The organism is Cupriavidus pauculus (assembly GCF_002858765.1).
GTDB lineage: Bacteria > Pseudomonadota > Gammaproteobacteria > Burkholderiales > Burkholderiaceae > Cupriavidus > Cupriavidus pauculus_B.
In genome coordinates this window covers 173,015-230,685 of sequence record NZ_PJRP01000011.1, presented here as the reverse complement: position 1 = coordinate 230,685, position 57,671 = coordinate 173,015, and the positions used below count along the sequence as shown (strand labels likewise).

The 57,671-nt window shown below is 59.8% G+C and carries 43 protein-coding genes and 1 pseudogene (1 of these 44 cut by a window edge); 21 read left to right on the top strand and 23 right to left on the bottom strand.

The window, feature by feature from the left end; genetic code table 11:
* Nucleotides 1–522: the 5' portion of a hypothetical protein gene (locus CYJ10_RS22035; protein ID WP_146002092.1), read on the bottom strand. The gene continues 423 nt to the left of window position 1, outside the view; the window shows 522 of its 945 coding nt (coding positions 1–522); it begins with the start codon at nt 520–522; its stop codon lies off the left edge, out of view.
* 1,222 nt (nt 523–1,744) lie between these two features.
* Between CYJ10_RS22035 and CYJ10_RS22030 the strand changes: the two genes are divergently transcribed.
* The gene (locus CYJ10_RS22030; protein WP_101683572.1) at nt 1,745–2,494 is read left to right on the top strand and encodes a DUF5131 family protein; all 750 of its coding nucleotides are present in this window, start codon (nt 1,745–1,747) and stop codon (nt 2,492–2,494) included.
* 11 nt (nt 2,495–2,505) lie between these two features.
* On the opposite strand, the gene CYJ10_RS22025 is transcribed toward CYJ10_RS22030, so the two are convergent.
* Entirely contained in the window at nt 2,506–3,723 is a 1,218-nt protein-coding gene (locus CYJ10_RS22025; RefSeq protein ID WP_257993457.1) for a three-Cys-motif partner protein TcmP, read from the bottom strand.
* Nucleotides 3,724–3,897: 174 nt separating this feature from the next.
* Here CYJ10_RS22025 and tcmP point away from each other — a divergent pair, with 174 nt between their 5' ends.
* The 3 genes from tcmP (at nt 3,898) to kwaB (ending at nt 6,778) form a co-directional block, all read left to right on the top strand.
* On the top strand, nt 3,898–4,734 hold the full coding sequence (tcmP, locus tag CYJ10_RS22020) for a three-Cys-motif partner protein TcmP (protein WP_257993456.1): 837 nt from the start codon (nt 3,898–3,900) through the stop codon (nt 4,732–4,734).
* A 557-nt stretch (nt 4,735–5,291) separates the two neighbouring features.
* Nucleotides 5,292–5,864, top strand: a complete 573-nt coding sequence (gene kwaA, locus CYJ10_RS22015; RefSeq protein ID WP_146002091.1) for an anti-phage protein KwaA — start codon at nt 5,292–5,294, stop codon at nt 5,862–5,864.
* Entirely contained in the window at nt 5,861–6,778 is a 918-nt protein-coding gene (gene kwaB, locus CYJ10_RS22010) for an anti-phage protein KwaB (protein WP_101683568.1), read from the top strand. The genes kwaA and kwaB overlap by 4 nt, the downstream gene beginning before the upstream one ends.
* A gap of 335 nt (nt 6,779–7,113) precedes the next feature.
* Here the strand turns inward: kwaB and CYJ10_RS22005 are convergent, their stop codons facing one another.
* Together CYJ10_RS22005 and CYJ10_RS22000 are read right to left on the bottom strand one after the other, a co-directional pair.
* Nucleotides 7,114–7,635, bottom strand: a complete 522-nt coding sequence (locus CYJ10_RS22005; protein WP_257993455.1) for a hypothetical protein — start codon at nt 7,633–7,635, stop codon at nt 7,114–7,116.
* Nucleotides 7,636–7,652: 17 nt separating this feature from the next.
* Nucleotides 7,653–9,235, bottom strand: a protein-coding gene (locus CYJ10_RS22000) for an IS3 family transposase (protein WP_101683567.1) whose coding sequence is annotated in 2 segments (ribosomal slippage) — nt 7,653–8,806 and nt 8,806–9,235 — 1,584 coding nt in all. Because the reading frame shifts where the segments join, the coding sequence is not laid out codon by codon here.
* Between the two features lie 93 nt (nt 9,236–9,328).
* On the opposite strand from CYJ10_RS22000, the gene CYJ10_RS21995 reads away from it, so the two are divergent.
* Nucleotides 9,329–10,492 carry a hypothetical protein gene (locus CYJ10_RS21995; RefSeq protein WP_146002090.1) on the top strand — a complete coding sequence of 388 codons (1,164 nt, stop codon included), beginning with the start codon at nt 9,329–9,331 and terminating at the stop codon, nt 10,490–10,492.
* 124 nt (nt 10,493–10,616) lie between these two features.
* Here the strand turns inward: CYJ10_RS21995 and CYJ10_RS33870 are convergent, their stop codons facing one another.
* The 3 genes from CYJ10_RS33870 to CYJ10_RS21980 are packed head-to-tail and all read right to left on the bottom strand — an operon-like array spanning nt 10,617 to nt 15,147.
* The gene (locus tag CYJ10_RS33870) at nt 10,617–12,104 is read right to left on the bottom strand and encodes a hypothetical protein (protein ID WP_146002089.1); all 1,488 of its coding nucleotides are present in this window, start codon (nt 12,102–12,104) and stop codon (nt 10,617–10,619) included.
* Nucleotides 12,101–14,416 (bottom strand): KGGVGR-motif variant AAA ATPase, encoded by a 2,316-nt coding sequence (locus tag CYJ10_RS21985; RefSeq protein WP_180863021.1) that lies wholly within the window; start codon nt 14,414–14,416, stop codon nt 12,101–12,103. Before CYJ10_RS21985 ends, CYJ10_RS33870 begins: the two co-directional genes overlap by 4 nt.
* Nucleotides 14,417–14,430: 14 nt before the next feature.
* Complete coding sequence (locus CYJ10_RS21980) at nt 14,431–15,147, bottom strand: hypothetical protein (protein WP_146002088.1); 717 nt, start codon at nt 15,145–15,147, stop codon at nt 14,431–14,433.
* A gap of 933 nt (nt 15,148–16,080) precedes the next feature.
* Between CYJ10_RS21980 and CYJ10_RS33865 the strand changes: the two genes are divergently transcribed.
* Complete coding sequence (locus tag CYJ10_RS33865; RefSeq protein WP_146002087.1) at nt 16,081–16,449, top strand: hypothetical protein; 369 nt, start codon at nt 16,081–16,083, stop codon at nt 16,447–16,449.
* 937 nt (nt 16,450–17,386) lie between these two features.
* On the opposite strand, the gene CYJ10_RS21970 is transcribed toward CYJ10_RS33865, so the two are convergent.
* The gene (locus tag CYJ10_RS21970) at nt 17,387–18,334 is read right to left on the bottom strand and encodes an HNH endonuclease (RefSeq protein WP_101683561.1); all 948 of its coding nucleotides are present in this window, start codon (nt 18,332–18,334) and stop codon (nt 17,387–17,389) included.
* 574 nt (nt 18,335–18,908) lie between these two features.
* Here CYJ10_RS21970 and CYJ10_RS21965 point away from each other — a divergent pair.
* A complete protein-coding gene (locus CYJ10_RS21965; RefSeq protein ID WP_101683560.1) occupies nt 18,909–24,041 on the top strand; it encodes a RecQ family ATP-dependent DNA helicase in 5,133 nt (1,710 codons plus the stop codon).
* 379 nt (nt 24,042–24,420) lie between these two features.
* On the opposite strand, the gene CYJ10_RS21960 is transcribed toward CYJ10_RS21965, so the two are convergent.
* The 9 genes from CYJ10_RS21960 to hisD all read right to left on the bottom strand — a co-directional run bounded on the left by CYJ10_RS21960 (nt 24,421) and on the right by hisD (nt 33,763).
* On the bottom strand, nt 24,421–25,422 hold the full coding sequence (locus CYJ10_RS21960; RefSeq protein ID WP_101683596.1) for a Bug family tripartite tricarboxylate transporter substrate binding protein: 1,002 nt from the start codon (nt 25,420–25,422) through the stop codon (nt 24,421–24,423).
* Between the two features lie 90 nt (nt 25,423–25,512).
* Nucleotides 25,513–26,376, bottom strand: a complete 864-nt coding sequence (locus CYJ10_RS21955) for an isocitrate lyase/PEP mutase family protein (RefSeq protein WP_101683559.1) — start codon at nt 26,374–26,376, stop codon at nt 25,513–25,515.
* 65 nt (nt 26,377–26,441) lie between these two features.
* Complete coding sequence (gene leuD, locus CYJ10_RS21950) at nt 26,442–27,047, bottom strand: 3-isopropylmalate dehydratase small subunit (RefSeq protein ID WP_101683558.1); 606 nt, start codon at nt 27,045–27,047, stop codon at nt 26,442–26,444.
* Nucleotides 27,044–28,447 carry a 3-isopropylmalate dehydratase large subunit gene (gene leuC / locus CYJ10_RS21945; RefSeq protein ID WP_101683557.1) on the bottom strand — a complete coding sequence of 468 codons (1,404 nt, stop codon included), beginning with the start codon at nt 28,445–28,447 and terminating at the stop codon, nt 27,044–27,046. The genes leuD and leuC overlap by 4 nt, the downstream gene beginning before the upstream one ends.
* Nucleotides 28,448–28,516: 69 nt before the next feature.
* Complete coding sequence (locus tag CYJ10_RS21940) at nt 28,517–29,524, bottom strand: Bug family tripartite tricarboxylate transporter substrate binding protein (protein WP_374703293.1); 1,008 nt, start codon at nt 29,522–29,524, stop codon at nt 28,517–28,519.
* A gap of 93 nt (nt 29,525–29,617) precedes the next feature.
* Nucleotides 29,618–30,592 carry a 3-hydroxyacyl-CoA dehydrogenase gene (locus CYJ10_RS21935; RefSeq protein ID WP_101683556.1) on the bottom strand — a complete coding sequence of 325 codons (975 nt, stop codon included), beginning with the start codon at nt 30,590–30,592 and terminating at the stop codon, nt 29,618–29,620.
* On the bottom strand, nt 30,589–31,644 hold the full coding sequence (locus CYJ10_RS21930) for a LacI family DNA-binding transcriptional regulator (RefSeq protein WP_101683555.1): 1,056 nt from the start codon (nt 31,642–31,644) through the stop codon (nt 30,589–30,591). Before CYJ10_RS21930 ends, CYJ10_RS21935 begins: the two co-directional genes overlap by 4 nt.
* Nucleotides 31,641–32,426, bottom strand: a complete 786-nt coding sequence (locus tag CYJ10_RS21925; protein ID WP_308302993.1) for an SDR family NAD(P)-dependent oxidoreductase — start codon at nt 32,424–32,426, stop codon at nt 31,641–31,643. The genes CYJ10_RS21930 and CYJ10_RS21925 overlap by 4 nt, the downstream gene beginning before the upstream one ends.
* A gap of 14 nt (nt 32,427–32,440) precedes the next feature.
* On the bottom strand, nt 32,441–33,763 hold the full coding sequence (gene hisD / locus CYJ10_RS21920; RefSeq protein WP_101683554.1) for a histidinol dehydrogenase: 1,323 nt from the start codon (nt 33,761–33,763) through the stop codon (nt 32,441–32,443).
* A 262-nt stretch (nt 33,764–34,025) separates the two neighbouring features.
* Between hisD and CYJ10_RS21915 the strand changes: the two genes are divergently transcribed.
* The 5 genes from CYJ10_RS21915 to CYJ10_RS21895 all read left to right on the top strand — a co-directional run bounded on the left by CYJ10_RS21915 (nt 34,026) and on the right by CYJ10_RS21895 (nt 39,181).
* Nucleotides 34,026–34,985, top strand: coding sequence for a tripartite tricarboxylate transporter substrate binding protein (locus CYJ10_RS21915; RefSeq protein ID WP_101683553.1), 960 nt, complete (start codon nt 34,026–34,028; stop codon nt 34,983–34,985).
* 11 nt (nt 34,986–34,996) lie between these two features.
* The gene (locus CYJ10_RS21910) at nt 34,997–36,142 is read left to right on the top strand and encodes a TauD/TfdA family dioxygenase (protein WP_101683552.1); all 1,146 of its coding nucleotides are present in this window, start codon (nt 34,997–34,999) and stop codon (nt 36,140–36,142) included.
* 38 nt (nt 36,143–36,180) lie between these two features.
* Entirely contained in the window at nt 36,181–37,026 is an 846-nt protein-coding gene (locus tag CYJ10_RS21905; protein WP_374703292.1) for an isocitrate lyase/PEP mutase family protein, read from the top strand.
* Nucleotides 37,023–38,240, top strand: a complete 1,218-nt coding sequence (locus CYJ10_RS21900; RefSeq protein WP_101683550.1) for an MFS transporter — start codon at nt 37,023–37,025, stop codon at nt 38,238–38,240. The genes CYJ10_RS21905 and CYJ10_RS21900 overlap by 4 nt, the downstream gene beginning before the upstream one ends.
* A gap of 179 nt (nt 38,241–38,419) precedes the next feature.
* Nucleotides 38,420–39,181, top strand: a complete 762-nt coding sequence (locus CYJ10_RS21895; RefSeq protein ID WP_180863018.1) for a GntR family transcriptional regulator — start codon at nt 38,420–38,422, stop codon at nt 39,179–39,181.
* A gap of 100 nt (nt 39,182–39,281) precedes the next feature.
* On the opposite strand, the gene CYJ10_RS21890 is transcribed toward CYJ10_RS21895, so the two are convergent.
* The 3 genes from CYJ10_RS21890 to CYJ10_RS21880 all read right to left on the bottom strand — a co-directional run bounded on the left by CYJ10_RS21890 (nt 39,282) and on the right by CYJ10_RS21880 (nt 43,052).
* The gene (locus CYJ10_RS21890; RefSeq protein ID WP_101683548.1) at nt 39,282–41,051 is read right to left on the bottom strand and encodes an acyl-CoA dehydrogenase; all 1,770 of its coding nucleotides are present in this window, start codon (nt 41,049–41,051) and stop codon (nt 39,282–39,284) included.
* Between the two features lie 128 nt (nt 41,052–41,179).
* Nucleotides 41,180–42,223 (bottom strand): phosphotransferase family protein, encoded by a 1,044-nt coding sequence (locus CYJ10_RS21885; RefSeq protein ID WP_101683547.1) that lies wholly within the window; start codon nt 42,221–42,223, stop codon nt 41,180–41,182.
* A gap of 40 nt (nt 42,224–42,263) precedes the next feature.
* A complete protein-coding gene (locus CYJ10_RS21880) occupies nt 42,264–43,052 on the bottom strand; it encodes an SDR family NAD(P)-dependent oxidoreductase (protein ID WP_101683546.1) in 789 nt (262 codons plus the stop codon).
* Between the two features lie 258 nt (nt 43,053–43,310).
* Between CYJ10_RS21880 and CYJ10_RS21875 the strand changes: the two genes are divergently transcribed.
* The 3 genes from CYJ10_RS21875 to actP all read left to right on the top strand — a co-directional run bounded on the left by CYJ10_RS21875 (nt 43,311) and on the right by actP (nt 46,982).
* The gene (locus CYJ10_RS21875; RefSeq protein ID WP_101683593.1) at nt 43,311–45,032 is read left to right on the top strand and encodes a fatty acid--CoA ligase; all 1,722 of its coding nucleotides are present in this window, start codon (nt 43,311–43,313) and stop codon (nt 45,030–45,032) included.
* Between the two features lie 67 nt (nt 45,033–45,099).
* The gene (locus tag CYJ10_RS34895; protein WP_180863017.1) at nt 45,100–45,414 is read left to right on the top strand and encodes a DUF485 domain-containing protein; all 315 of its coding nucleotides are present in this window, start codon (nt 45,100–45,102) and stop codon (nt 45,412–45,414) included.
* A complete protein-coding gene (gene actP, locus CYJ10_RS21865; RefSeq protein WP_101683544.1) occupies nt 45,411–46,982 on the top strand; it encodes a cation/acetate symporter ActP in 1,572 nt (523 codons plus the stop codon). Before CYJ10_RS34895 ends, actP begins: the two co-directional genes overlap by 4 nt.
* Nucleotides 46,983–47,011: 29 nt before the next feature.
* Here the strand turns inward: actP and CYJ10_RS21860 are convergent, their stop codons facing one another.
* Together CYJ10_RS21860 and CYJ10_RS21855 are read right to left on the bottom strand one after the other, a co-directional pair.
* Nucleotides 47,012–47,428, bottom strand: a complete 417-nt coding sequence (locus CYJ10_RS21860) for a nuclear transport factor 2 family protein (RefSeq protein ID WP_101683543.1) — start codon at nt 47,426–47,428, stop codon at nt 47,012–47,014.
* A gap of 137 nt (nt 47,429–47,565) precedes the next feature.
* Nucleotides 47,566–48,437 (bottom strand): annotated as a pseudogene (locus tag CYJ10_RS21855) (LysR family transcriptional regulator).
* Nucleotides 48,438–48,598: 161 nt separating this feature from the next.
* Between CYJ10_RS21855 and CYJ10_RS21850 the strand changes: the two are divergent.
* Complete coding sequence (locus tag CYJ10_RS21850; RefSeq protein WP_257993453.1) at nt 48,599–49,618, top strand: NAD(P)H-quinone oxidoreductase; 1,020 nt, start codon at nt 48,599–48,601, stop codon at nt 49,616–49,618.
* Between the two features lie 289 nt (nt 49,619–49,907).
* Here the strand turns inward: CYJ10_RS21850 and CYJ10_RS21845 are convergent, their stop codons facing one another.
* Nucleotides 49,908–52,703 (bottom strand): LuxR C-terminal-related transcriptional regulator, encoded by a 2,796-nt coding sequence (locus tag CYJ10_RS21845; RefSeq protein WP_180863016.1) that lies wholly within the window; start codon nt 52,701–52,703, stop codon nt 49,908–49,910.
* A 1,236-nt stretch (nt 52,704–53,939) separates the two neighbouring features.
* On the opposite strand from CYJ10_RS21845, the gene CYJ10_RS34220 reads away from it, so the two are divergent.
* The 5 genes from CYJ10_RS34220 to CYJ10_RS21825 all read left to right on the top strand — a co-directional run bounded on the left by CYJ10_RS34220 (nt 53,940) and on the right by CYJ10_RS21825 (nt 57,323).
* Entirely contained in the window at nt 53,940–54,101 is a 162-nt protein-coding gene (locus CYJ10_RS34220; RefSeq protein WP_180863015.1) for a hypothetical protein, read from the top strand.
* A 21-nt stretch (nt 54,102–54,122) separates the two neighbouring features.
* Complete coding sequence (locus CYJ10_RS21840; RefSeq protein WP_101683541.1) at nt 54,123–55,088, top strand: enoyl-CoA hydratase/isomerase family protein; 966 nt, start codon at nt 54,123–54,125, stop codon at nt 55,086–55,088.
* A 183-nt stretch (nt 55,089–55,271) separates the two neighbouring features.
* On the top strand, nt 55,272–56,153 hold the full coding sequence (gene hchA / locus CYJ10_RS21835; RefSeq protein WP_101683540.1) for a glyoxalase III HchA: 882 nt from the start codon (nt 55,272–55,274) through the stop codon (nt 56,151–56,153).
* Nucleotides 56,154–56,314: 161 nt separating this feature from the next.
* The gene (locus CYJ10_RS21830) at nt 56,315–57,055 is read left to right on the top strand and encodes a PA1136 family autoinducer-binding transcriptional regulator (protein WP_101683539.1); all 741 of its coding nucleotides are present in this window, start codon (nt 56,315–56,317) and stop codon (nt 57,053–57,055) included.
* Nucleotides 57,056–57,092: 37 nt separating this feature from the next.
* Nucleotides 57,093–57,323 (top strand): CoA transferase, encoded by a 231-nt coding sequence (locus CYJ10_RS21825; RefSeq protein WP_308302992.1) that lies wholly within the window; start codon nt 57,093–57,095, stop codon nt 57,321–57,323.
* The last annotated feature ends 348 nt before the right edge of the window (nt 57,324–57,671 follow it).

The window sequence follows — 57,671 nt, the reverse complement described above, 5'->3', positions numbered from 1 at the left end:
CACGGCGGCGAACGGCCGCTGGTTGGTATTGCACATGACCACCAGCTCCGAAAGGTCATCGTCGCCGACGGCCGGCGCAAGGCCGCGGTCTTTGCAGCACTCGACAAGGGTCACCGATGCCTCGAGCAAGCCCATGCCGCGCGCCCGGAAACACTCCTCGAGCACGAGTTGGCGAAGCTGAAGGCCGCCGATTTTCTTGGAGGGACGCGGCAGCTCTATGACCCTTGTATCGCCGTTGTTGTCCTCTTCCCACATCTCGTAGAAATAGCGCACGGACTCGAAGACGTTCCGAATAAAGGCGATACGGGCGGGGGTGTCACCCTTTTGGAGATCAACGGCTAAGCGACGAACTCCATCTTGGTGGGGTGTCACGATGCCCTCGTGTTGCAGGACATCCAGGGCGGCCTCGGCAGCCGTGTGGGACAACTTCAGCGTACGTTGGACTAGGCCCGTGGTAACCCATTGCTTAGATACGAGGGCTTCTTTGACGATGTCGATTTGGTCTTGCGTGAGGGTGGTCATATTGAGCTCGTAAGTGTTCCGGTATGTGCCGGCCACTAACAGCACTGAGCTGCTTGCAACCTTCCCATTGTTACAATTTTCTTTGCAGGCATCCTACAAGTCGGTCGATTTTGCCAGAACTTACGGCAAGACCGATGCCCCCCCAATTCGCGGGCCAATCCTCGGTAACAAAGCCTCGAAGAAGGAGTCAAAGACCTCTTCTGCATCGAAGCAAGCGAAGCGGATCATCTTGTGGAAGAGACAACCTACCAAATGCAGGGAATTTCTTCATTTGGCCAATGAACGTCCAACGCGGTTAACCGTGTGCTCAGCGGCAGTACCGGTAACGTGGCAACGCCAAGACGGCACCCTCCCCTACGTTGGGAGTTCAATGCTTCAACCGAGCTGGCTCGGCGGGGAAACAAAAAAAAACTCTCGTCAGGTGTAGATCGCAATTTATGTTAAATGCGGTGCGTAGGTTGGAATTCTATTCCGTCTTTGGATTACCACTCGCGGCAACTTTCCCGAATCTGCAAACCATATAAGCGACAGTTCGGCCGGCTCAAATCGACTACGAGGACACATGCTGGTCCGAGTTTCCAACGTCCTTACCGGACCCGCGCCCGCAGTTCGCGTGGTGCATTGGCCAGGATCATCGACACCCTTGATGGCCATAAAGCTGGCTGGGGTCTGGGCTACTGGTTTCGATCGGACAACAGCTTCCTGGGCGGCAAGCGGCCGCAGGAAATGCATGCGTTTACCCGCCACGGCAATCGACCACATTCTAGCCGCCTGGCTCATCGGTCCCGAGCTTGCGTCATTGCGCCCGAGCGCTCTGCGGCGCCGCCTGGGCATCGCGCAACGCTGAGCCGGGACGAGTCCGACAAGCTTCTCGGTATTGCGACGGTGGTGGCGTACGCCATCTACGTGTTTGGCGGCAAGGCCCGAGCGCTAAGGTGGTTGCGGACTGCGCCTTGCACGCGTGCTTGCGCCCCGATGGCGCTCGCGCAGACCACACGGGCTGTGCGATGCCTAGTGCTGCGACTGTTGCGGATCGACGAAGGGTATCTCGCCTAGCTCGGTGCTCGAAACGAGCGCAGTATGATCGACCCAGCCCGGAGCGCCCCGCGCCACAGCCAGCGCACTCGCTGTTACAGCGCCCCGTTAGCGCCAGCATTAACCCTTTGCGCTTCGCGCCGCGGCCCGCAGGTACAATTCCGCTTCTGCCAATGAGGAGCGAGAGATGAGCGGCGGTCAGAGCAAAATCGAGTGGACCGAGCGAACGTGGAATCCCACGGTCGGCTGCACCAAGATTTCCCAGGGTTGCAAGCACTGCTATGCCGAGGGCATGGCGCGTCGTTTGCAAGCCATGGGCACGCCTGGCTATGAAAACGGCTTCAAGTTGACGCTCCTTGAGCATCGGCTGGAGGAGCCGCTCCAGCGTACCAAGCCGACCATCTATTTCGTCAATTCCATGTCGGACTTGTTTCACCAGTCCGTACCCGATGCCTATATCTCGCGGGTTTTCGAGGTCATCGCCCGCTGTCCCCAGCACACCTTCCAGATCCTGACTAAACGGGCCGAACGACTTGCCGCCTATTGCAGTCGCCACGAGATTCCGGCCAATGCATGGTTGGGGGTGTCAGTCGAAGACAAGCGCCATGGCGTACCACGCATCGACCTGCTCCGCCGTGTACAGGCGGGTATTCGCTTCCTGTCGGTCGAGCCGCTGCTCGAGGATCTTGGCAAGCTGAACCTTCGCGACATCGACTGGGTGATCGTGGGAGGCGAGTCGGGCCCCCAGGCACGCCCCATGAAACAGGAATGGGTAGAACGCATCCAGCGACAATGCGAACAGCAAGGTGCCCTCTTCTTCTTCAAACAATGGGGCGGTTGGGGCGCCGACGGTGTTCGACGCTCCAAAAAGGCCAATGGCCGTTTGCTCGACGGCCGGACCTGGGATGCGATGCCCGACCCCCAAGCGATGGTCTGACGCCGCACCAGTCAGGTCAGGATAATTTGTGGGGAGTATTCGATGACGTCAGTGGAACGATACACCTTAGAGGGCCGACGAACACGGTCAGCCGCCGACGACACCACAATCTCCCGCGATCGGTGCAGCCGCTGAATCACGCCTTGCAGTCGCGCCTCATCGGCCATCGTGTTGCTGATATGGGTTTCGAATAGCTGCCCGACCGTCACCGGCCCTGTGCCAGCCAGCTTGCGCGCTAGATCGTCGGCGAGATGCTCGACACACAGTTCCTCGCTACTCGGGCCGAACAGGATAGAGCTCTGACCGTTGTACGCTTCGTCTCGTCGGGGGTTGTAGCCCAGCGTGAACAAGCCCGGTTCCAGCTCATGCCCGAATTCACTGGAATGCTCCCAGTGAAGCTGCTTCATGACATCGTGCGCCCGGTATCGCTGGGACAAATGCACGAGCCAGTAACTCCAACCATTGGCGCGGTACGGCCTCACGAAGAAGAGCGTCATGAACGGGGCGCCGGTCTCCTGCTTGATGCCATGGGCAAGATGACGTTGCAGAGTGCTGCGCCAGTCTCGGTTAGTCTTCAGCCGTTGGAGTTGCTCCCATGGCACATAGGACTCCAGGCCAATGTCCCGCACGGGCTTACGATTCCCCGCGTTGTCGCTGAGGAACGCCGTCAGTGAGTCCACGTTGAAGTTGAGGATGATTTCGGCACCGGGCAATTCCGCCATCAGCCATTTGAGTAACGTCATCGGCACCGCGCGGTAGCTGTACTGATCGAGCAGGAAAATTGCCCGCCCACCTCCGCGGCGTGCCTTGATACGCTCGACGATCGTCGGCAACTCGGCTGCAAATTCGGCACTCCTCAAGTGCGCTCGCATCACGTCCTGGGCGCCGATCGCTCCTGCATCCTGGCGGCGACCGATCCACCAGCGCAGGTGCTCCACGACCTGCGGGTTCTTGTCGATAAAAAAGAACTCGGCGTCGATCTCGCGCGGCACAACCCGATCGACATTCAGCTCCGCCCGCGCTTCCAGCACCGCCCGGAGCATAATCAGTGGAGTGCCATCCACCACACCACTGCGAGCCTCGTCCAAATAGCTTCCGCCCCCCGAGAACCCATCGACCAGCGTTAGCGTCAGCCTCGGAATCGTAGCGGGCGCCATCACCGTCTTGATGTAGCGGCGGATATAGCCATGCACGATCGAATGCTTGACCGCGCTATGCTGGTCCAGCATGGGAGGCGGCGCACCTACCGCCCATTCGTATTTATCGCCATTCCTCGCCATTCTTTCGTGTGAAGAGTCTGACACTTTTAACAAAGCATATCAGATTTACCCGCTAACAACACACGCCCAATTTCCGTGGGAAAATCAGCGCGCCCTCACAACCATGCCCGCGCAAGGACCGCCATGCCATCGCCTTCCCCAGTCACTGATCCCAACGACGGATTGCCCGTCATGGATGTGGGCGCTTGGTCGAATGAAAAGTCCCGGACGCTGTCCCGCTATGTGGACGCCTCCCGTGCCGCGCGGCGCAAGTTTGGATATTCCTCGTATATCGACCTATTTTGCGGCCCCGGCCGGGTCATCGAGCGTGACAGCCGGCAACTGCTGGATGGCAGCGCCGTGTGGGCATGGCGAACGTCTTTACAACACGACGCCGCGTTCAGCGAGATGTTCATTGGCGATCTGAATCCCGATTATGTCCACGCGTGCGACCTGAGGCTGCGCGCCCTGGGCGCCAAGGTTCGACCGTTCGCCGGGCCTGCCGCGAATACGGTCGATGAGGTCCTTGCCCGTCTGCCAAACGGTCTCCACCTTGCCTTCGTGGATCCCTTTAACATCGCCCATCTTGATTTCTCGATTCTGCAGAAGCTTTCGCAACAGAAGACCATCGACATCCTTGTCCACTTCAGCGTAATGGATGTCCAGCGCAATATCGGCAAGGAGTTTGATTCGAAGATGTCGCGCCTGGATGCGGTGGCGCCCGGATGGCGCAACACCGTTCGGCTCGACAGCATGCCGGTTCGGCAGCGCGTCACCGCCTTTCTGGACCATTGGGAGCAACTCCTGATGGAGATGACGCAGATGCGGATCGCGGATACCAAACCGATATTCGTGAATCGCAATCGCGGCCCGCTATATCGCCTGATCCATTTGAGTCGACACAATCTCGCCGAACGTCTGTGGAACGACGTCGGCAGAGAACATCGTGCGCAGGCACGCCTGTTCCCAAACGCCGATTGAAGACGACGCACCGCCTTTCGCTTCCGGCCAACCCGCCGCCGATTCATAGCCCTCCGCAAACCTGCCAAGTCCGATCACAGGAATACAAGCCCTGCTCGGGTGATTGCTGCCCCGAATGCCGGCCAGGAACGGCCACTGCCCCTGTGGCAATCCCTCCCTTTGGGGCATGCGATGTACCGGGCGTCTCGCCATAATTTCCGGTTGAGCCTCGAGGCAGCGATGCGGTCGGCCAACGCTGGCGCACAAGAACAAAAGTATCGAGAAATCACAAGGAGGTATTGGTCGGCTTGGCGTTGTTCGTGGAACTCGCCCTAACGCACTTGTGGCGAAGAGGGAAGCACGGCAGGGATCGGCTTTCCTGGCGCTATCAGTTTTTCCCTGCAACCAGTTCGCTACCCAGTCTTTCGATAGTTGCTCAGCACCGAGTCACGCGTGGCCTGACGCCGAGATGCACATTTATATCCTGACAATCTGCCCCCTCATCGGGGGACATAACAGCGATGAAGGGTCACTCAAACACTCCCCCCACACGCATGGGACGCCTAATCAAGGGCGGCATGTACTTGCTGTCTCTATGGCTCCTTTTTGTCCTCATATTTGTCAACAAGGTCTCGGTTGACATCTGCCTTGGTTGCCCGTTCGCGGACCGCGCGCGGTTGTTGGCGATCGCAAAGGAAAACTATCTTCCCATCGCGTGCGTGGCAATGCTTCTGGTATCAGCGGCATTTTATTTTTCATTCTTACATCTCATTCGCGGCGCTAAGGATGGTCCTTACAAGGTTCTCGAGCTAGAAGATAAAAATGCAGAGCATCTTGTTTTTCTCGCCACTTACGTGGTTCCATTAGTAGGATTCGGTCTTGAGAGCGTTCGCCAGATCATAAATCTTAGTATTACATTGACGATACTCGGCGCCATATACATCAGGACGAACCTTTTCTACGCCAATCCAACCCTCTCACTGCTCGGATTTAAGATTTTCGTCGTGAAGCTAGAGCGCCATAAGCGTGAGTTCCCACAATCTTGTGTGCTCATTTCTCGCGAAGAAATTGATATTAACGACTCGATCAACGTATTGCAGTTGGACCGAAGAATATTTTTCGCAAAAAAGGCAATTGTCATTGCGCCATGAAAACAATAGATGAAATCCGAGCCGCCTGGGAAGATCTTATCGCCTCGGGAATCAACTTCACTCTCTACCTTGGTTTGGGTGATTCCGATCATCGCCAGTACCTGCGAGCTGATTTTGACGATGAGGCGACAGAAGCAGTGGGCAACAGCTTCGTCGATAGTATCGAACGCTATTTTCAAGGCGATCTTTCGACGGTGGCCTTGTCTGCGCTCGATGACCGCGCAAACCCTCTGGTCTGCTACGACCTACCTGATGCACCGGCAGAATTTGAAGTGCTAACTCGGCTCACGCAAGATCCGGAGCCTGCAACGTATGTGTTTGCCGACCATGATTTCAGCGAAATAAAGACGATGGCCGTAAAGGTTTCATCTGCTGACACTAGCGTCGTATTTTTCAAGCGTTTCTATCCAGTGTCATTGGTAAAGCGCGATCAAATCATGCTTGTCAAAGGTGCGACGTCCCGTTTCGAACTGGTCAACAAAGATATCCTGAAGGTCACCGGTGGCTTTGAGGTCATGCTGATGGATGACGAGTTCTACATCAACGATTTTTCCAAGTTTGAAAAGGCTTTCTCCTTCGACGCGATAGCCGCTCGCGCGATGAACGCAGTTACTGCCACCATCGTTGCCCTCAACCTTGTGCATGATGTGAAAGGTCATTTGGCTTCCTGTGAGGCACCTCGTAAAGACATCATCCGCGCCGGTCGTAGTCCAGTCCTAACTATGCCGGCGGCCGCCATAATCGCGTTCGTCTCTGCAAAGCAGCAGCAGTTGGGGCTGCAAGTACAAAACGGTCTTGTAGTATTGAACTCGAAAGAGAGCGTTCGTCGCCTTTATCGTCTCCTAAACGACGATTACCTTACTTCACAACTGACTCAGTTGGAGTATGAGACACTGGCCAAAAACCGATTGTAGGAAAAGCCAAAAATGGCTCAGCTGGGACTGCACCTGGAGGATTTGCAAGCGGCGGGGTGTTTAACCCCTCTGCCTCCGTCATAAGCTCCGCTGACTCGTCACCGCAAAGATCGATGGCGCTTCGGCAAGCTTATCGAAGCCTCACTCGCATCGATAGACCGGTTGCCCGCAGCGACTTCAAAATCAGTCCATTGCGATAAGGCTGGATATCGCAGCGCCCCGATGCTGGCGCTGGACGTGTGTTGGAGGGCCGACCAGCCAGCCTGCGGGCTAGCGAACCGGTCCTGCGCGCCATCAATTCTCTAAGGCCAAGCGTGCGAGCTTTTCGAGGACGCTCATCTTCGAATTGTCTCCACCCACAAGTATTCCGTTTGCATGGTGTGCAAATACAACTGGACGAGGGGCAATTCCAGCAGGCCACCCTGACTGGCAGCACCGTCGGCGCCATAGTGCATCACGTCGCGCATGCCGGAAAGCGCGTCCCCCGAGCCGTTGATGCCCCCTTCCGGCGGCACAAAGAGCCGCACCCATGAGCCACAATCTTGCACCGGCATCTTCAGCCCGATTCGCTCGCCGCGCGTCGAGTGTTCAGGTCTGAACATCGAGATGTAGTACGGTAACAAGTTGAAGTCGCGGCTCTTGGAGAGAAGCCGGCCCTTGCCACCCTCCGCTTTCTGCTCAGCCTGGTAGTCGTCCTGTGCGGCGATAGCTGTTTCGATGTCTGGGTACGCGTCATTGAGGATGATTTTTGGTACGAACCTGCCGGCCCAGACGGACAATCTGTCGCCAGTTTTGGCATCAATGACCCAGAATTGCCCATCCCGAATCCATTCCCTTCCGCTCTCGGCGCGCGTCAAGGTAGATGTCGCCTCATTCATGCCGCCAAACGGTGCTTTTCGGCGCCTGGCTTGATTCCCGTGGACACGGCAATCTCGCGCTCCGGATTGAGTGTGACCGTGTCGATTGGCGACCAGTCTCGAGTGTTGCATGACCAGCGACGCGGGTTGCGCTCACGGGCCTGAACATACAGCGCGTGGCGCGCGGCGAGAATCTTGTCATCTTGTCCGGCGTGGCGCTGTGCCGGGCTCACGTAGCGGATGCCGCTGTGGCGGTGCTCATGGTTGTACCAGTGGACGAAGTGCGCCGCCCAGGTACGCGCCGCAGTCAGATCGGCAAAGCCCTTGGACGGGAACTCCGGACGGTACTTGGCCGTGCGGAAGAGGCTCTCGACGAAGGCATTGTCGTCGCTCACGCGCGGGCGCGAGTACGAAGGCTTGACGCCCAGCCAGTGCAACATCGCCAGCACCGTGGTGGCCTTGAGCGTGGCGCCGTTGTCACCATGCAGCACCGGCTTGGCCGTCATGGCGTGAATACCCTCCGCCAGCGCCGTGCGCTTGACCAGATGCGCCGCATGGTCGGCTTCGTCGCGATCGTGGACCTCGAAGCCCACGATCTTGCGGCTGTAGACGTCCAGGATCAGGTACAGATAAAACCAGCGCCCGGCGACCTCGGCCGGCAGGTAGCTCATGTCCCAGCACCACAGTTGGCGCGGCCCCGTGGCCACGTGCGTGGTGGGTGGGCGGCTTTGGCGCGGTGCCTTGGCGCGTCCTCGATGCCGGGTCTGCCCATGGGCGCGCAGCACTCGACCAAAGCTCGATTCGCTGGCCAGGTAGACACCCTCATCGGCCAGCATGGGCACGATGCGCGCCGGCGGCATGTCGGCGAAGCGCGGCTCATTGGCGACGGCCAGAATGCGTTCGCGCTCCTCGACGCTCAGCGCGTGCGCCGGCGTGGGCCGAACGGCCTCGGGGCGGCGGTCGCCGACCACCAGGCCATCGTGGGCCTTCCAGCGTTGCAGAGTGCGCACGGTTATGCCAGCCACCTCGCACGCCAGGCGCAGGCGCGCACCGCCTGCGTGAGCGGTTTCGATATGGCGGACCATCGTGTGGCGATCTTCCAGGCCGATCACGCGTCCTCGTCCTCGTCCTCGTCCTTGTCCTTCGGGAAGATGCCCTCTAGCTTTTTTGAGAGTATCAGCAAGGCGGCGGCTTCGGCCAAAGCCTTCTCCTTGCGGCGCAGCTCGCGCTCGAGTTCCTTGATGCGGCGCCGATCGGCCTTTGTCTCCCGATGGGTGGCACGCGCATCCTCGGGCTCAGCCAGCGCCTGCGTGGCGGCAGTGCGCCACTGCTCCAACTCCTGCGGATACACGCCGTTCTCACGGCACCAGGCGCTCTTGCTGGCCTCGTCCATCGCAGTCGTCGCCAGCACCGCCTCAAACCTGGCCGTCGCTGTCCATGCCCGCTCGCGAGCGGGCATGGACATAGCGTCCGCACGCCAGCGTTCCAGCGTGGCCACTGCCACGCCCAATTCCCTTGAAACCACTTCCACCGCCTCACTCTCCGGTGGTAACAACCGTGCTACCGCCCGGTCCTTGAATTCTTGTCCGTAACGAGCCACTTCTATCTCTTATCGCCCCCAGGGTTCAAATTCTATCGGGGCGACATCTATTTTGCCGGGGGGGGGGATTTCGCGGTGGCGGAGGCCGCTGCGTTGCTAGCCAATCGTTGGGGTATCCCCGCCTCGGTAGATACGCAAGCGCTGCCGCTTTTTTACAAACTCGAACTAGATGGTTCATTGGACGTAGACGGCGCGCTGACAGACGAAAGAGCTGGCGCCATGCGCGTGGAGTCAGAGCTCGGATGGACGTACATGTTGCGTCACACAGCACAAGCGCTCGCGAAGGCGGCAGACGTTGACGAGCTGACGAGCCGGCGGAGGGCCGCCATATTCATCCAAGAGTGGGGCGGGCTTGAAGCGTTCGGGCCACAGGCGGTCACGCGCCTTGAAGGTCAGTTGCGCGCTGTTGACATGAAGCTCAAGTATCTGAAGCCCCATGCCTTTATTGGCGTGATTGCGCTTCGGCACGTGGCAGGAGAGCTCCACCGAGCAGGCATGCTGCACCCCCCTGACATGCCAGTACTCCTGGAGCGGCTGAATGCACCAACTCCGCCTCAGCCCCTGTCGCTTCCGCAAGTGCGCCCGATAGGTGTGCACCGGCCACTCGTGGCCCGGAATGCTCACCGGACGGAGGGAGAGCAAAAGTGGACGGAGAGCGTCAGAGATGATGTTGCCACTTGGTTGGACCAGCGCGACGAGCATGTCGTAGCAGAGGTTTCACGATTCAAGATCTATAAGCCGCGGCAAGCGGAGCTTCTACTTCATCGTATTCGCGCCCCTGAAGCTTCCATCGATGGAGTAAAGGTTGCTGATGTCTATCAGCAGTTGCCTGCTGCTGTCTGGATAGGTCGGGTAGTGCCGCTCGACAGCGAACCGGCGTCGACGCTCATCAGAAGGCTAGTCTGTTCAATCGACTTTGGCCCTGACTCGGCGACCTATCCCATCGTGCTCTGCCCTAACTGGTTGCGCCTACTTCAGTGGCGTGCGCATGAAGATGCCCCTGGCGTTTACATCGACGTCAGTGGAGGCGCCGTGGCTAGGGTCGTCTGGTGGCGAGACGCAGGACCGGTGGATATAGATGACGAATCGATCTGGGGCGAGGGGTGCTATGTCACGTTGAACAAAGCGGGGCTGGCCCAGTTCACGGCGACGTGTGGGAACGCGGTCATCAATGTTTTCGCGACCCGAGAGGTTCAGAAACCGCGCGAGTACGGTGAGAAGTTCTTCGAGGCGGCCAGGAATAGCTATTCCATCTGAGCCGCCAAGATGCTCTTGCGCGCAGTCGACGCTACTGCACCGCGGGCGACTGCGCCACAGGCGACCGTTCACCGACAGATGTCGTTCAATCCAAAAAATGCTCTAGCCGAGCACCCTTAATCGGCTAATCTGCTTCCTTCAATACGGTATCAAAGCGCATCCACTTTGTCACACCGAAGTGATGAATAGCCGCCCCCGGTTCCCCATCGGCGGCGAGTAACGATACTGCACGCCAAGGAGCATACTTCTCGCCGCGCTCTGCACAGAAAATCTGGAGGCAGTGCGGCTTGTCGGTGCCGGCGCGAGGAAGGGCCGTGCTACAAATCCCAACCAGTCGCGCTTGAGAATAGGTGCACACGGTTTGGCCAATGTCGCTGAACCACGATTTCTCAGCGAATCCCCGGTCCATGATGGGTACGAAAACCCAGTCAGGTTGCACATCGGTGATCAGAGTTGTAGCGAGATCTGACGACGTGATGTCTTGGCAGATCAGGATGACACAGCGCCCGAGGCTGTCGATGTCGACAACTTCAATCTGACTGCCTGAGGCTACGTCCTCATGGAAGTTTCCGGCGCCGCCAACCCCGGTGATGCCGAACTCGGCGGCCCGTTCGGGCGTAATTTCCGAGGGCCATAGCTTCTGCTGATGCCAAAGAGGTACGCCGCACTGGTTGGCGACGACGGCCTCATTCCACGGCTGCCCCGCAACGTCTCGCGAATGTGTGTTTGCCGTTCCGGCAAGCAACAGCCGACACGCCAGAGGTGCTGCGCCCATGTCAGAGAAAGCCGATACATGAGCTTCCGGAGACATCACAAATTCCGGTGCTAGGGCGATATCCAAATCTCCGCAGCGACGGAGCGCATCTAGCAATGTCGCGGCAGGATCGAATCCCGATGAAGGACTGTAGGTTACATAGCGTTTGTCATCGCGAACCGCCGTTGTGAGCGTCACGTGTTCGCGCTTTTCGGCGACTGGGACAACGCAAACACGCTCGCCTCCGGGCGGACGGCTCCCTTCGTCAACACCGCGGCTCGAATGTTGATCTATCACCGAGAACCGCACGTCAATTGGCGAGTGCTTCAGCGTGAGGCGGGTTTTTGTCACGCCCAGGTATGCAAACCTATCCGCGAGATTTTCTGCATAGCTTGCAGTTTCATCGCGCTGCGCACGGAGGAGTGGCCCCCTGAAGATAAGAGCCAAGTCGTATCCAGTCTTTTCTCCAGTCGCGTCGTTGACGTCGCAACAGGTCCCCAAGACTCCTTGGCTACGGCGTCGCGCTTGAGCAGATTGAAGCCAGTCCGCTAAAGCAGCGTCGTCTTCGTCTTGGAAAGCTCGCGGATGTATGCGTGCGAATTCTCTGTCGATGCATTGCATAATATGCAGACGAAGTCCGAGCAACGGCAATTCGGACTCAGGGGTACCGGAAGCAGCAGCCTCGGCAAGGAGCGACTGAAGGGTCTGCGCCGCCTCTTCGCCTCGCGATGTAGAAAGCGCGCGCTTGATCCGAATGTCGAGTTCGGGCGCGCAGCTTGGCGCCGACGTCCGCTGCGACGGCAAGGCCTTCCGGACGGCAAGCCAGCAAGCCAAAAATACGTCGACCGGATCGCTCATTGCTTGGCTCGGGGAGGAACAGAGTCAGAGCGTGCGTTGAGCAGAGTCGAGAGCGCTTGCTGCACTTCGCTGTTGGGTGTCCACTCGACTCCCGCACGGTGAAGAACGTGTAGTAGTTCGTTATACCTTTGGACAATTTCGCCAGGACGTCCCTGAAACAAGAATGAGGGTCGACGTAGGGGCTGACTCACAGTTGCATCTGCAATCGCCGCTAAGCGTTGCAAAACAATCCGCGTCTGAGGTGATTCATCGCCCTCGAGCAATCCGACTGCATTGATCGCTGCCTGCAGAAATGTCACGGTATTCCTGGAATTCCGACCTAGGTGAAAGGCTAGTGACGATGTCCGCGGTTGACTGTGTTGTGAACCGAGTGTGGCATCCAAAAACTGTAGCACAGCTGCGCCCGATCCTTGTTTCAGCACAAGACTGAACAGTTCGTAGAACATGGCAGGGGACAGCCCCGCACCATTGATTCGAGCCACCTCTGCAGCATGCGCTTGTCGCTGCTCGATCGAAAGTCCTAAGTCCGAATGAGTGGCCAACAAAGCGTGCGCATCGGCGATTGTGCGTTTGAGGTCCACACGAGAGGTATCCCAGTCTACTTCCTCGCAAATCTCGGTAGCCCGCATCAGATACTCCAGCCCTTCTGCGGTATCCCCCTCCCGAAGGGAAAGTCGTGCCTTCAAATAAAGCAGATCAGCTTCAATGAACAAAAGGTCTTCATTTGCGGTCGTTCCCAAGCTTTCGGCACTTCGCAATTCTGAAACTCTTGAAAACAAATCACTAACCGCTTGGACCGCAACGGAATCGTAAACTCGATACGATAGCCAAGCAATTCGTCGACGATTCTCTAGCCGCTTTATTTCCGCGGCTGGCTGTGCAGTCGGTTCGTATAGCGCGTCCAACTCCTCCCGCAGAGTAATCTCGTCTTCCGGCTCAAGCTGCCCTGAATTTGCGATTAGATGGAGTTCTAATGCATGCACAAGGGATTTGCTCCACTTGGTGTCCACCTCAGTGAGCATGCGCAAGATGTTTATTGCTCGCGCTTGCAGCCCTAACGAACGCTCGGAAAATTGGATATTTCTCGCCTCGAATGAAACGCTGATTAGCGCCTGCAGATAGTCCTCGGCCAGAGATTCGTGTTCGCCGTTCGCGACTAATTCTTCAGCGCTGCTAATAAGGGATTCGAGCTCCGTAATCGCGCGTAACGGCTCGGAGCCGATGAGTTTTTCGATATACTCACTCGTCGCAAGCTGTGGTTGCAGTCGCGCACGTGCCCTGCTGACGAGACTCTCATCGAGAGGAATAAGAGCTAGGTCGCTCAGCCCCGTCAGTTCTCGTGCAAATCTGAGGTAATTCAGACAGAGCGCATCGACTTCCATATCGCTGGCGACGACGGGAGCTAGTGTTTCGTAGAATGGAACGGCGTCGGCGTGCTTTATAGCCAACGCTTGGAGTTGATGGATGGCCATTTCGACAGAGAATCCGCCAAGGCGAGTCAGGTCCGTAATAGCCTTTGCTCGAGCCTCACTCTCTTCGGACGTTCCTTCGCGTGCTACACGCATTGGGGCAGCAAGCAAATTGATCTCGGGTTTAGTCGCTCGGATAACGGAAGCAATCTTTGAGATACCTTCAATGTTCTGCCGATTCAGAACAAAGCAAAGTGCGACTGCATCCGGTAGCTGCATCGTGCAAACTCCGGCAGACTCCGCCAACCCAGTTCGGCTGTCAATCAGAATTAGGTCATAACGCTTCTTTGCCCAGTCACGAAGGGCACGTGACACGTAACCTCCCGCCATTTTTGAGAAAAAATCGGGCCATGGGAAGCTCGCCAGTGCTTCTTCATAGTGCGTTGACTCGGGAGCCTCGATTCTTGGGCTACCCGCACCTATATAGTCGATGCTGCCATCGGAGCCTCTGAAAAATTCAGAGGCGACCAACTCTCGCACACAGTCGTTGAAGGGTGCCCCAGAGTCAAACAATACGACCGCCTCTTCGATTGCCTCCTGCGTATTATTTCGAACGCGGTTGACCCAATCCCATAGAAAATTTAATACTCCTGGCGAGGATCTCAATTCGCGGGCGACCGAAGGCTCTTGAACTCCACGGAAATAATATGCTAGACCAGGAGCTTCCAAGTCCCAGTCCATCACAAGAACACGCTTGCCGTTACACGCCGCTAGGAAGGCGGTGTTGGCTAATGCCATTGTCCGTCCTACGCCGCCCTTGAAGGAATAGAACGTGATGATTTCCCCGTCGCGAGGCAACTCTGCCGGACCGAAGATCTCGAAGTCTTCCTGGTCGTATTCCATTTCGTCAGCACTACTCATACTAAAAGTTCTTTGGCAGAAGCAGGGACGGGTCCGAAATTTGGAGCAGTCTGAAGGACTGGTTCGAGCGACGTCAGCACAGCCATGATCGCTTCGTGAGCCGCCTTGCCCGAGTCGCTTGACGCCTCCTGAGTAAGCTGCGCGCTCTCACGCTCAAGAATTCTCTTGAACGCCTGGTTTGCCGCTGGCGTGAGGAAGTTGAAGACTTGTATTGAAACCTTCCGAAAGTCAGCGATTCCCGCCCTTCTCAACATACTCAGCGTTCGGCTGGTCTGCTCTGTTGTCCGACTTCCCAGCCGGGCCAAATCAGATGTCGAACGTTCACCGTAATACATCTCCTGGATGAAACGGCGATAGGTGGGATTCTCCAGCGTTTGGCGGAAGAGTTCGTCAGTCCGCTTCGAAGCTGCCTGAGCTAAGACAAGATGGGCGAAGTCGAGCTGACCAATGCGATACGCTTTTTTCACTTCTGGTTGCCTAGACGCCGAACCGACACCCAGAAGCTCTTCACGCGACTCTGGCCTCAACTCCACTAACATCCTCCGACAGGCATCTCGGAGCGCAGTCGAGGCGGCCTTCAGATCGGAGTCGCGTGTTCGCAGCAACTCTCTCAAGCGCTCTGCCAAAGTCGCTTCCCAGCCCGCAGGGATGTCACCCAACTTTCCTGCCGACTCGAGGTGCACAGTTAGGGATTCAATGCTTGGGGATGTCATGGTGGCAACTCTTCCTTAGGAGAATCAATTGTAGATCAATGATGCTTACCTGACGAGCGAAATTCCGTGACAGGAGACTGAAGTTGTGGTTGGCCGCAGAAATTACAAGGGTAAACCCTTGGAATCATTCGTCCCAGCGATACGCCGGTGTGCGCACGAACAAATAGTTAAGTGATAACTTTACTTTTATACCGCCCATTGTCGCGTCATGTGTTTCTTGCACTACATTTGGTGTACCCCCACCCTACGCAGTTTCGTGACACTCCGCTGGCCTAGGAACGACATGAGACATGGGGGAGGCCCCGCAATACGACGGCTGGTTAAGGGCGCCGACCGGCAAGCACCACGAAACAACGTGCTTAGACCTTATCTCGACGGCGCGAATGCGAAATCAAGAGCAGAACCGAAATCAGTCGCGCCCAGAAATATCGGTTAATTGCCGAACGGGTCTCATACCGTATCCGGATGGGCAGATTCCCGGGCGGCGTCGGCCTGCTTCCCTGTCCACGGCTTCAGCCCTATAACCGCACTATGCCGCTGACCCAGAATCCTTGGGGCGGTGGTGCTTCCTGGCCTCGGTGTGAAAGACATTGTTATGCTGTTGGCTATCCGTCAGGTGGAGCAGAAGGCAGATTGACTGGCGGCTATACATTCCGGGAATTTTTGCCGAGCTTGTCCCATGACCGTTGACAGAAAAGCCGCCGCCGCTTTAGAGCGGTATCGAGCTTTGCGAAAACTGCCTGGGACGGCTGTCGAGCAATATAAAGAACTCCGTCTCAGACCAGTTGCGAGAGTTGCCGACGCTAGACAGTGTTTTTCGCATACTTAATGAAGCGAGGCGCCTAGAAGATGATCGGAGCGTGAGTGGGGTAGCGCCTGACGACCACCGGCTACGTCACAGCGCTGGCCACGGGCATTCGTCGGCTGGTCGACATGGATAGCAATACAGCATCGCTTGCACAAATCGTGGCCAGGCTGAGTGTCAATGTTCACCTCCTGACTCGCTTCCACTACGTATCTCACGACGGTGATCCCTACAATTGGGAGACCGCGCGCGATGCATACCTTCGGAAGCACATCAACGGCAATTCACCAGGACGGCAAGCGGTGATTCGCGACCGCATTGACTGGACCTGGTCGCAAATCAAGCACCGCAAATTCGATGAGATGGCGAACGACAAGCCGGGGCCTCAGCAACGGATCTCCGACGTGGTGTTTGAGCGGATGGGTGACGCGCTTCGCAGTCCGTCGCTGTCGCGCATCAAGACCTTCACGGACAAATCCATTGCACACGCCGACTGATTGGAAGGCGAAACACCGGAACTGACGCTGGACGATATCGATGAATCCCTGAAGGCGCTGTGCCAGGTCCGGAACTTCATTTCGACCATCATCCTCTTTGACAGCGATCACTCCCACGCGGTACCCACCCCCTAGTTCGATATTTCCGAACACCTCGAAAAGCCGCAGGCATTGCCAGCAGACCAGGCCCTTACTTCAGGCGTTCTGGCGGCAATATGCCGAGGAAAGAAATCGCTGGAGCAGCACAGAAAGCGGCTGCACCGAGAATTTTCACTCGCGTTCTTGATGGGAAGCTCCGGCGACTCGCGGCAACGCTTGCACTACAGGTATCCCCCACCAGTCGGACGCCCCCAAACGAGCCGCCCCTTTCGCCCCGATAAGACCCCAAATCTAGGAAGAGCCAGGACACAAATTTAGGTGCCTCCGTTTGCACAACTGAATTTATAGCGATGCCGCAGGCGGTGAAAACTCCCATCGTCCCAGGCCTGGCAAGGCTTCCCCGGCGATGTTCATTTCAACTGAATCCGTCACAACGAGGAGCAGATTTCAACTGAATCTGCACTCCGATGTGCGATTTCAACTGATTTTGTACTCTGATGCGCAGCTTCGCCTACTCTGGTGCTGTAGTTGGCCGCACATCGGAGCACGGGAGTGTCGCGACGCCCCCGCCTTACCAATGCCATATCGACCGTAGGTGCGGCCTCGGATGGTGAGATCGACCTCACCATCTGGCCGCAGGCCCTGATTGACTCTGCGGCACCGGCATGCCGAAGACGGGGATGGGGCATCTACAAATTCAGTTGAGTGAGCGTGTATCAGCGACCTCAGTTCCGCTCCACAACTCGCTGCTATATCGATAACAAACATTAGCGATACTGCTGCGTTTTGAGCGCAAACTTGGTGCCTGCGCAACTCACGCTCTCGTTCTGGCCGCGAATCATTTATGCCAGGTGCTGACGGCCCACGAAGCGTGCATTTGCAGTGCTGCGCGACTCGGGCGCTCCGCCTCCAGCGTCGGTAACTGAATAGCTGAGCCAGCAAGCGCCCCGTAGTCACTAGTCTTCAGTTTTGGGGCTAGGAGCACGGTCATCGACGCAGGGTCAACGGCGAGAAGCCCCAGGTCATACAGTGAATGAAGATCGCTACGCAGTAACAGACCGTTCGTGACCGTATTTGTACTCGCGCCAAAATACCGAAATATGTGTGCCGCCTCCAAGGCTTCTGGCACGTTAAAGGCGGACATCGCGCAGCGGCCCCTGTACGCGGATAGGACCGCCGCTCGAAACGCGCCTTGACCTTGTCTCCGCACAATAGACGCGTTTATCCAGCGACGCGCATCTTCGACGCTGTCGGGGTTAAAGATGTCGTCCATTGCACCGTCGGTGTCTGACGACATCGTCTTCGGAGGAAACGAGCCAATTTCTCCAGCAGGACCAAAACCTTCCAAATGAAAGTACCCACCCTCCCACTCCCGCACGAGTGCAAGCCCAAGTACGTGATACCGTGGATTGGGCTTGGTCTTCACCTGCCGCATTACGCCTATAGGAACACCGTCACGTTTGCAAGCAAGAAGTGCCAGGTTAGTAAACTGACTATCCCGCTTCGCTGGGTCGGCTTGTTCTTGGTAATACCTGTATGTCCAAGATCCGTCAGGCCTGACGACCGGCTCATGGTCTAGATACCGGCCGCCAAGCGATTCCCGAACACTGATGGCATAGGGTAGTCCGGCAGGTTTGTGGATCCCCTTTGCCTTATTGACAAGGAAAGTACCGTTCGGCATCGCCTTGGGCCAAGCAACTTCTTTTCCGTGATGCTGCTGAAACCACAGAAGTGCATCCCGGTGATTGGGGGCGAGACGCTCAAGAATGTCTTTAAGTGATGACATTTTATTTTTGCGGTTCGTGTACTGAGGGAAGGAGATAGGGCAACGACATCGCGATCGTCGAAGCCCGACGCTCCATTTTCCGTATTACGGAGCAAAGCATCGATACAGGCCAGCGCTTCGCCCGCAATATCGCCAAACTACCATGCCGCCTGAACCCGACGTAAGTGGGATGGACTTCACGACCAAAGATTGGCGTTCTGCCCCCTGAGCATTTACGTTCGCGTCGGCACGCCTCCAAGTCCTCAAGCTGTTTCAACGTGTTATCAACAGCATTACCCGATTCGTTCAACATCCGACAACGCGGTTTTTCCATGGGAGCGAATTGGCCATACTCACATCACCTTGGCAACACCTGCCTACATTGACCTAAGACCATGTTCTATCAACGAGACATTGCGTCGTCACGGCCGGAGGGAAGCGGCGTTGATATCACATTCCCCAAACGGGATGGACTCTACGGGGGGCGTATTCAACTAAAATGCATCGTGCTTCCGAGTTACGCGTAGGTCCGCGATGGCAGACGCACTCTATTTTCAGACCACGGTAAATAACGAACATTGGGAAACAAGGGTCAATGGCTGACGAGGAAGTGAGAACTGAACGGCGAGGCAGCTTTTCACCGAAATGCGTGTCGATCGATCTTGAGGTAGGAGTCACGGACTCACGCATCCATCAGTTTGCAGCCGTTCGAGGAGACACGGGCGAGGCACTTGTCCATCATCGAGGTGACTTGTACAAGGCGCTAGAGGCGCTGGATGTGTTTTCGCAAAGGGCGGCGTTTGTACTCGGCCATAACCTCATTGCGTTTGACTTGCCTCATCTGGCCGCAGCAAACCCGGGGATGCAGTTATTAGGAATACCTGCTGTCGACACGTTGCGGCTCAACCCGCTAGCGTTTCCACGCAACCCTTATCACCACCTGGTGAAGCACTATCAGGATGGTCAACTACGGCGTGGTCGTCTCAACAATCCTGAATTAGACGCCCGACTGACGCTCGAAGTGTTTGGCGACCAGCACCTAGCAATGCAGCAGTTGAACGCCTCCCAACCTGATTATTTGATCGCCTGGCATTGGCTTACGACTGTCGATGAACCTAGGTCAGGTCTGAATGCGTTCTTCTCATCGATACGCAGCGCGCTTCGCCCCACCGACGAAGAGGCAGTAGCGGCCATCGATCGCCTCCTTGAGAAGCACACGTGTCTCACACAACGTAGAAAAATTCTGGCTGAGGCCGCACGCAATGGATGGAGTTTGGCCTACGCACTCGCCTGGTTATCCGTCTCAGGTGGCAACTCCGTGATGCCGCCGTGGGTACGGCATCAATTTCCCCAAACGGGTGACCTTATCAAGCGGCTCAGAGATTCTCCGTGCGATGCATCGGACTGTGCTTGGTGCAGCGACCGGCACAATCCGGACAAAGAGCTAGCGCGCTGGTTTCCCGCGATCCCCGGATTCCGCCCTCAACCTACCGACGAAAACGGCCATTCATTACAGCGAAGCATTGTCGCGGCGGCAATGCGAGGCGATCATGTGCTTGGCATTCTGCCGACTGGCACTGGGAAATCTGTCTGTTATCAAGTTCCAGCGCTTTCGCGATTTGACAAGACCGGTGCCCTGACTGTGGTCATTTCACCCTTGGTCGCCTTGATGGCCGACCAAGTTTCCGGAATGGAAGCCAAAGGGATCACCTGCTGCGCCGCGCTTAACGGCATGCTTTCGATGCCGGAGCGAGCAGACGTCCTGGACCGGGTGCGGATGGGCGATATCGGAATTCTGATCGTTTCGCCGGAACAGTTACGCAACCCTGCCCTGCGAAAAGCCATGGCGCAGAGAGAGATTGGTGCATGGGTATTGGACGAGGCACACTGCCTGTCCAAATGGGGGCACGATTTTCGACCAGACTATCGGTACGTCGGCCGCTTCATTAAGGATCGCGCTGGCCAGGGGTCAATTCCGGCTGTACTTTGTCTAACAGCAACCGCAAAACCGGACGTGGTCGATGACATCATCACGCACTTCCGCGACAAAGTCGGCATCCAACTTACGGTGTTTAACGGCGGGGCAAACCGCGACAATCTTGATTTCGAGGTCGTTCCAACGACGCCTGAGGCAAAGTATGAACATATTTCACAGGTAATCATTCCAGAGCTGGCGCCAGATCGCCAAGACGGAGCCATCATCTATTGTTCGACCCGAAAGCGGACAGAGGAGCTAGCAAGCTTCCTCCGTGCAAAAGAGGTTAACGCAGACCACTTTCATGCTGGACTACCTCCGGAAACAAAGAAGAACGTCCAAGAGAGATTCATCCGTGGCGACTTACGCGTCATCACGGCCACCAACGCGTTCGGCATGGGGATCGACAAACCTGATGTCCGCTTGGTCGTCCACGCGGATATTCCGGGCTCGTTGGAGAACTACCTGCAGGAAGCCGGCCGCGCGGGGCGTGACGGAAATCCAGCACGGTGCGTTTTGCTTTATACAGTGGATGACGTCGAACGACAGTTTGGCATGTCGGCACGCTCACGGCTGACTCGGAACGAGATACAGGCCATCCTGTATGCGCTACGGAACCTGGATCGAAAAAAACGACTAGGGGGCGAGGTTATTGCCACCACCGGAGAGATTCTCGCAGAAGATGAACATGGACAGTTCGAGCGTGACACTACAACCGAAGACACGCGTGTGCGGACGGCTATCTCTTGGCTCGAAGAGGCAATGCTTCTCCTACGAGAAGAAAACCAGGTTCAGATATTTCCGTCTTCTTTACGGATCTCGTCTATCGACGAAGCGAACGCCAAGTTGGCGGGTCAATCGATGACCGAAGACTATCGTCGTAAGCTGACACAGCTAGTTCAAGCATTACTCGATGCCGATGCGGATGAAGGAATCTCTACCGACGAGCTCATGGGCATTGCCGGGCTGACCGCTGAAAAGGTTCGTTCCGCGTTATTCGATCTTGAACGCTTGGGTATCGCAAGCAATGACACCGCTCTCACCGCATTTGTGCATGCCGCGGTGGAGCGCTCGTCCATCAAGCGGCTCCAAGAGGCGGCGTCGATGGAGCAGATGCTGATTCAAATGCTCCGTGAGGCGGCTCCTGATCTAGGAAAGGGCGAACCAACGGCATTGCATTTGCGGCGCGCGGCACAGGCACTTAAGGATAACGGCCATCCCAATGCGCTACCCGAGCGAGTCTGGCGCTTAGTTCGCAGCATCGCCCAAGACGGCCAGACAGAGGGGCGTGAGGGTGGCAGCATACGCGTCAAACGGTTGGACGCCGAAAGTATCCAACTCCATCTCCTTCGTCCTTGGGACACACTGGCGTCAATTGCAGAACTACGTCGTACTGCCGCCAGCCATATACTCGATCATCTTCTTGCTTGCTTGCCGGCCACCGCTCGTGGATTGGACTTACTTGCTGAAACGACGCTTGGCAAATTGTTGGCGTCACTCGACGCCGACGCTACGCTTCGTACGCAGGTGAAAGACTCGTCCAAGTTGCTTGACCGGGCATTGTTATGGTTGCATGAGCAGGAAATCATCCGTCTCAACAAGGGCCTAGCGGTTTTCCGGCCGGCCATGACGATCCGTCTTGAGCACGGTAAGCGCGGTTTCCAGAAGACCGACTTCACGCCACTCCAGCAGCATTACGAGGAACAAGTTACACAAATCCATGTCATGGCTGAGTATGCCCAACGGGGACTGCTTGCCATGCAGGAGGCGCATCAAATGGTCGGAGATTACTTCCGGTCGACGCGTGATGAGTTCTTGGGGCACTGGTTACCTCACCGGGGAAAGGAGCTGTCGAGGCAGACTACGCCAGAATCCTGGCAAAAGATCGTTGAAACATTGAGTCCGTCCCAGCGGCTGATCGTGGCCGACGATCGCGAACAGACCAATGTGCTGGTGCTTGCCGGGCCGGGTTCAGGGAAGACTCGTGTACTGGTGCACCGCATTGCCTACTTGATACGTGCCCGACGTGAAAATCCGCAAGGCATTCTCGCACTCGCCTATAACCGTCATGCCGCCATGCAGATACGCAAGCGCTTGGCTGACCTCATCGGCGATGACGCAAAAGGTGTCACCATTCTGACGTGCCACGCCCTAGCGATGCGGCTTGCTGGCGTTAGCTTCGCTGGTAAGGCAGACAAGGTCGACGGAGTCGATTTCAAGGAAGTCCTCGAGCAAGCTATCGGCTTGCTCGAAGGCAGCAGCTTGCCCCCGGAAGAGGCAGACCTCGCAGATGAACAACGTCAGCGTTTGTTGGCTGGCTTTCGATGGATTTTGGTCGATGAGTATCAAGATATCGGGCCAGAACAGTATCGCCTGATTTCCGCCCTTGCGGGGCGCACTCTGCAAGATGATGACAGCAAGCTAACGCTTTTCGCAGTAGGCGATGACGATCAGAACATTTACGGTTTCGATGGAGCCTCGGTGGAGTTCATTCGACGTTTTGCGGATGACTATCAGGCGAAGCCTCAATTTTTGATCGAGAACTATCGATCGACAGCTCACATCATTGAGGCGACCAATGCGCTCATTGCGGTCTCTGCCGATCGTATGAAATCAGCACAGCCGATCGCAATTGATCGCGCAAGGCGCGGCCAGCCTGGAGGGGGATGGTGGGAGTCCGTCGATCCGGTGGTTCGAGGTCGCGTTCAAGTCCTGCCCACGGGCGAGTCCCACCTAAAGCAAGCGCTGCTGGCCGTGACCGAACTCGAAAGGCTTGCCACGCTTAATCCAGATTGGAAATGGAGCACTTGCGCAGTGATCGCGCGCGAGTGGCGCTACCTAGAGCCGGTCCGGGCATATTGCGAATACCTTGGCATTCCTGTCCAGATGGCCGACGAAGAGGCGACGAGCTTCTGGCAGCTACGAGAAACCCAGTCGTTACTCGGGTATCTGCGTAGCGGTGGCGCCAAACTTATCAGCAGCGAAGAGATCTTTGCTTGGCTAGACCTGCAGCCCGAAGGTCCCTGGTGGGCGATGCTGCGGGAAGCCGCAGACACCTACGGACTCGAAACACTCGGGGCGGCTATGCCTCGGGGGCATTTTACGGAGTGGCTGGCAGAATGGGGGCGGGAAGCCAGGCGCCGGCAGAACGGCCTTCTATTGCTCACTGCGCATCGATCGAAGGGTTTGGAGTTCGACCATGTCATTGTGCTCGACGGAGGTTGGGAAAAACTGAGCAGCAATGAAGACGCCGACGCACCTCGCCGTCTTTACTACGTTGCCATGACCCGAGCAAGGAGCCTGCTGATCCTGTGTAATTTGTCGAAAGGAAACCAGCTAGTCGCTGACATGGCCAGCACCAGTATCATGAAACGCCCACCAACGCGCATACCTGAGGCAGTGCGAGAACTGTCAAGGCAGTATCGACGTCTCACGATGGCCGAAGTCGATCTTGGATTTTGCGGGCGTCATGACGCAGCTAATGCAGTTCACGCTACCGTTGCGGCGTTGCAGCCTGGCAGCCCACTACATGTCCGGCGCAACGACCAACGATGGGAGCTGCTCGACACGAGTGGAGTCGTGGTGGGTCGCTTATCGGCCAAATGCCAAATGCCATCGCACAGTGAGCATATTACCGCCAGCGTGCATGCAATTATTACTCGACGGCTGGATCAAACTGATGTGTCCTATAAGAAAGGCATGCGAACAGATCAATGGGAAGTAGTTTTGCCAGAGTTGGTCATTCAGTCTTAAACCAGCTAGTGTCCGGTCCCGTTAAAATGGAGTAGAAGCTGTGATTCAGGACACTCGAACTCCGTTAAGTTGATAATGTTGCGGCTCGCCGGAACATGTTCTACGCGGACTGGCAGAAAGCATAGGTGTTAGCGACACCCACGTTGAGCCCTGCAGATTTGTAGCCGCAATTTACGTTGCCGCACCTGCGCGGGGTTGTGACATTTGTATGGGCCGGAGCAGGTTCAACGGCTCGAGATCGGACTCTCCGCTGATGATCCTAGACCCGTTTATGCATCGGCGCTCACGAGCGCTCAAATACTTCGGCCCCCGCTCCGCGTCCCCGCCCGAAGCGCAACTCAATATTTACGACAACTTATTCTAATGAAATCCAGAAGCATCAATTTAACGGATAGCGTTTCGCCAAAGCCGTAAAACGCTCATCTTCCTTACGTACCTGGGCTGCGAAATCGTCCGGTGTATTCACGAGCGGCTCGGCGCCGGCCGACGCAATTGCCTTCTGCAACTCCGCATGGCGCATGGCCTCGCGCACCGCCGCGTAGATGCTTTGAGTAATCGCCGGCGGCGTCCCCTTTGGGGCGAACAAACCAAACCAGGTCGTATATTCGTACTGCGGCAGACCGGTTTCTACCACTGTGCGCACGTCGGGCGCACCATTGAAGCGATGTGTGCCCTGATTGGCAACGATCTTCAACGTACCGGCCTTCTGGTGCGGAAGGGCCGAGGCGACCCCCGTCACGGCAAAATTCACATTGTTGGCGATCATATCGGTGATGATGGCAGCGGTACCCTTGTAGTTCACCACAATTAGATTTGGCAGCGCTTCAGCTTTGAGCTGCTGACCGAAGAGCTTGGCCACGTTTTCACCCGTGCCCATCGAGCACGGCGTCGCAGCCGTCTTGCAGTACTTGATCAGTTCAGGCAGCGATGTCGCAGGGAATTTTCCGTTCGCGACGATCACGCCAGGCGATTGGGCAATGTTCGTGATCGGAACAAGGCTGGCCAGCGGGTCCGTGCCGGTGAATGAAGGCGCGTGCTTGGTCAGCACGATGGCCGGCGTCTGCAGGAGCAACGTGTAGCCATCGGGCCTTGCTTCGGCGACCTTGCGCGTGCCGATCAACCCGTCCGCCCCCGGCATGTTCACGACTAGCACCGGCTGCCCCCACTGTTCCCCCAGCAGCTTGGCCGTCGCACGCGCCGAAGCATCGGTACCACCGCCCGGCACGTAAGGTACGACGATGGTGACGGGGCGATCTGGCTTCCATGCCCCCTGGGCCAAAGCATACGCGGGGACCGCCAGCGTGACTGCTGCCAGCACGGTCGGCAGAAGGCGCACACCTAGCTGTGGACGGCGGCAGATAGTGTTGCGGGTCATCGACATGTTGGTCTCCTCCATTCAGTTTCTAGTGTTTTCCATTCAAGTGCCCTTGCCCGGACGGTACCTAAACCGCCGGGCAGTGGCATCGGGATCTCAGCGCGCCCAGCGCTTCTCAAAATCCCAGACTTCCTCGAAACCGATCAGCCGACAGAACTCGTTGAAGTCGGCCATAGGGATCTCCGGCGACAGGCTGGTACCGGCTTCTTTGAGATGGCGCAGCGATTTCTCCATCGCGGCCGCAGCCACCAGGCTCGTCATGGCCGGAAAGATCGCCAGGGAGAAGCCGATCTCCTTGAGCACGTGCGCGGGCAGGATGGGCGTCTTGCCGCCATCGGCCATGTTGGCCATCATCGGCAGGTCAAAGGCTTCGCAGGCGCGTCGCATCTCTTCCTCGGACTGCGGCGCTTCGAAGAACAGGATGTCTGCACCGGCCTTGGCGTAGGCCTCCATGCGACGCATGGCGTCATCCACACCCAGGCTGGCGCGCGCGTCGGTGCGGGCGATGATCAGGAAATTCTCCTTGTCCTGACGCGCTTCCGTCGCGACCTTGATCTTCTCGACCATGTCTTCGATCGGCACGCAGCGCTTGTATGGCGTGTGGCCACACTTCTTCGGAAATTCCTGGTCCTCGATCTGGATGGCCGTGACACCCGCCTCTTCATACCCGCGCACGGTGTGGTGCACGTTGAGCAGGCCGCCATAGCCTGTGTCTGCGTCGGCAATCAAGGCTGCCTTTGAGGTGCGGGTGATGGTGCGCATCCGGTCGACCATCTGGGTGTAGGTCGCGATGCCAGCATCGGGCAAGCCCAGGCTGGAGGCGGTAAGCCAGTACCCGGAGCCGTAGATGACGTCGAAGCCGACCTTGGTGGTCATGACGGTGGCGATCATGTCTTGTACGCCGGGAATGACGATGAATTCACCGGCGGCAAGCTTTTGTCGAAGAATGGGATTGGCCATGGCGGCTCCAGTCAGCAGGAAATCGGTAAGGGAATCGGTGAGCGAATCAGTAAAGGAATCGGGTCTCAGTCCATCGACGCCAGCCATGGCTGATCGCGCTGCACGCGTACCTCATAGGCGCGCAGTGCCGAGTCGTGCCGCAATGTGCGGTCGACCTCGTCCTCGGCGGAGAGCAATTGTTCCGCGTGGCCGTCTGCAAGCATGACGGGGATGACACCGCCGTCTGGCAGGCCCAGCGTGCGCTCGGCAACAGTCAGGTGCAGCGGCGCGTCCGGTGACCCGGCCAACGCTTCCAGCAACCGCGCATGATCGGCCGTCGTAACGGTGGCCGCGACCACGCCGTTCTTCACGCAGTTGTTGCGAAAGATGTCGCCGAACGACAACGCTACCACCGCCTTCACGCCGTAGTCCGACAAGGCCCATACCGCGTGTTCGCGCGACGAGCCGCAGCCGAAGTTCTGCAAGGCCACCAGCATGCGTGGCGGCGTCGGCTGGGCCATAAACGCCACCTCGGGCCGGCCTTCTGCGAGCCAGTCGGCAAACAGATGTGCCCCCATGCCGCTGCGTTGCACCAGGCGCAAAAAACGTCCCGGAAAAATGGCATCGGTATCGATGTCGTCGCGCTGCATGACCGCGGCGCGGCCTTTGACTTCTGCAATGACGGCTTTCATGCCAGGTACTCCCGGGGATCGGTCAGACGCCCCTGCAGGGCGGAGGCCGCGACTGCGGCCGGGCTCATCAGGTGGGTACGGCCGCCCTGCCCCTGCCGGTTCTCGAAATTGCGGTTGGAGGTGGAGGCGCAGCGTTCACCCGGCGCCAGACTGTCCCCATTCATGCCGATGCACATCGAGCAGCCCGACTCGCGCCACTCAAACCCCGCGTCGACAAACACCTGGGCGAGGCCCTCTGCCTCGGCAGCACGCTTGACGCTGCCCGAACCGGGCACCACCAGGGCGCGCACGTTCGAGGCCACGCGGCGACCGCGCACGACCTCGGCGGCCGCGCGCAGGTCTTCCAGCCTGCCGTTGGTGCACGAGCCGATGAAAGCCACGTCGATGGGTACCGAGGACAAGGCCTGGCCGATTTCCAGCCCCATGTAGGCAAGGTTCTCTTCCAGCCGGTTACGCTCGGCGGCCTCTTCCAACCTGGCGCCATCCCCCACCCTGCCCGAGAACCCGGCGCTATCGGCAGGGGTCGTGCCCCACGTCACGAGCGGCGCCACCGTGGCCGCATCGAATGCCACGCTGCGGTCGAACTCGGCCGTGTCGTCGGTGCTCAGCGCGCCCCAGGCCTGCGCCGCTTGCTCGAAATGCTCACGGGCGGCACCCTGCACACGGTCGCGCAAGTACGCCAGGGTGGTCGCGTCCGGTGCAATCAGGCCGAAGCGCGAGCCCGCCTCGATGGTCATGTTGCATAGGGTCAGCCGTGCCTCCATTGACAACGCCTGCACCGTCGGTCCGAAGTACTCGACGCCAAACCCGTTGCCACCACTTGTACCAATATGCCGGATGATGGCCAGCGCCAGGTCCTTGGCGTAGACGCCCCGGGCCAGCGCGCCAGAAATGGCGATGCCCATCGTGCGCGGCTTGCGCATCCACAGGCTCTGGGTGCTCATGACGTGCGCTACTTCCGAGGTGCCGATACCCCATGCCAGCGCGCCCACGGCGCCGAGCGTGGCACTGTGGGAATCGCCGCAGACCACGGTGCTGCCGGGCAGCACGTAGCCAAGCTCGGGGGCGATGACATGGACGATCCCCTGCAACGGATGGTCCAGGTCAAACAGCCGCATGCCGGTGGCCTGCGTGTTGCGCCGCAGTGTGGCGATCTGCTCGCGGCTTTCCGCGTTGGGGATGTGCGTCAGCCGGTCGGCCGTGGTGGGCACGTTGTGATCCTGTACCGCGATATGACGCGGCGCCGAGCGCAACACGTGGCCGGATTCAGCCATGCTGGCAAACGCTTGTGGACTCGATACCTCCTGCACCAGGTGCCGGTCGATATAGATCAGGTCCTCGCCGGCATCGTTACGGGCGACCACGTGGGCCGCCCAGATCTTGTCGAATAGGGTTGTCATGATATGGGGCTACTTCTGTCGTAGGTCCGCTGTGCGGCGCAAGGCATCTCGCCCGCGCAGCACCAGCGCTCAATCCAGCTTGATATTGGCGGCCTTGACGATGGTCTTGTTCTTGGCCAGGTCGCGCACAATTTCGCGCCCGTAGGCGTCGGGCGTGCCCGGTGTGGCGACGATGCCCAGAGACGCCAGACGCTCGCGCATGGCCGGGTCGTTCAGCACCTTCTGCAACGCGACGCTGAGCTTGTCGACGATCGGTTTGGGCGTGCCGGCTGGCGCCATCAGGCCGACCCACGAGTTGATCTCGAAATCCTTCATGCCGGTTTCGATCAGCGTCGGGACGTTCGGTAGCGACGGCGCACGCTGGCGCGACGTCACCACCACCGCGTCGACCTGGCCGCTCTTGACGAACGGCATGGCGCCGGTCACCGCCGCAAACGTCACAGGCAGCGTGCCGCCCACCACGTCCAGGAGAGCCTGACCGCCGCCTTTGTATGGCACATGCGTCATCGGGATCCCCGTGCGCTGGTGGAACATCTCGCCGGCAAGGTGGGTCGTACTGCCATTGCCCGCGCTACCGTAGGACATGCCCCCTGCCACCGTCTTCGCGTAGTGCTGCAGGTCGGCTACGGTCTTGATGCCCAGCTTCGGATTGGCGGCGATCAGCAGCACGGCGTCTCCGATCTTGCCGATCGGCACGAAATCCTTGACCGGATCGAACGGTACCTTCGCATAGACGTTGGGGTTGATCACCAGCGTGCCGTCGTAGCCGAGCAGCAGGGTGTAGCCGTCGGGCTCGGCCTTGGCCACCATCTGCGTGCCGATATTGCCGCCCGCGCCGGGCTTGTTGTCCACGACGATCTGTTGCCCAAGTTGCTGGCCGAGCTTCTCGGCCACGATGCGGGCACTCGTATCGGTCACGCCCGCATTGGCGAACGGCACGATCAGCCGAATTGGTTTGCTGGGATAGTCGCCCTGTGCGTGTGCAGCAGGCGTGATACATGCGGCCAGCGCCAGTGTTGCGCCCAGCAGGCGACGGCGAGTGTGTGCGGACGGGGTGAGAGGCTGTTTCACGGTAATGTGTCTCCGATCTTGCTGGGGGGCGGAAAGGGGGAAGGCATCGGCGTGCCTCTTCTTATGACGATCTTCAGTTGAACTTCAAACAGGGGCGATTCAAACCGGCGGCGCTTGGGCGAGACGGCTGGCGGCAAATTCCATCAGACGCTCGTCTCGCCAGGCCCGCCGGGCTTCGAGGTCGGCCTGTGACAGGCGCTCGCGGCGATGCGACTCCACCTGCCGAATCAGGTCCACGTCCCACGGCGCGTCATGCCCGCGCGACTGCGCTATGCGCTGGTACAGCGGGCCCAGCCGCACCGCATAGTCGGCCACCCCGCCGGGCGCATTCAGGTCGATGGTCTCGAACGGCCCCATAAACGACCAGCGCCAGCCCAGGCCGTCGCGGATGGTCTTGTCGACGTCCTCGCAACTGGCAACGCCTTCTTCCACCAGCGCCCAGGCTTCTCGCAGCAGCACGGCCTGCAGCCGGTTCAGGACGAAGCCCTCCACTTCCTTGCGGACATGGACCACGACCTGACCGACGCCCCGCATCAATGCGTCAGCGAATTCGACGGTGCGCGCTGCCGTCTCCGGCGACGGCACCAGCTCAACCACCGGCACCAGGTACGGCGGGTTCACCGGATGCGCGATCAGCACGCGCGGCGAGATCGACAGCCCCAACGCGAAGGCGGAGCCGGGGATACCGGACGTGGAACTGCCCACGACCGTATCGGGCGCAGCCAGCGCATCGAGTTCCACCATCAGTTGCCGCTTTACGTCGACGCGTTCGAGCACCGACTCCTGCACATAGGCTGCGCCGTCCACGGCCTCGGGCAGCGTAGCAACGGGCGTGATGCGGGACAGCACGGTCGCCGGGGCCTCGTCGATCAGTCCGTGCCGGCGCAAGCCTTCCAGTTGCGCTTCGATGAGCGGCACCGCGCGGCGCGTGATGTCGGCGTTGGCGTCGAACATCCTGACGTTCAGACCGGCACGGGCGAACACAATCGCCCATCCTGCGCCTACCAACCCGGCGCCTACGATGGCGACATGGCGACCGGCGCAGAGCGCCTCGATATCAAGTGTGTCGATCATGTTGTCTTGCGTTTCCTGGTAGCTGGCGCGCCAGCGATGGCGTCGCGTACGCGCACGGTGCCGCGTTCGACAAGCACGCACGGCACATCGACGCTGCGTGCCATGACCTGACCGCCGATCTGGTCGAACAGCAAGGTGCGCGTGGCATCCACCATCTTTTCGATATCCTGCTGTACGGTCGTCAGATCAAACGACGGCCATGCGGCCTGCGGCACGTTGTCGAAGCCCACCACGGACACATCACGCGGCACCTGCATGCCCAGTTCGACACGCAGGGTTTCCAGTGCCGCGATAGCCATGTGATCGTTGGCGGCGAAGAGCGCATCCGGCCGGTTTTCGGGGTGTTGAAACAACGCGAGCACGGCGCGCCGCGCTTCGCCAAAGTCGTAATGGCCAACCGCGCGGGCGTGTAGCGGCAGGCCTGCCGCAGCCAGCGCGTCGCGCAGCCCGGCTTCCCGGTCGCGGCTGGTTGACGCGTTCTCCGCGCCGGCCAGCCAAGCGATGCGGCGGTGGCCGCTGCGCACCAGCATGTCGCCGACCATGCGCCCGCCTTCCCGATTCTGTGAGGTCACCGAACTGGTGGAATAAGCGCCCATGGCGCCCATCTGCGCCACGCGATTGAACAGCACCACGGGAATCCCGGCGTTGATGCAGTCGTTGGCCAGCGCCGACGACAGCGTTGTAGACGCCATGACGATGCCATCGACCTGGTACTGCAGGATGTCCGTCAACACGTCGTCGGCCTCTTCCGTCTGGCTGATGAACAGCAGCACGTGATAGCCGTCCTGCTGCAGTGCCTGACACAGCCGCTCGATGACCACCGGATAGAACTGGTTTTCCAGATAGCTCATCACCAGCCCGATGATGCGGCTGCGACGCGTGATCAGGCTGCGCGCGATGGCGTTCGGCCGGTAGCCCAGCTTGCGCGCCGCCGTCTCGATGCGTTCGCGTGTTTCCGGCGCCACGCTGGCGCCGGGCGTGAATGTGCGGCTGACAGCGGACTGCGAGACTTCCGCCAGGCGGGCTACATCGTGGGCGGTGACCTTCTTCATGCTGCCGTCCACCCGCCGTCGAGCATCAGCGCGCTGCCCGTCATCAGGCTGGAAGCGTCGCTGGCGAGGAACACCACCGGGCCCATTACCTCGTCGATCCGGCCCAGTCGGCCCAGCGCGATCTTGTCGAGCACGAAGCGGCGGAAAGACGGGTCCTCGAACATCGGCGCGGTGAGCGTCGTTTCGATAAAGGTCGGACACAGCGTATTGACCCGGATGCCCGCCGGGCCAAGCTCCCAGGCCAGCGCCTTGCTCATGCCTTCCACTGCATGCTTGCTGGCACAGTACAGCGTGCGCCGCGGGCTGCCCACATGCCCCATCTGCGACGAGACATTGATGATCGATCCCGGCAAACCCGCCGCCTGCAGGCTGCGCGCGACCTCGCGCGACACATAGAAGGTGGCCTTCACGTTGAGCGCAAAGACCGCATCAATGTCTTCGTCGGCGGTGTCGGTCAGCAGCTTCGGCCGGTTCATCCCCGCGTTGTTGACCAGGATCTGAAACGGCGGGCGGCTGCCGATCGCGTGCTGGACCGCTACCGGATCGGTCACGTCAAGCACCAGGAAGTCGGCGCTTGCGCCCTGCCCGCGGATTGCGGCACAGGCGGCCTCCAGTTCGGCACCGGATCGGGCGGCGAGGGTCACCTCGGCACCGGCCTGCGCCAGTGCCACACCCGCCGCGAGCCCCAGACCGCGGCCGCCACCCGTGACGAGTGCACGCTTACCGTCCAGGCGAAAGCCGCCAAACGCCTGCAGTGACGTCACGGGGGGCACTGGCGTCACGGGTGTCACCGATGTCACGGCTGCAGCTCCGGCACCGGCTCGTACCACGGCACGTCCGGACGGTTGCCATAGCGGCGCACGCGGATATTGGCCTGCTCGCCATGGCCGGCAAAGTTCTCCATGTGGCACAGGCGCGAGCAGTATTCGCCGATTTCCGCGCTGGCGGCGTCCGTGGTCACGCGCTGGAACGTACAGGTCTTCAAAAACTTGCCGACCCACAGCCCGCCGGTGTAGCGCGCGGCCTTGTTGGTCGGCAGGGTGTGGTTGGTGCCGATCACCTTGTCGCCATAGGCCACGTTGGTGCGCGGCCCCAGGAACAGTGCGCCGTAGTTCGTCATGTTGTTCAAGAACCAGTCCGGATCGCGGGTCATCACCTGCACGTGCTCGGAAGCGATTTCGTCAGCCTTCTGGAGCATCTCCTCGCGCGAATCGCAGACGATCACCTCACCAAAATCGGCCCAGGCCTTCGCGGCGATCTGCGCCGTGGGGAGGATCTTGAGCTGCCGCTCGATCTCCGCCATCGTGGCGTGCGCGAGCGCTTCGCTATCCGTGAGCAACACGGCCGGCGAGGTCAGGCCGTGCTCGGCCTGGCCCAGCAGGTCGACCGCGCAGATTTCGCCGTCGACCGAGTCATCGGCAATCACCAGCGTCTCGGTGGGACCCGCGAACAGGTCGATGCCAACGCGGCCAAACAACTGGCGTTTGGCCTCGGCCACAAACATGTTGCCCGGGCCGACCAGCATGTCCACGGGCGCGATGCTGGACGTCCCGACCGCCATCGCCACCACGGCCTGCACGCCGCCCAGTACCAGAATCTCGTCTGCGCCGGCCATGTGCATGGCTGCCACGATGGCGGGATGCGGCTCGCCGTGGAACGGCGGCGCTGTCGCGACCACCCGCTTGACCCCGGCCACCTTCGCCGTCAGCACGCTCATGTGCGCCGAGGCCAGCAGCGGATACTTGCCCCCCGGGATGTAGCAGCCGACGGCGTTGATCGGCACGTGGCGGTGGCCGAGGAACACGCCGGGCCGGGTTTCGACTTCCACGTCCAGCATGGAGTCGCGCTGGATCTGGGCAAAGTTGCGGACCTGGGCCTGGGCAAACCGGATGTCTTCCAGTTCGCGTGCCGACAGGCTCTTCATCGCGCGTTCGATCGCGGCGTCCGACAGACGGAAGTCCTGCGGCTCCCAGTTATCGAACTTCTTGCTGTACTCGCGCACGGCGGCATCGCCGCGCGTCTCGATGTCGCGGATGATGCCTTCAACGGTGTGGCGAACGGCGGTGTCGTCGTCGGCGCGCGCCTGAACGTCGCGGCCACGCTTGAGGTAACGAATCATGGGAAGTTCCGTGTGGGGTTGTGCATACGTATGCAGATTAGTTTTCTTGCATTCGTATGCAAACTCAGTGTTTTCCCGCAGAAATCACGACAGGGAGGCGCCCTAGGGAAAGCACCGAGCCCGGTTGCCTTGCGAGCGCAGGACCGGCTTCCTATGCTTGTATCACGATTTGTCCGGACAAAAGAATAAATACGGACACGACGATTCCGGTCCGGCCGCAGAGCTGGACGTTTTTACGTCGCAGGAAAGAGGAGACAAACGCATGTTCGCCCCACAGACACTCACGCTGATGGCTCTTGGACTGGCGGTGCTAGCCGTGCCCGCCCGAGCCGAATTTCCAGACAAGCCGGTGCGGATCGTCGTGCCGTACTCGGCAGGCGGTGGCACCGACATCGTGGCCCGCCGCCTGGCGGAGCGACTGACACCGCGGCTCAAGCAGCCGGTGATGGTGGACAACCGCCCGGGCGCCAACGGCATCATCGGCACAGATTTCGTCGCCAAGTCGGCGCCTGACGGCCACACCTACGTGCTGGTGGTGAACACGCATCTGCTGAACCCGATCCTGTACAAGAAGATGCCGTACGACACGTTCACCGACCTGATCGGCGTCACGATGGTGTGCAAGTCGCCGCTGGTGTTCGTCACGCAGAGCACGTTCCCGGCCACGAACGCGGTGGAATTCGCCAGGCATGTCAAGGCGAAGCCCGACAAGTATTCCTACGGGAGCTCCGAGAACATGACCAAGCTGGTGGGCGAGATGTACAACAAATATCAGCACCTGGACATGGTCAACGTGGCCTACAAGGGTGGCGCACCGCTGATGACCGACGTGATTGGCGGCGTGACCACCGTTGGCGTCACCAGCGTGCTGACCGCCAAGCCATTCATTACGTCCGGCAAGCTGCGCCCACTGGCGGTGACCGGCGCGCAGCGCTCCCCCGCCCTGCCCAACGTACCGACCATGATCGAATCCGGCATGAAGGACTTCGAGGTCTACACGTCCTACAGCCTCTATGCCCCGGCGAAGACGCCCAAGGCAGCGCTGGAGCGCATGCAGAAGGAGGTGCACGACATCGTGATGGCGCCGGAAATGAAGGAAATCCTGGCCGAGCAGGCCGCCACGCCAGTCGCCCAGTCGGTGGACGAATTCAACGTCCAGGTGAAGAAGGATTTTGAGTTCTGGCAACGCCTGGCCAAGGAAGTCAACCTGCAAGCGGAGTGAGATAAGCGCATATGAACACGACCACGAACGACATTCCCTCCATCGATACCATTCGCCCGGTCACGGGAGGCTGGACGCGCGCCGACATGGAACGCGACCAAAGCTGGATTCACGTGCTGAGCGCCGATGAAGTCGCGGCGCTCGAACACGCGCTGCGCCATGCGCTGGCCACCGGCAAGGACATGTTCGACATGTCGATCGAAGATTTTCCGCTCGATGCACGCGTGCGCCGCCGCCTGGTGGCCCTGATCGACGAAACCCAGGGCGGTTTCGGCGTCAAGCTGCTGCGCGGTTTCCCGGTCGATCGGTGGGATACCGATGCCCTGCGCAAGCTGTTCTGGGGCATTGGCCTGCTGCTGGGCGTGGCACGCCCGCAAGGCAAGATGAGCCAGTTCGTGTCGGACGTGCGCGATGCGGGCGGCACCTATCGCTCCAGCACGGGACGGGGCTACAACACGCGCTCGGGCCTGGACTTCCATGCCGATGGCAGCGACATGGTGGGACTGTTCTGCGTGCGCACGGCAAAGGCGGGCGGCTCCAGCCTGATCACCAGCTCGATTGCCGCCCACAACGAGATGGTGCGGCTGCGCCCGGACCTGGCCGCCGAGTTGTACAAGCCGATGATCTTCAGCCGGCAAGGCGAACAGGCCCCTGAGGAAGCGCCGTGGTACGCGGCCCCAATCTTTGGCGTGCGCGACGGGCAATTTGCCTGCCGCCACATCCGTAATCACATCAAGGGCGCGCAGGCCACCTTCCCCGACGTGCCGCGCCTGTCGCCGCAACAGACCGAGGCGCTCGACCTGTTCGACGCGTTGCTGGCGCGCGAGGACCTGCGCTATGACATGGACTTGCAGCCGGGCGACATCCAGTTGTTGAACAACCATATCGTGCTGCATTCGCGCACCGAGTACGAGGACCACCCGGAGCCAGAGCGCAAACGCCATCTGTTCCGCCTGTGGCTGTCGCTGCCACAGGCGCAACCGCTGCCGCTGGGCTGGCTCGATGCCTACAAGGACGTGGACGCCGCCTGCGTGCGCGGCGGATTCCGCGGCGTCGGCATCACGCCCGAGATCCGCGCCTTTGAGGCCCGCATGGCCAACGCCCATGGCATGAAACTCCGTATCTATGCCGTCAAGGAAGCCGAGGAAGCCGCCTGATGACCACCATTCAAAGCCAGGGCGCAGACCGCCCTTCCATGCGCGAACTGCTCGCCCGCAAGCGCCTGATCGCGGCGCCCGGCGTCTTCGACATGATCTCCGTGCGCATCGCCACCCGCATGGGATTCGACTGCCTCTACATGACCGGCTACGGCACCGTTGCGTCGTACCTGGGCCTGCCCGACGCAGGACTGGCGACCTACACCGACATGGTCAACCGCGTGGGCGCATTCTGCTCGGCGGCGACCGTACCGATGATCTGCGACGGCGATACCGGTTACGGCGGCTTGCTCAACGTCGCGCACACCGTGCGCGGCTACGAGCGCGCGGGTGCCAGCGTGATTCAGCTAGAAGACCAGGAATTCCCGAAGAAATGCGGCCATACACCGGGCCGGCGCGTGATTCCAGTCGAGGACATGGTCCGGAAAATCCAGGTAGCGGTCGAAGCGCGCGAGAGCCGCGATTTCCTGATTCTGGCCCGTACCGATGCCCGCACGACGCTGGGTCTCGACGAAGCCCTGCGCCGCGCCGAGGCCTATGCCAAGGCAGGGGCCGATATCCTCTTCGTGGAGTCCCCCGAATCCGAGAGGGAGCTCGAGATCATCGGCCGCACCTTCGATCTGCCGCTGCTGGTCAACGTGGTGGAAACGGGCCGCACCCCGGTTCTGCCCGCCGAAACGCTGGAACAGATGGGCTTTGCCATCGCCATCTATCCGGCGGTAGGCTTCCTGGCGATGGGTAAGGCGCTGGAGGACGTCTACAGTCACCTCCAGGAAAACCGCACCTCGCTGGGCATCGGCGATCGTCTCTACGACTTCCCGCGTTTCAACACGCTGATGGACTTCGAATCGGTGTGGGACTTCGACAAGCGCCACGCTTCATGACCGCTGCCCTGCCCGCCCCCGGTCGGCCGGCGCTCATGCTTGCCAGCACGCTGGCCATCCAGATGCTGGCCACGGCCGCCACACTGTCCTTCGCGGTGCTGGCGCCCGTGATCCCGGGCGTGGCGTTGACCAGTGTCGGCCTGTTCTTGTCGCTGGTCTACGTCGGTGGCATGGTGGGCAGCGTGGCCGGCGCGGGTATGGTCGGCGCGTGGGGCCCGGTGCGGGCATCGCAGTTTGGCCTGGTGGCCCAGGCAGCGGCTCTCGGCATGCTGGCCACCGGCGTGCCGGAGCTGCGACCGGTGGCCGCGCTGGTCAGCGGGCTGGGCTACGGCCCAATCACGCCGGCCAGTTCGCAGATCCTCGCGCGCACCACTTCGGCCGGACGCATGGGCTTCGTATTCTCGCTCAAGCAGACTGGCGTACCGCTTGGGGGACTACTGGCTGGCGCCGTCCTGCCGCCACTGGCCGCCCTTACCTCGTGGCAAGCCGCATTCGGTGCCCTGGCAGCGGCGGCCCTTGCCATCACCGCCCTGAGCCACCCGTTGCGCGCCATGCACGACGATGCTGCTTCCGGCCACTTCGTGCTGGCGGCGAACCTGCGTCAAATGTTCAACGATGTTCTGGGCGATCGGCGGCTGCGCTCGATGGCCGCGGTCTCGCTGCTGTTCTCGGCCTGCCAGCTATCGGTCAGCGGCTATCTGATGGTCTACCTGACCACCGAGATCGGCGTTGGGCTGACGCAAGCCGGCCTGATCTATGCGGTCACCCAGGGGGCTGGCATTGCCGGCCGTATCGCGTGGGGCCGCCTTGCAGACCTGGCGGGGGCGCCGCGCGGCGTGTTGATGCTGCTGGCGGTGCTGATGAGCACGAGCACCGTGGCAACGGGCATGTTCACTGCCCAGTGGACGCTGGTGCCGCTCTGCCTGGTGGCCGCATTGCTCGGGGCAACTGCGATCGGATGGAACGGCGTCTACCTGGGAGAAGTCGCACGGCTCGCGCCGCCCGGGCGCGTGGCATCGGTCACGGGCGGCGCGTTGTTCTGCACCTATTTTGGCGTGGTATCCGGCCCTGCTGCGTTCGGTTACTTTGCGCAACGCGTGGACAGCCTGAGCGTGGCTTACCTGGCGTTGGCGGGCGTGCCCGTGGTGGCGGCCGGACTATTGTTCTGGGGCGGCCGCGCGCCCGTTGCCAGTTCGTCCCATTTGGGCGACTGACCGGCGGCTGATCGCCGGCTGCCCCCGACTGGCCGCCATCGCGCCGTAGCACAACAGCCCTTGCCCGCCACGACGCAACCCGGCTATGCTCCGTTTCGATCCTTCACCCGACGCTAGCACTGCAACTCATGGACCAAGGCGGCACCCTCCCTGACGATTTTGCCGACACGGATGCGCACATGCGCGCCGACGCCAGCCCCCGTTATCTCGCCCTCGCCCGTAGCCTACGTGCGGAAATCGAATCGGGGAAGTACCCGGTGGGCAGCAAGATCCCGACCGAGATGGAGCTGTGCAAGCAGTTCGGGGCGAGCCGCCACACCGTGCGCGCGGCGATCGAGCGCCTTGTCCGGCTCGAACTGATCAAGCGTACGCCGCGCGTGGGCACGATCGTGACGGCGGCCCGAGCCAAACAGGGCTACGAATTGGCGGTGGGCCAGGTGGGCGACCTGCTTCAATACGCCGCCACCACGCGCATGCATGTATTGTCCCGCGATCTGCGCGAAGTGGGCAACGATGCCGACCCCGTGCTGCATCCGTATCAAGGTCAGCTCTGGCTCGTGATTCGAGGGGTGCGCACTGGCGATGGTGCCGATGCGCCAATCTGTTACAACGAGGTGTGGGTCCATCCTGACTACCGCGGTGTTCGCGGTGCCGAGCAGGACATCGAGGCCTCGGTGTTTCACCTGATCGAGCAGCAGTTCAATGTTGCCGTCTCCCGCATCGAACAGGTCATCCATGCCGCGGCGCTGCCGCCCGATATTGCCGAACTGCTCAAGGTGCCGCCCGGCACTGCCGGCCTGTGGATCAACCGTCAATATCGCGACAGCAGCGGCAACCTCATTGAGATGGCATGGTCGGTACATCCCGCCGAGCGGTTTTCGTACAGGATGGTCCTGGACCGTACGTGGCGCAGCGCACCGCCATCGCATTCAGGCGGTTGATTCACTAACCCGAAGTTCTTTGGGCGCATCAACGCTGCCGTGAATGAGGTTGGTCGCTACGCGGTGACGCCCAGGAGAATGTAGGCAGCGACACCCAGGCCTAGATCATCAAGTTCGGCACATCGCCTGCCAACGATGCCTCACGTAGCCCAAACGATTGGGACAAAATATGCTGAGCAAAGAACACTGCGGTGGCAATCTTGGCGTCGTAGAAAGCCGGATCATCCGCCCGCCTCGCGTCGGCGGCGAGCATGGCGCGGCCTAGCTGCCAGCCAGAGAAAACAATGCCGCACAGCTTCAGGTACGGCACGCTGCCGGCGAACACCGCGTTCGGGTCCGACTTTGCATTGGCAACAACGAACTCGACCACCGTCTCTAGCGCGGCACGCCCCTTGGCGAGGTGCGCGTGCACCGTCGCGAATGCGGCACCGCCATGCTTACCCAGAGCCGCTTCGGTTTCCGCAATGCTGGCGCAGAGAGCACGGGCCGCCGCACCGCCGTCGCGCACTGTCTTGCGGCCGACCAAGTCGTTTGCCTGGATGGCCGTAGTACCTTCATAGATCGGCAGTATCCGTGCATCGCGGTAGTGCTGGGCAGCGCCGGTTTCCTCGATGAATCCCATGCCTCCATGCACTTGCACGCAGAGGCTGGTCACATCGATCGACAGTTCAGTGCTCCAGCCCTTCACGATTGGCACCAGGAACTCGTAGACCGCCTGGTTCTGCTTACGCACGGTCTCGTCCGGATGACTGTGCGCGGCATCGCTGGTAGCGGCAGCCACGTATGCCACTGCACGGGCGCCTTCGATCAGACTGCGCATGGTCATTAGCATGCGCTTGACGTCGGGGTGATGGATGATTGCCACCGCTTCGCACGCAGAACCGTCGACCGGCCGGCTCTGCACACGCTCCCGCGCATAGGTCACTGCCTGCTGGTAGGCGCGCTCGGAGACAGCGATGCCCTGCATGCCGACCGCAAATCGCGCCGAGTTCATCATGATAAACATGTACTCAAGTCCACGATTCTCTTCGCCCACTAACGTGCCAATGGCACCACCATGGTCGCCGAACTGCAGTACCGCGGTCGGGCTGGCCTTGATACCCAGCTTGTGCTCAATCGACACGCAATGCACATCATTGCGTGCGCCCGTAGAGCCGTTCGCATTGACCAGAAACTTGGGCACGATAAAGAGGGAGATGCCCTTCACACCATCCGGCGCAGCAGGTGTGCGGGCCAACACCAGGTGGACGATGTTGTCCGCCATGTCGTGTTCACCGTATGTGATGAAGATCTTGGTGCCGAACACCTTGTAAGTACCGTCGCCCAGCGGCTCGGCACGCGCCCGTACCGCAGCCAGATCAGAGCCAGCCTGGGGCTCTGTCAGGTTCATCGTGCCAGTCCACTCGCCGGAGATCAGTTTCGGCAGGAACATAGCCTTTTGTTCGTCAGATCCGGCTGTCAGTAGCGCCTCAATGGCACCATCGGTAAGCATCGGACAAAGTGCAAACGACAAGTTTGCCGAATGCAACATTTCTTGGCATGCCGTCGCCAGCAACTTTGGCAGGCCCTGCCCGCCAAATGGCGGCGGATGTTGTATCCCTTGCCAGCCGCCGTCACCGAACTGGCGAAACGCGTCACTGAAGCCTGGCGTCGTAACTACAGCGCCTTCACTCCAGTGGCTTGGCTCAAGATCACCAACGCGATTCAGTGGTGCTACGACCTCTTCACTGAACTTGGCCGCCTCCTCCAACACTGCGCACGCGACATCCCACGAGGCCTCCTCGAATCCAGGCAGCCCGTGAACAGCGTCGAAACTCGCGATTGCGTCCAAGATGAAACGCATATCCTTTAGTGGTGCGTGGTAAGTCATCGGAAAGTAACCTCTGTTGGAAGAATCGCATCAGCGCGGGAATACACACCCGACTCACGCAACCCTGACGTTGCAAGCCCCGCCGTAAACTATGGCGGACAGTGTTTCTGTTTGGTCTGCAGTACCAACTATTGCGTCAGTCGGCGCCCCGCTTGATAGCGCATCGCGAAATGCCAGCCCAGTTCCGCCATCGGCCCGGCCTTGCGGCCGGTTTCAACGGCATCAGCGGCGGCGGCATTGCCTTGCCTCGCCCTCTCTGCAATCCCGAACATGATGGCGGCCAGCCGGAAGAGGTTGTATGCGATGTAGAAATCCCAGTGCTCCATACCTGCGCTGCCATTGGCATCGCAATACCACTGCATATACGTCTTTTCGCTCGGGATCCCGAGATTCTCGAAGTCGATGTCGGCGACTCCACGCCACAACGATGACGGAATGTGCCAACTCAGGCAGTGATAGGCAAAGTCGACGAGTGGATGCCCCAGCGCCGACAACTCCCAATCCAACACCCCAATGACCTTCGGTTCGTCGGGGTGGAAGACCAGATTGTCAAGCCGGAAGTCGCCGTGAACGAGACGCGTCTCTTCGACCTCAGGAATGTTTCTTGGAAGCCAGTTCATCAGCACTTGCATGGCGGAACTGTCAGCCGCTCCCGTGGTGCGGCACTGGCGCGTCCACCCGGCAATCTGGCGCGCCAGGTAGCTGCCGTGCGGACTGTAGTCGGATAGCCCGACCTTTTCCACGTCAACGCGATGGAGGGAAGCCAGCACGCGATTCATTTCCGCGTAAATGGCGAGGCGCTCCTCGGGCTGCATACCCGGCAACGACTGGTCCACCAGCACCCGACCCTCTAGATACTCCATCAGGTAAAACGGGCTGCCAACGATGGACAGATCATCGCTGTACAGATGCACTTCGGGCACCGGCACAGCGCCTTGTTGTAGAGCGCACATCACGCGATACTCCCTGTCGATGGCGTGCGCCTTGGCCTGGATTTGCCCGGCCGGCTTCATGCGCAGTACATAGCGCCGCCCGCCGGACGAGATCAGATAGGTGGGGTTGGACTGACCGCCGGTAAGCGGCGCGGCCGTAAGCGAAGCATGGTCTATGAGCCCGCGCTCATGGAGTAACTGCGCCAGCGCATCCCAATTGCGGTGTGTCGTTTCATTCATCGGACTGTGCCCTAAATGGTGTTGAGGATCGCGTGGCACGTCACAGCGTGCTGACCAGATGCCCGCCGTCGACGGGCAACACCACACCGGTAACATAGTCGGATGCCGCCGATGCCAGCAGGAGCAGGGCGCCATCAAGCTGTGAGGGCTGACCCAAGCGCCGCTGGGGAATCCGCCGGACCATCGCTTGCCCGCTATCCGTCTCAAAGAAGGCGCGATTGATGTCAGTGGCAAAGTACCCCGGCGCTAGCGCGTTGACACGGATGCCATGACGCGCCCATTCAAGCGCAAGCGATTGTGTCAGGTGGATCAATCCGGCCTTGGCGGCCGTGTATGCGGGCACCTGCTGCGCTACCCTAAGCCCGAGGATGGACGCGATGTTGATAATGCTGCCAGGCCGGTTTGCTTCTCGCATCTGTTGCGCAGCGTACTGAGCCACACGCCAGGCACCTGAGAGATTGGTATCAATGACCCGCTGCCAATCCTGCTCGGTCGTTTCCAGCGCTGGCCCCGTCGTTGCAATACCAGCACTGTTGACCACAATTTCTACAACGCCCAGCGCTTGCTCAGTCTTGAAGAAGGCGCCGGATACGGAATCAGGGTCGCAGACATCCAGCTGCACGACGCAACTGATTCCTCCCATCGCCAGAATTTCGTCCCTCAGGTACTCCCCTTCTGCCACGCGCCTACCGGCGAGCGCCACCCTGCATCCCGCCTTCGCCAATGTGAGCGCGAAGTGACGACCGAGACCACTAAACGCGCCAGTGACAAGTGCCACTTTGCCTTCCAGGTCCGGAAAGACAGGAGAAAAACGGGGTGTGGAAGCCATATTTTGGGTCTCCTTCAAAACGGTATGCGGAGCGGACACCCTTCACAACGTTGGTTCGTCGCCCGCTCCCGAATGGTTCGCACAGATTAAGCGGCCGTATCTGAGCAGCCAGCCACCCTAATGGGGAGGCCCCCCCGATAGGGGAGCCCCCGGCAGGTCGCGGCGCCTCCCCTATCGGGGGGCTGGAAAGCAGGGCCATGGCGCTTACGCTGCCAGGAATCCGGCGGCCTCCGCATGAGCATTTCCGGACTTCAAGGCATGCTGCCCCGCCCGCCGCCACAACGATCGAGGAGTCTCTCCGTGTCACGGCCCACCCCTATTGACCGCACGCCATCCGCGTACGCCTATCCGCTGCTCATCAAACAGTTGTTGCATACCCCCCTTGCGGTCAACCCCGAGCAGGAGGTCGTTTATCGCGAGCAGGTTCGCCACTGTTACTGGACCATGCGGCACCGAATTGGCCAACTAGCCAGCGGCTTGCATTCGCTGGGCATCGAGCCGGGGGATACGGTCGCAATGATGGACTGGGATAGCCACCGATATCTCGAAAGCTATTTCGGCGTTCCTATGATGGGTGCGGTATTGATGACGGTGAATGTGCGCCTCTCGCCCGAGCAGATCGCCTATACACTGAATCACGCACGGGTCAAACTGCTGATTGTCCACGTGGACTTTTTGCCCATAATCGAAGCGATTCGTGACCAGCTCGAATCCGTCGAGCGCCTGGTTCTGATCGGCGAAGACACACTCTCAATCGAGAGCACTCCACTGCCGGACGGCTTTGTCGCAGAGTACGAAGTGCTTCTGAGCGAGTCTCCACCAGACTATAGCTTTCCCGACTTCGACGAAAACGCGCGGGCAACGACCTTCTACACAACCGGCACTACAGGGTTGCCCAAGGGCGTGTATTTCAGCCATCGGCAGATCGTGCTCCATACGTTGGCGACTATGGCCGCGCTCACCAGCGCCCCGAGGCAGGGACGCGTACATCGAGACGATGTGTACATGCCGCTCACGCCGATGTTCCATGTGCATGCCTGGGGGATGCCCTATGTAGCCACTGCACTCGGCATGAAACAGGTTTATCCGGGGCGATATTCCGCGGATCACCTTCTGCGCCTGATACAGCGCGAGCGTGTGACGTTCTCCCACGGCGTTCCAACGCTATTGCACATGATCCTCTCGCACCCGGATTCAGCCGGCGTCAACCTGAGTGGCCTGAAGATCATTGTTGGTGGATCAGCACTGCCACGCGGCTTGGCGCAGGCCGCCATCGATCGCGGCATCGACGTGTTCACCGGCTACGGCATGTCGGAGACCTGCCCCATTCTCACGCTGGCGCAGGTCAAAACGACGTTGCTAGACGATGCGGACACCGAGCTCGACGTGCGCACCAAGACCGGGTTACCCATCCCTCTAGTAGATCTGCGCATCGTTGATGCGCACATGCGCGATGTTGCGCACGATGGCAAGGCCAGTGGTGAAATCGTGGTGCGGGCACCATGGCTTACGCAAGGCTACCTTGGCAACGCAGCAGAGTCTGAACACCTTTGGGCAGGCGGCTACCTCCATACCAACGATATCGGCTCGATCGACAGCGATGGCTATCTGCAGGTCACGGACCGCATCAAGGATGTGATCAAAAGCGGCGGCGAGTGGGTGTCGTCACTGGAGCTCGAAGACCTAATCTCGCGTCACGCCGCCATCAACGAAGTGGCGGTCATCGGTGTCAAAGACGCGCGGTGGGGCGAGCGCCCGCTGGCGCTGATCGTGCTCCGGCCGGGACAGGTGGCCAATACTACGGACATTCAGGACCATCTGCGTGAATTCGTCCGTCGCGGCACCATCTCAAAGTATGCCGTCCCGGACCGCGTGCTCTTTGTTGACGCGATCGAGAAAACCAGTGTTGGCAAGATCAACAAACGCCTGCTTCGCGAGCAGTACCAGACAGGCCTGCCCCCTTCCGTCACCCATCCATAGCCGTGGCAGCGCTGCTAGGCGTGGAACGTGCGTATTTACTACCAATACAGCTTCAGGAGGCAAAGCCATGCAAGATTCCACAACAACAGAGCGCATCAGGCGCCATCCAAGGTTCGGTGAGCTGATCCGCCGGCGCGCCCGACTTTCGTGGACCCTGCTGATCCTGGTTCTAGCGCCCTATCTCACGCTGATGCTTATTGTCGCGCTGCAGCCGCAGCGCCTAGCCCAGTCGCTTCAACCTGGCACATGGCTCAACCTCGGCATCGTCATTGCCGTCGCAATCGTGCTGCTGGGTTGGGCCACTACTTGGTTCTATGTACGCCAGGCCAATGGCGAGCTGGAGACGATGGTGCAACAGATCCTGTCGGAGGCCGCCCAATGAATCTCCAGGCCATCAGCATGTTCCTGCTCTTCGTCGCGCTAACTCTGGGCATCACTTACCGGGCTGCTTCGCGCACCCGGACAACCAACGATTTCTTTACCGCCGGCGGCGGTATCACCGGCACACAGAATGGCCTGGCTGTCGCCGGCGACTACATGTCAGCCGCCACGCTGCTTGGCGTCGTCAGCTTGGTCTATGCGCGTGGCTTCGACGGGCTACTGTATATCGTCGGCTTTTTCATCGGCTGGCCGGTGATGCTATTCCTGATGGCCGAGCGGTTGCGCAATTTGGGAAAATTCACCTTTGTGGATATCATCTCGGACCGGCTTGACCCGGTTAGCACGCGCTGCGTCGCCGCGGGCAGCAGCTTAGTGGTCGTGCTGCTCTACCTGATCGTGCAGATGGTAGGCGCGGGCGAATTGGTGCAATTGTTGTTCGGCATCGATTATGTTTATGCCGTGGTCGGCGTGGGTGCGCTGATGATGATCTATGTGACCGTGGGCGGCATGGTCGCGACGACGTGGGTCCAGATTGTCAAGGCTGTGTTACTGATGTTCGGCGGCTCTCTGCTGATGTTGCTGTCTCTGGCACACTTCAGTTTCAGCTTCGAAAACCTGGCCGCCCGCGCGGTCGCCGTACACCGCAGCGGCCCGGCCCTGCTCGCCCCCGGCACGCTTTTCGCCGATCCAATCTCTGCGCTTTCCCTTTGCATGGCGACGGTGCTCGGCCTCTCGGGCCTTCCGCACATCCTGATGCGCTTCTTCACGGTGCCGAATGCGTGCGAGGCACGCAAGAGCGTGCTGGTGGCCAGCACGTGCATTGGCTACATGTTCCTCGCCATGTTCGCCATCGGGCTCGCGGCCATCGTGATTGTCGGTACCGACCCCCAGTTCTTTGAAGGAGGTCAGGTCGGGGGAAAGCTGCTCGGCGGTAGCAACATGGTCGCGATGCATCTCGCCAGCGCAACCGGAGGCAACATGTTTCTCGGGTTCCTGGCGGCGGTCGCATTTGCCACGATTCTCGCCGTCGTGTCGGGCCTGACGTTGGCTGGCGCCTCCGCGATCTCACACGACGTCTACGCCAGCGTCTTGTGCCGCGGCACCGCCACCGAAGCGGCGGAGATCGCCGTCACCAAGAGGGCCACATTGGTCATTGGCGTCATCGCGGTGCTGTTGGGGATTGCCTTTCGAGGGCAGAACCTCGCGTTCCTGGTCGCGCTTGCATTTAATGTGGCTGCCTCAGCAAATTTCCCAGTGCTGGTACTTTCGATGTACTGGCGGGGCCTGACCAGCCGTGGTGCCGTCTGGGGCATCGCGGCCGGCCTGTTGTCATCGGTCGCGCTCGTAGTCCTCTCCCCGGCCGTCTGGAAAAACGTGTTGGGCCACCCCACTGCCATCTTTCCCTACGATCATCCAGCGCTGTTTACGGTCCCGCTAGCGTTCCTGGTCACCTACTTGTGTTCGCGCTTCGACAATAGCCCGCGGGCGAATGCCGAGCGGCAGGCATTCGACACGCAACTGGTGCGCGCGCAGACCGGCCATGGGGCCGCGGCAGCGGCCAAGCACTGACACCCAGGCGCACTGCCTCGCAGACCAGGCTAGGACTCGGCATGGGACAACGCGGCATAGAGCGTCGCGTTGTCCCAGTAGGCGCGCATGAATTCGATCCTGGCCTGGCTGTCCACACGCACGATGAAGACGTGTGGCAGCGAGAACGACTGTGCACGGTTCGCGATCCCCAGCACATCCCGCGCCTGCGTTCCCGACATGATGACTTCAGCAACCACGGTACGCCGGTCGCCGTCGGAATAGATCGCGGTGACCTGATTGCTTAGGTCAGGGAACCCGTCAATCAGCGTGCGCCAGATACTTCTTCCTGTTTCGTCGACCGGCCCCGACAGCAGGATTGGAACATAGTCAATCTGCGCGCCTGGCGCGAACAGTGAAAGCATGCCGCCTATGTCATGTGCACGGTAGCGCGCGAAGAACGTCGCAACGGTTTCGATCTGGCTCATCGTGGGTCTCCCAAAGGTTGCTCACGGACGACGCGGGGCCCTTGCATGCGACAGTCCGTCCCTACCTATCATCCTGCTTGGGCAATCCTAGTCAATGCCCCTCCCCAAAGGGGTGGTGCTCAATTGCCCGCCGTTCCCTAGCGCCGACGCTCAAAGCTCAGCGCGATCTCGTCGATCGTGGCGCGTATGCGGGCGCTGCGCCGCAGGTCCTGATGAGTCACAAGCCATACCTCGTAGGGCGCCTCACGACTGCGCTCCGGCCATAACGGACCAGTCCGTCCACCTCGCCCATATAGACCGGAATCTCGCCGATACCCAATCCAGTCTTGATGGCCGTGCGTAGCATTAGGCTGGAATTGACTGCGGCCACGACGCTGCCGCCCGCGATCGATTCCCCTGCCAGCGTTGGTTCCATGGATGCCAGCATGTACGGTTGATACACGACCAAGTCATGGCCAGCAAACGCGCCTCCGACCTCGGGCATTCCGTGTGCCTGTAGATAGCTGTTCGAGGCGTACAGACCCATGGGCCATTGAGCGAGGCGCCGTGCAATGAGGTCCGGATTCTCGGGCCGGGCGGTGCGGATTGCGATATCTGCTTCGCGCCGCACCAGGTTCAACATCTGGTTCGATGTGTGAATGTGCACGACCACGCTCGGATACTTGGCGTGCAAGCCATCAAGGGCCGGCATCAGGAAGTCCATCGCCAGCGAATCGGTCGTGGTAATCCTCACCTCGCCGGCAAGACGATCATCGACGCCTTGCGTCAAGCGCTGAAAGTCATTGGCCGACTGCTCCATACGTTGCGCGGCGTCGAGCACGCTTTCGCCCGCTGCGGTCAGCACATAGCCGCTGGACGTACGTAGAAATAGGATTGCCCCAACCTCGCCCTCCAGCGCCGCAAGGCGCCGGCCGACAGTCGCTTGGTCCACACTCAACGACCGCGCCGCGGCGCGCAACGTGCCATCCCGATAAAGCGCGAGAAACACCCGGGCATCGTCCCAGTTCATATTGCCTTCCCATACCCCAGATCACTCGATGCGATTTTGCATGGCAGCCATGAAAACCTGCATCACCGAATCAAACCGCTGCTACCTATACTCACTTCCAACCGCGCGGCCCAACCGTGATGGAGGCCTCGACGCGTTTCACGAGTTAATCAGGACAATCCATGCATTCGCCTTTGAACAATATCCCCGAGATGATGACGGCCATCGAGATCACGCATCCTGGCGGCCCGGAAGTGCTGGTGCCAACACGGCGACCTGTGCCCGTGCCCGGCCCGGGAGAATTGCTGATCCGCCACCAGGCGGCTGGTATCAATGGTCCCGATGTGTTTCAGCGCAAGGGGCTGTACGACCCGCCTCCTGGCGCCTCGGACATTCCGGGACTCGAAGTCGCTGGAGAGGTTGCGGCCATCGGCGCTGGCGTCACTAGGTTCCAGGTAGGTGACCTCGTTTGCGCATTGATCCCTGGCGGTGGCTACGCTGAGTATGGCGTCGCCAACGAACACAACACACTGCACCTGCCTAAGGGCTTGCGTCTGGTGGAGGCCGCTGCCATGCCGGAAACGTTTATGACGGTATGGCTGAACCTGTTCCAACGGGGGCAGTTCAAGCGGGGAGACTCGGTGCTGATCCATGGCGGCGCTTCCGGCATCGGTACCACTGCCACCATGCTCAGCAAGGCCTTCGGCGCGGCGAAGATCATCACCACCGTCGCCACGGACGCGCAACGCGACGCCAGCCTCGCCCTTGGCGCTGATTACGCCGTCAATTATCTCGAAGAGGATTTTGTTGGCGCTGTCATGCGCGTCACCGACGCCAAGGGCGTTGACATTGTGGTCGATATCATCGCCGGTGATTATGTCCCCAAGAATTACGCGGCCGCGGCCATCAACGGGCGTATTGTGCAGATTGGCGTAATAAAGGGTGTGGCGAAGGAAGTCGACCTCTTCCCCATGTTGACCAAGCGACTCACTCATATTGGCTCGACCCTGCGCTCGCGCACGCCTCAGGAAAAGGCCGAAATCATCCGCGAACTCGAGGCCCAGGTGTGGCCGCTGATGGCGTCCGGGGCGGTCAAGCCGGTCATTTACCGAACGTATCCGCTGGAGCAGGCGCGCGCCGCGCATGAACTGATGGACTCTGGCACCCACATCGGCAAGATCGTCCTGACGATGGGCCGGTAGCGGCAACACCAGGGCCGCCAGCGGCGGACGTGGACGACACCATCCGCCCTCGGCTGGTGACATCTTCGTGGGCGTGCGCCGAGGCTGCGTCCCACTAGCCCAAACGCATGCTCTTGCCACGATGAGGTAGATGGAAGAACACAGTGGCAAGGGCCGCCATAGGCGAAAGCAGAATCAGCGCTTCACCAAACCCGTGCGTTGCGACGACCAGGCCGAGGTGTTGCTGCCGAATACGGCAGACAACAAACACAGATATGGCCAAAAAGGACATGCGAGAAGCTGAATCAGTTCACCTCGAACCCTCGCGCCCCGAGTCGTTCCGCGACGCACCTCGTTCCGAGACCAGAGGGAGATCGCGGCCCAAGCCACTGCGGACGGCCTGAATACGGGAGTTCACCTTCAGCTTCTCAAAGATATTTTTCAGGTGCCATTTCACCGTTTCTGGTGCGACGCGAATAGCTCGGGCGATCTCCTTGTTAGAAAGCCCTCTCGCTACGTAGTCCAGAATCTCCACTTCCCGGGCACTTAACCGGCTGCCGGTCATCGGCTCTGGCTGATACTGGGAGACTGCGTTGGACACAACGTCAGGTGCACTGGCTTTCGCATCAAAGCCGGCGCAGAGCCCATTCACATACCAAGGCTCCACATCTTCCAGGGGGCTCGCCTGCTGACGCAGGCCGTTAAGGATCTCACGCGCCACCGGTCCGGCGTCAAGAAACACACGATGCAGGCCGTTCCTCTGGCCATATGCGACTGCAGCCGCCATCGCCTGTAAAGCCTCCGCACCGTGCCCGGCGCTATGAAGTGCGACGGCCAGCACCACCGAAATCTGCGCGGTCAAGTACTGCATGCCCGTTGCGCGCAGCTCCGCCTGCACGCCTTGCAGGATATGCGCAGCGTCGTCGGGGCGGCCACAAGCCACAAGCAGGCGACAATGCGCTACCTGAAAACGCTGCCAAGTCTCGAGGTAGCTGCCCTGCAAGGTCGGCGGCTTTGGCCCCATCAGGGTTTCCAGTTCGTGACCAATCCGCGCGGCACGACCCATGTCGCCAGACCGGATGCTGATCCGAATCGCTTCGGCCTTACACGCGACCTGCATGCGTATCCATTGCCGGCTCCTGGCAACGGCTTCCGCGTCTTCCAGCATTCGGTAGGCCTCGTCCTGCTTGCCGGCAAGCAACTGCAGCCGCGCAAGTGTCACGCAGAAGCCGACCAGGGGACCCAGCGAGCATGATTGCAGGGCAATCTCAAGCCGCCCTTCCAGCAATTCTGCGACACGGGCCAGATCATTCCATTCGTAGTGGATGGCTGCTAGGTAGCCAACCGGGAGTACAGAAGCGGCGGACTGCCTGCCGGCACGAGCGTTGGACTCGCGCAGCACATCTTCGAGCGTCTCGACAGCCTCGCCTAACCTACCTTCCACAAACAGGCTGAGCCCAATCATGCTCTGCCGATACACCAGCGCATAGATTGGCGCTTCCGCCGCGATGCCAAAGGTCAGCTTATGGCGCAAGCGTTCGACACTATCGAACCCGGATGCATAGCTGAGCCCGAAGATCAACGTTGTCAGGCCAATACCCTCTGCCCACGAACCTGCTGCAGGACCAAGTTCCAGAACATTGCGCCCCATTTCTAACGAACGTTGACTCTCATCCGACAGACCAGCGATCAGCGCCTTGACCGCTTCTAGTTCGACCCGCACCACTTCGGTCACAGGAAGCCGCCCGCACTCGATGTCATCCTCCACCGCCTGCAACGCAGCCTTTGCCGCAACGGTCTCCATTGTCAACGCAAGCGCCCAGGCGTGCGCCAAACGTAGGCGCAGCCGGCCGCGCACCGCCTCTGGGGGTAGCTTGGCGACCCAGCTCAGGACGATGCGAACGTCACTGGCCTCAACCAGATGCATCGCACATTCCTCTACCCAGCCAGCCGCGCGGTCGACATCGCCGGCCGCCAAGGCATGCTTGACCGCTTCCGCCCAGAGCGATTGCGACGCAAACCATTCACTGGCCCGGCGATGCAGTTCGGCTACCAGGTGCGGTTGCTCGCGGACCAGCCGTTTTCTCAGGTAGCCGGCAAACAATGCATGAAAGCGGTACCAGTGGCCTTCGGCATCCAGCAGCCTGACGAACATATTCCGTGCGACCAACCAGTCCAGGCTGGCATGCGCGGTATCGGTGCCGACTACCGCATTACACAAGGGCACTGACATCCGCTCCAACACCGAGGTCTGTAGCAAGAAAGCCTGTAGCGGCTCCGGGATATGAACAAACACGTTCTCGTTGAGATATGCCTCGATGCTGCGCCGGGCGAAAGGCAAGCGGTCGGCCGGGACGCCGCTCGAATCGTCCGCACTCCATGCAAAAGAGGCCAGCTGCAACCCCGCCACCCAGCCTTCCGTCGCCTGCAACAGCACCTCTGTCTGGGCGGGGCTTGGTACACGGCCTGCTACAGCCGATAGAAAAGCCCGAGTCTCCGCACTGTCGAAGCGCAGGGCTTCCGCGTCCAGCTTCAGCAGCTGGCCCCGTGCCTCGAAATAGCTGAGAGGAAAGGCCGGTTCGCCACGCCCGGCAATAAGGAGGTGCAGGTTCTCCGGAGCATAGCGCAGCAATCGAAACACGGCTTCGTGAATGGTTGGCGACACCAGCCGGTCGAAATCATCCAGCACCAGTACCATCCGGCGGGGCTGAGCCGCGACCGCATTGAGCAGATCGGCAAACATCGCGTCGGCCGGCGCCAGCGGATCCGGCTCCAAGCGGCACACAACAGAACTACCGACCTCCGCTAAAGCGTCACCCCCGGTTTCACTGGAGACTTCATTGAAGGCATCCCTGGCCGCGGCGAGCAAGTAGGCGCCGAACTGGAACAGATCGTCGTCATCACGGTCGATGCTCAGCCAGCCAACAGCCCATCCTTCCTCTGCCAGGACTGCCTTCCACTCACTCAGCAGCGATGTCTTGCCGAAGCCGGCAGGTGCGGTCAGCGCTGTCAGCTTTCGCTCCAGACCAGAGCGCAGCAGGGCAATGGCACGCTGACGTTTGATGTAGTGGCGCGTGCGCGGCGGGGCCAGCTTGGTATGGATCAAGGCTGGTGGCCATTGTGGCTGCTGCGCTGCAACAGCTAGTGAGGATCGGGGCATCTGGCTCGCGCTGGTGGTTAGTGGGACTCACTAGACGATCAAGTCCCATTCGTCCGTCTGCTCACGGCGCACCATTTCTGCGGCAGACTCAGGTTTTACTGTGCGGTAGCGATGTGATTCGGCGGCGATGACTGCAATCATGGCATTAATCATTTCCTGCGGGTCATGCTGATTGATCAGCGAGCGCCTTGTTCGTGGCCTCATCGCCTGCGGTCATCTTCCCACCACTGATCCATACTTTCCATGCCAGTATCTTTGAAACCCGTTTGATAGGCTCCGGGATTCACCGTCGCGACCTGAACTCCATACGGTTTCGGCTCCTCGCGCATCGATGCTCATGGTGCCTCGACCGCATGCTTGGACGCCGCGTATGCGCCCACCCGCGGCACTTTGATCAACCCTGCGACAGACCACGCCAGATCATCTGCGCGGCAAAGCCCTGCGCCACCTCTAGTGCCGCAACAAATTGGTCTCGAAGACCTGTCGCACACGGGCGACGGGAATCTCCAACACCGCCCCCCCTCCATGAGGACAGCATTGTTGAACAGCATCGATCTCATGTTGGAACGCACGCTGCCGGTCGATCTGTCCAGCACATCGAGCTTGCACAGACCTGCCGGCAGGCGGTTAGTCGCTACTGGCGGGTACGCTATTTCGTGGGACACATAGTCGATCTGATAGCGCCACCGCTCAACTATCTTGACAAAGTGAACAGTGACGTCCAGCCAGCCGCCTGTCGCCCGATCGATATCCGGATACCTCTGAAGCCGTCAAGACAAGAGGATGTTCTTGCCACGCCTGTTTAACTCTCCTTCACTGGGATCAGCCGAGGTGATTCGGGTACGACTGTATTAGATGATCGCCGAAACGAAAGTCAAGCCACAAGGGCATGGGAGACCGTCAGAGGGGGGGAAGGCGGGGGGGCTTCCCAGACAATCCATTTCCGCGCTATCGCCGAACATCCTTTGTGCTGTGCCAAAGGCTTGCGGGCTATAGCAGAACATCTACTTCGACATTGCACCCGTGGCCGGTACCGAGGCTCCCCCCCAATTAGGGAGGCTCCTTGCGATCGACGCAACGATACGCGGATCATTGCATCAGCGAGACTTGCTTCTTCAATCCGATGCGGATCTCGTCATAGAGTGACACGTGCAGTTCCAAGCATTCAGGAGTAGCTCGACGATGCCTGCCATCGATTTCCGCCTCAGTGATGCTGACATTGCTGACTTAGTCGCCTTCATCCGCAGCGCCTGTGGTAAGCACGGCGCGCCGATGGCGGTCAATCGCGCCACTCAACTCGGCCGCAAACGAAGGGCCGAACGCGACCCCGCTGGCGCGCGATAAACACAACCACGGATCCCTGCCATGTCGACTATCTCAAGACGTTCCTTTGTCCAATCTATCGGTGCCGCTACACTCGCGCCAGGAGTGTTGGTTGCATCCGCGGAGGCCAAGGCTGTGGTCGAAAGCTCCGCCCCGCCCCAGAGAGCCGGCGCAGATTACGCCGATTACAAACATATCCTGGTCGCCCAGGACCGCGGCGTCGCCACCGTTACGTTGAACTACCCGCCTTTCAACCTCCTAGATGAGGTACTGTCGGAGGAATTCGACCGGGTAACTCGTCAGCTAGAACAGGATGCAAGCGTACGAGTCGTGGTCTTGCAGAGCGCTGTTCCGAAGTTCTTTATCGCGCACTCCGGCCTGCACCGTGTCGGTTCGGCGCCGAAAACCATTTCGAATACACGCACTTTCCGCCTGACCCAGATGCTCGGCGAGCGCCTGCGCAATATGCCGAAGGCTGTGATCGCAAAAGTCGAAGGCATCGCCCGTGGCGGTGGCTGCGAGATCGCGCTGGCCGCGGACATGTGTTTTGGCGCGATTGGCAAGGCTGTGTTCGGCCAGCCGGAAGTTGTCTGCGGACTCGTCCCCGGAGGCGGCAACACCCAGCGCCTGCCGCGGCGCATGGGGCGCGCCCGCGCCCTCGAGGTCCTGCTGGTTGGCGGAGACTTCTCCGCAGAACTGGCCGACCACTACGGTTACATCAATCGTGCGCTGCCGGCCGGGGAACTGGGGCCATTCGTGGACAATCTTGCACGCCGCATTGCGACCTTCCCCCCTACTACCATTGCTCATCTGAAAGCGGCCGTGGACATGGGGTCCGACGCCTCCTTCTCCGAAGGGCTGTTGATAGAGGCGCACGAGGCCGATCGTTGCGTAGCCAACGACGCGATACAGGCGCGCGTGAAAGCGATTCTCGCAGCGGGCGCGGAAACCTACGAAGGCGAACTCCACTTTCCCGATCTGTCTGCGAAGTTGCCGCCCGCCGATTAAGCGATCAAACCTGCCTCCGCGCGCTGCTTGCCTGCAGGCGCACGGAGGCTTGGATACGAGCGGGCAAGTGCAAGAGAGGCAGCAAGGCATCGAAATGCTGTGATTGAGGAATTTCCCTCATTTGGTGTGAAGGTCAGTGGAAATTAAGCTCCAAAGCTCGTTTTCTTTAGAAGGAAGTCCATCATGACAACCCAGACAGACAGCAAGCAACCAACGCAAGATCCGGCCGAGCGTAAGGCGTTTTTTCCGTCCCCTTACTCGCTCTCACAATTTACCTCGCCAAAGTCAGATCTCTCTGATGCCGACTATCCAGATGCCTATCAGGGGAGCCGCTGGAAAGTACTTCTAGTCGCTGCAGACGAGCGCTATCTGCTGACCGATAACGGCACCTTCTTTTCTACTGGAAACCATCCGATCGAAACACTCCTGCCCATGTATCACATGGACCGTGCAGGATTTGAGTTTGATATTGCTACGTTATCTGGCAATCCGACCAAGTTCGAATGGTGGGCTTTCCCCTCCGAAGACGACGAAGTAAAGTCCTTCTACGCAAAGTACGAGCAGAAATTCCAGCAGCCGCTCAAGCTTTCTGACGTGGTAAATTCGTTGGATAAGGATGCAAACTATATTGCGGTTTTCATCCCAGGAGGTCATGGTGCTTTGATGGGGCTACCTTTCAGCGCAGACATGAAAGCAACCCTGCAGTGGGCTATGCAGAACGACAGATTTATTGTCACGCTGTGTCACGGGCCTGCCGCCTTACTTTCCGCTGGCGTCGACGAACCTAACGGTGGAGATCTTTTCCGCGGCTACCGCATCTGCGCGTTTCCTGATGCCCTGGACAAGCAGACGCCGGACATTGGCTATATGCCCGGTGCTTTGCGCTGGTTCTTCGGCGAAAAGCTTGCTGCTATGGGTGTTGAAATTGTAAACACCAACATTGATGGAAGCACCTTCCGGGACCGGAAAGTCCTAACCGGCGACAGCCCGTTCGCGGCCAACAACCTTGGCAAACTGGCTGCACGGACGTTGCTGGACGAAGTGCAGAAAACAGACGGGCGCTAGTTCTTCTGTCGTCAGAGACATTATCCAATCAGGCACTTTGGCTAGCACAGTTTCTTAGACACTGATTCGCCTCTTGCTGCGGCGCGGGATACCTCAATAAAACCGCGCCGCGATTTTTTCGATGAGATCTGAATGATTATATTCTGTTTCGGAAAAATATCATGATAACCAGTATCGACGCCATTATCGCTACAGAAAAAGCCAACCGACTGAACATCATTACTGATATAGTTCGATCGCTCGGCCAAGCGCATGGCTTCGATCGCTTTATTCTTTTCTCTGCCAGCCCATCTTACGAACATCCCGTTAAACGGATCTACTGGATCGAAGGCAACTGGTTTGACGACGGATCGAAAGTCACCGCAGCACGCTATATGCAGATCTGCCCCGTCACTCGACATCTACTCGATGAAAGCGATCCATTTTTTTGGACTAAACAGCACACTGTTCGCGGAGAACGATATCGCATCGTACGGCATCCGCGCGGCAGTGACATCCACGGCCTACAGATACCGATCTTCGGACCTACTGGCCTTGAGGGTGCGCTCAGCCTTGGGGGCAAGAACATCGATAGCAGTCCTGAAGCACGCATACTTCTAAGTCAGGTTGGCATGGCCGCTTTCCGCGCCGCCCGCAAACTCATAGACGGTCAGCCTGTTCCCACCCTTCCTCCTGGCCTCTCACCGCGTGAACGTGAAATTCTTCAGTGGGTTACCGCCGGCAAGCGTCAGGCCGAGATCGCTGCCACCTTAGGGCTTTCGGAAAGAACCATAGAGAATCATTTGCGCAATGCTCGTCATCGCTTAGGCGTGGCTACCACGGCTCAAGCCGTGAGATTTGCATTAGCAAGCGGCGAAATTGGCCCCGTCATGTCCTCCAATCCCGAGCTGCTGACAACATGAGCAGCAGGAAGCAGCCTGAGAGCATTGGCTCAATGCTTTGCGCGGTGTATTGCCGATTGCCCCGGTTTTGAACCTGAAACAGGCACTAGACAATCCATTCGTCGAAGAGGTCGGCATGATTGGTCAGGTTCCCCACCCGCGCAAGGACGACCTGAAGTTGTTGGCAAACCCATTGAAGTTTGATGGCGAGCGTCTCAGCCAGGTACCGCGCAATCCGCCGAGTGTCGGCCAGTACATCTCCGTAGACGCCCCCAAGCAGGCCGCGTAACACCGATCGACGGTGAAAAAGAGGCCCATCGCATGTCGTCGGATGGATCAGAAAAGCGTGGTGGCCGGGCTGGCTATCTTTCTTGCCCACCAGGGTGCGCCATGACATGCTTCCAGTGCCGCGTTGGCGGGAGAGCATTGCAGAAAGAGAATCCGTTGGGTCTTGCTGAGGCACCGGCTCACGATCACGCCCGTCTCTTGCCCCACCAATGACTCGATCTACAGAGAAAGTTCCCCGATCGCATGGCTGCCGCGGGCCACACGGTGGCCGTGCGCCTTTTTTGTGCGGTCGTCATGAAAGTCATGTTGTTAGCGCTTCTAAGCGCGTATGCTGAAACTGCCAATGTGG

Coding starts and splice junctions, on each gene's coding strand:
- CYJ10_RS34895 (WP_180863017.1), top strand. CDS start 45,100: ATGCAAGATTCCACAACAACAGAGCGCATCAGGCGCCATCCAAGGTTC.
- CYJ10_RS21900 (WP_101683550.1), top strand. CDS start 37,023: ATGACCGCTGCCCTGCCCGCCCCCGGTCGGCCGGCGCTCATGCTTGCC.
- CYJ10_RS21895 (WP_180863018.1), top strand. CDS start 38,420: ATGCGCGCCGACGCCAGCCCCCGTTATCTCGCCCTCGCCCGTAGCCTA.
- leuD (WP_101683558.1), bottom strand. CDS start 27,047: ATGAAAGCCGTCATTGCAGAAGTCAAAGGCCGCGCCGCGGTCATGCAG.
- CYJ10_RS21905 (WP_374703292.1), top strand. CDS start 36,181: ATGCGCGAACTGCTCGCCCGCAAGCGCCTGATCGCGGCGCCCGGCGTC.
- CYJ10_RS21885 (WP_101683547.1), bottom strand. CDS start 42,223: ATGAATGAAACGACACACCGCAATTGGGATGCGCTGGCGCAGTTACTC.
- CYJ10_RS21875 (WP_101683593.1), top strand. CDS start 43,311: ATGCTGCCCCGCCCGCCGCCACAACGATCGAGGAGTCTCTCCGTGTCA.
- hchA (WP_101683540.1), top strand. CDS start 55,272: ATGACAACCCAGACAGACAGCAAGCAACCAACGCAAGATCCGGCCGAG.
- kwaB (WP_101683568.1), top strand. CDS start 5,861: ATGAAAACAATAGATGAAATCCGAGCCGCCTGGGAAGATCTTATCGCC.
- CYJ10_RS21860 (WP_101683543.1), bottom strand. CDS start 47,428: ATGAGCCAGATCGAAACCGTTGCGACGTTCTTCGCGCGCTACCGTGCA.
- CYJ10_RS21935 (WP_101683556.1), bottom strand. CDS start 30,592: ATGATCGACACACTTGATATCGAGGCGCTCTGCGCCGGTCGCCATGTC.
- leuC (WP_101683557.1), bottom strand. CDS start 28,447: ATGACAACCCTATTCGACAAGATCTGGGCGGCCCACGTGGTCGCCCGT.
- tcmP (WP_257993456.1), top strand. CDS start 3,898: ATGCCATCGCCTTCCCCAGTCACTGATCCCAACGACGGATTGCCCGTC.
- CYJ10_RS21850 (WP_257993453.1), top strand. CDS start 48,599: ATGCATTCGCCTTTGAACAATATCCCCGAGATGATGACGGCCATCGAG.
- CYJ10_RS21910 (WP_101683552.1), top strand. CDS start 34,997: ATGAACACGACCACGAACGACATTCCCTCCATCGATACCATTCGCCCG.
- CYJ10_RS21840 (WP_101683541.1), top strand. CDS start 54,123: ATGTCGACTATCTCAAGACGTTCCTTTGTCCAATCTATCGGTGCCGCT.
- CYJ10_RS21965 (WP_101683560.1), top strand. CDS start 18,909: ATGGCTGACGAGGAAGTGAGAACTGAACGGCGAGGCAGCTTTTCACCG.
- CYJ10_RS21970 (WP_101683561.1), bottom strand. CDS start 18,334: ATGTCATCACTTAAAGACATTCTTGAGCGTCTCGCCCCCAATCACCGG.
- CYJ10_RS33865 (WP_146002087.1), top strand. CDS start 16,081: ATGGATAGCAATACAGCATCGCTTGCACAAATCGTGGCCAGGCTGAGT.
- CYJ10_RS21955 (WP_101683559.1), bottom strand. CDS start 26,376: ATGGCCAATCCCATTCTTCGACAAAAGCTTGCCGCCGGTGAATTCATC.
- CYJ10_RS22025 (WP_257993457.1), bottom strand. CDS start 3,723: ATGCTGGACCAGCATAGCGCGGTCAAGCATTCGATCGTGCATGGCTAT.
- CYJ10_RS34220 (WP_180863015.1), top strand. CDS start 53,940: ATGCCTGCCATCGATTTCCGCCTCAGTGATGCTGACATTGCTGACTTA.
- CYJ10_RS21980 (WP_146002088.1), bottom strand. CDS start 15,147: ATGACATCCCCAAGCATTGAATCCCTAACTGTGCACCTCGAGTCGGCA.
- actP (WP_101683544.1), top strand. CDS start 45,411: ATGAATCTCCAGGCCATCAGCATGTTCCTGCTCTTCGTCGCGCTAACT.
- CYJ10_RS21890 (WP_101683548.1), bottom strand. CDS start 41,051: ATGACTTACCACGCACCACTAAAGGATATGCGTTTCATCTTGGACGCA.
- CYJ10_RS21930 (WP_101683555.1), bottom strand. CDS start 31,644: ATGAAGAAGGTCACCGCCCACGATGTAGCCCGCCTGGCGGAAGTCTCG.
- hisD (WP_101683554.1), bottom strand. CDS start 33,763: ATGATTCGTTACCTCAAGCGTGGCCGCGACGTTCAGGCGCGCGCCGAC.
- CYJ10_RS21960 (WP_101683596.1), bottom strand. CDS start 25,422: ATGTCGATGACCCGCAACACTATCTGCCGCCGTCCACAGCTAGGTGTG.
- CYJ10_RS21985 (WP_180863021.1), bottom strand. CDS start 14,416: ATGGAATACGACCAGGAAGACTTCGAGATCTTCGGTCCGGCAGAGTTG.
- CYJ10_RS21915 (WP_101683553.1), top strand. CDS start 34,026: ATGTTCGCCCCACAGACACTCACGCTGATGGCTCTTGGACTGGCGGTG.
- CYJ10_RS22030 (WP_101683572.1), top strand. CDS start 1,745: ATGAGCGGCGGTCAGAGCAAAATCGAGTGGACCGAGCGAACGTGGAAT.
- kwaA (WP_146002091.1), top strand. CDS start 5,292: ATGTACTTGCTGTCTCTATGGCTCCTTTTTGTCCTCATATTTGTCAAC.
- CYJ10_RS21880 (WP_101683546.1), bottom strand. CDS start 43,052: ATGGCTTCCACACCCCGTTTTTCTCCTGTCTTTCCGGACCTGGAAGGC.
- CYJ10_RS21830 (WP_101683539.1), top strand. CDS start 56,315: ATGATAACCAGTATCGACGCCATTATCGCTACAGAAAAAGCCAACCGA.
- CYJ10_RS33870 (WP_146002089.1), bottom strand. CDS start 12,104: ATGAGCGATCCGGTCGACGTATTTTTGGCTTGCTGGCTTGCCGTCCGG.